50 protein-coding genes (1 of these 50 running past the window's edge) are annotated in these 57,671 nt (G+C 58.9%); 19 read left to right on the forward strand and 31 right to left on the reverse strand.

All coding sequences use genetic code 11. The features are described 5' to 3' along the window. Window positions 1-178 precede the first annotated feature (178 nt). Window positions 179-481, reverse strand: coding sequence for a hypothetical protein (locus ACYVI2_RS21985; RefSeq protein ID WP_460490355.1), 303 nt, complete (start codon window positions 479-481; stop codon window positions 179-181). Between the two features lie 158 nt (window positions 482-639). On the opposite strand from ACYVI2_RS21985, the gene phnD reads away from it, so the two are divergent. From phnD to phnE (ACYVI2_RS22005), 4 genes are read left to right on the forward strand one after another with little or no spacing between them, the layout of a single operon-like run. After that, window positions 640-1,650, forward strand: a complete 1,011-nt coding sequence (gene phnD, locus ACYVI2_RS21990) for a phosphate/phosphite/phosphonate ABC transporter substrate-binding protein (protein ID WP_415820105.1) — start codon at window positions 640-642, stop codon at window positions 1,648-1,650. A 2-nt stretch (window positions 1,651-1,652) separates the two neighbouring features. After that, complete coding sequence (gene phnC / locus ACYVI2_RS21995; protein WP_415820104.1) at window positions 1,653-2,423, forward strand: phosphonate ABC transporter ATP-binding protein; 771 nt, start codon at window positions 1,653-1,655, stop codon at window positions 2,421-2,423. 17 nt (window positions 2,424-2,440) lie between these two features. After that, window positions 2,441-3,280 (forward strand): phosphonate ABC transporter, permease protein PhnE, encoded by an 840-nt coding sequence (gene phnE, locus ACYVI2_RS22000; protein ID WP_415820111.1) that lies wholly within the window; start codon window positions 2,441-2,443, stop codon window positions 3,278-3,280. Continuing rightward, window positions 3,277-4,101 (forward strand): phosphonate ABC transporter, permease protein PhnE, encoded by an 825-nt coding sequence (phnE, locus tag ACYVI2_RS22005; RefSeq protein ID WP_415820103.1) that lies wholly within the window; start codon window positions 3,277-3,279, stop codon window positions 4,099-4,101. The genes phnE (ACYVI2_RS22000) and phnE (ACYVI2_RS22005) overlap by 4 nt, the downstream gene beginning before the upstream one ends. 235 nt (window positions 4,102-4,336) lie before the next feature. Here the strand turns inward: phnE (ACYVI2_RS22005) and ACYVI2_RS22010 are convergent, their stop codons facing one another. The 7 genes from ACYVI2_RS22010 to ACYVI2_RS22040 all read right to left on the reverse strand — a co-directional run bounded on the left by ACYVI2_RS22010 (window position 4,337) and on the right by ACYVI2_RS22040 (window position 11,466). Continuing rightward, window positions 4,337-4,993 carry an HD domain-containing protein gene (locus ACYVI2_RS22010; protein WP_415820102.1) on the reverse strand — a complete coding sequence of 219 codons (657 nt, stop codon included), beginning with the start codon at window positions 4,991-4,993 and terminating at the stop codon, window positions 4,337-4,339. A gap of 36 nt (window positions 4,994-5,029) precedes the next feature. Further along, entirely contained in the window at window positions 5,030-6,220 is a 1,191-nt protein-coding gene (locus tag ACYVI2_RS22015; RefSeq protein ID WP_415820101.1) for an MFS transporter, read from the reverse strand. 596 nt (window positions 6,221-6,816) lie between these two features. Further along, a complete protein-coding gene (locus tag ACYVI2_RS22020) occupies window positions 6,817-7,959 on the reverse strand; it encodes an NAD(P)-dependent oxidoreductase (RefSeq protein WP_415820100.1) in 1,143 nt (380 codons plus the stop codon). A gap of 21 nt (window positions 7,960-7,980) precedes the next feature. Continuing rightward, window positions 7,981-9,141 carry an amino acid--tRNA ligase-related protein gene (locus ACYVI2_RS22025; protein WP_415820099.1) on the reverse strand — a complete coding sequence of 387 codons (1,161 nt, stop codon included), beginning with the start codon at window positions 9,139-9,141 and terminating at the stop codon, window positions 7,981-7,983. Continuing rightward, on the reverse strand, window positions 9,138-9,656 hold the full coding sequence (gene dcd / locus ACYVI2_RS22030; protein WP_415820098.1) for a dCTP deaminase: 519 nt from the start codon (window positions 9,654-9,656) through the stop codon (window positions 9,138-9,140). The genes ACYVI2_RS22025 and dcd overlap by 4 nt, the downstream gene beginning before the upstream one ends. Next, the gene (locus tag ACYVI2_RS22035; protein WP_415820097.1) at window positions 9,656-10,150 is read right to left on the reverse strand and encodes a dCTP deaminase; all 495 of its coding nucleotides are present in this window, start codon (window positions 10,148-10,150) and stop codon (window positions 9,656-9,658) included. Before ACYVI2_RS22035 ends, dcd begins: the two co-directional genes overlap by 1 nt. Next, on the reverse strand, window positions 10,147-11,466 hold the full coding sequence (locus tag ACYVI2_RS22040) for an ATP-grasp domain-containing protein (protein ID WP_415820096.1): 1,320 nt from the start codon (window positions 11,464-11,466) through the stop codon (window positions 10,147-10,149). Before ACYVI2_RS22040 ends, ACYVI2_RS22035 begins: the two co-directional genes overlap by 4 nt. 483 nt (window positions 11,467-11,949) lie before the next feature. Here ACYVI2_RS22040 and ACYVI2_RS22045 point away from each other — a divergent pair, with 483 nt between their 5' ends. Beyond that, window positions 11,950-12,816, forward strand: a complete 867-nt coding sequence (locus ACYVI2_RS22045) for a TauD/TfdA dioxygenase family protein (protein ID WP_415820095.1) — start codon at window positions 11,950-11,952, stop codon at window positions 12,814-12,816. A gap of 28 nt (window positions 12,817-12,844) precedes the next feature. Here ACYVI2_RS22045 and ACYVI2_RS22050 read toward each other — a convergent pair whose 3' ends face one another. Further along, a complete protein-coding gene (locus ACYVI2_RS22050) occupies window positions 12,845-13,570 on the reverse strand; it encodes an IclR family transcriptional regulator (RefSeq protein ID WP_415820094.1) in 726 nt (241 codons plus the stop codon). Window positions 13,571-13,775: 205 nt separating this feature from the next. Between ACYVI2_RS22050 and ACYVI2_RS22055 the strand changes: the two genes are divergently transcribed. Then, window positions 13,776-15,428, forward strand: coding sequence for a CYTH and CHAD domain-containing protein (locus ACYVI2_RS22055; RefSeq protein ID WP_415820093.1), 1,653 nt, complete (start codon window positions 13,776-13,778; stop codon window positions 15,426-15,428). A gap of 194 nt (window positions 15,429-15,622) precedes the next feature. Here the strand turns inward: ACYVI2_RS22055 and ftsY are convergent, their stop codons facing one another. Continuing rightward, complete coding sequence (gene ftsY, locus ACYVI2_RS22060; RefSeq protein ID WP_415820092.1) at window positions 15,623-16,750, reverse strand: signal recognition particle-docking protein FtsY; 1,128 nt, start codon at window positions 16,748-16,750, stop codon at window positions 15,623-15,625. Between ftsY and ACYVI2_RS22065 the strand changes: the two genes are divergently transcribed. The 5 genes from ACYVI2_RS22065 to ACYVI2_RS22085 all read left to right on the forward strand — a co-directional run bounded on the left by ACYVI2_RS22065 (window position 16,725) and on the right by ACYVI2_RS22085 (window position 20,306). Next, on the forward strand, window positions 16,725-17,231 hold the full coding sequence (locus ACYVI2_RS22065) for a hypothetical protein (RefSeq protein ID WP_415820091.1): 507 nt from the start codon (window positions 16,725-16,727) through the stop codon (window positions 17,229-17,231). The genes ftsY and ACYVI2_RS22065 overlap by 26 nt on opposite strands. A gap of 260 nt (window positions 17,232-17,491) precedes the next feature. Then, window positions 17,492-18,073: a 16S rRNA (guanine(966)-N(2))-methyltransferase RsmD gene (gene rsmD / locus ACYVI2_RS22070; protein WP_415820090.1), complete on the forward strand. Its 582-nt coding sequence runs from the start codon at window positions 17,492-17,494 to the stop codon at window positions 18,071-18,073. 58 nt (window positions 18,074-18,131) lie between these two features. Continuing rightward, complete coding sequence (gene coaD / locus ACYVI2_RS22075) at window positions 18,132-18,656, forward strand: pantetheine-phosphate adenylyltransferase (RefSeq protein ID WP_415820089.1); 525 nt, start codon at window positions 18,132-18,134, stop codon at window positions 18,654-18,656. A 193-nt stretch (window positions 18,657-18,849) separates the two neighbouring features. Further along, entirely contained in the window at window positions 18,850-19,104 is a 255-nt protein-coding gene (locus tag ACYVI2_RS22080) for a YfhL family 4Fe-4S dicluster ferredoxin (RefSeq protein ID WP_094823017.1), read from the forward strand. Next, window positions 19,101-20,306: a benzoate/H(+) symporter BenE family transporter gene (locus tag ACYVI2_RS22085; protein ID WP_415820088.1), complete on the forward strand. Its 1,206-nt coding sequence runs from the start codon at window positions 19,101-19,103 to the stop codon at window positions 20,304-20,306. Before ACYVI2_RS22080 ends, ACYVI2_RS22085 begins: the two co-directional genes overlap by 4 nt. Before the next feature lie 11 nt (window positions 20,307-20,317). On the opposite strand, the gene ACYVI2_RS22090 is transcribed toward ACYVI2_RS22085, so the two are convergent. Further along, complete coding sequence (locus ACYVI2_RS22090) at window positions 20,318-20,704, reverse strand: MOSC N-terminal beta barrel domain-containing protein (protein ID WP_415820087.1); 387 nt, start codon at window positions 20,702-20,704, stop codon at window positions 20,318-20,320. Beyond that, window positions 20,701-23,208: an AsmA family protein gene (locus tag ACYVI2_RS22095; RefSeq protein ID WP_415820086.1), complete on the reverse strand. Its 2,508-nt coding sequence runs from the start codon at window positions 23,206-23,208 to the stop codon at window positions 20,701-20,703. Before ACYVI2_RS22095 ends, ACYVI2_RS22090 begins: the two co-directional genes overlap by 4 nt. Window positions 23,209-23,370: 162 nt before the next feature. Here ACYVI2_RS22095 and ACYVI2_RS22100 point away from each other — a divergent pair, with 162 nt between their 5' ends. Both ACYVI2_RS22100 and ACYVI2_RS22105 read left to right on the forward strand, forming a co-directional pair. Continuing rightward, complete coding sequence (locus tag ACYVI2_RS22100) at window positions 23,371-24,444, forward strand: adenosine deaminase (protein WP_415820085.1); 1,074 nt, start codon at window positions 23,371-23,373, stop codon at window positions 24,442-24,444. 63 nt (window positions 24,445-24,507) lie between these two features. Continuing rightward, window positions 24,508-24,960, forward strand: coding sequence for a MarR family winged helix-turn-helix transcriptional regulator (locus ACYVI2_RS22105; protein ID WP_415820084.1), 453 nt, complete (start codon window positions 24,508-24,510; stop codon window positions 24,958-24,960). Between the two features lie 71 nt (window positions 24,961-25,031). On the opposite strand, the gene ACYVI2_RS22110 is transcribed toward ACYVI2_RS22105, so the two are convergent. Next, window positions 25,032-31,805: an autotransporter outer membrane beta-barrel domain-containing protein gene (locus ACYVI2_RS22110; protein WP_415820083.1), complete on the reverse strand. Its 6,774-nt coding sequence runs from the start codon at window positions 31,803-31,805 to the stop codon at window positions 25,032-25,034. Here ACYVI2_RS22110 and ACYVI2_RS22115 point away from each other — a divergent pair. Genes ACYVI2_RS22115 through ACYVI2_RS22125 form a run of 3 tightly spaced genes read left to right on the forward strand, consistent with a single transcriptional unit; the run spans window position 31,797 to window position 33,656 of the window. Beyond that, the gene (locus ACYVI2_RS22115; RefSeq protein WP_415820082.1) at window positions 31,797-32,078 is read left to right on the forward strand and encodes a hypothetical protein; all 282 of its coding nucleotides are present in this window, start codon (window positions 31,797-31,799) and stop codon (window positions 32,076-32,078) included. The genes ACYVI2_RS22110 and ACYVI2_RS22115 overlap by 9 nt on opposite strands. Next, complete coding sequence (locus ACYVI2_RS22120) at window positions 32,075-32,812, forward strand: PadR family transcriptional regulator (RefSeq protein ID WP_415820081.1); 738 nt, start codon at window positions 32,075-32,077, stop codon at window positions 32,810-32,812. The genes ACYVI2_RS22115 and ACYVI2_RS22120 overlap by 4 nt, the downstream gene beginning before the upstream one ends. Before the next feature lie 22 nt (window positions 32,813-32,834). Next, window positions 32,835-33,656, forward strand: coding sequence for a siderophore-interacting protein (locus ACYVI2_RS22125; protein WP_415820080.1), 822 nt, complete (start codon window positions 32,835-32,837; stop codon window positions 33,654-33,656). Window positions 33,657-33,701: 45 nt separating this feature from the next. Here the strand turns inward: ACYVI2_RS22125 and ACYVI2_RS22130 are convergent, their stop codons facing one another. From ACYVI2_RS22130 to ACYVI2_RS22140, 3 genes are read right to left on the reverse strand one after another with little or no spacing between them, the layout of a single operon-like run. Then, on the reverse strand, window positions 33,702-35,126 hold the full coding sequence (locus ACYVI2_RS22130; RefSeq protein ID WP_415820079.1) for an aldehyde dehydrogenase family protein: 1,425 nt from the start codon (window positions 35,124-35,126) through the stop codon (window positions 33,702-33,704). Then, window positions 35,123-36,208, reverse strand: a complete 1,086-nt coding sequence (locus ACYVI2_RS22135) for an alcohol dehydrogenase (protein WP_415820078.1) — start codon at window positions 36,206-36,208, stop codon at window positions 35,123-35,125. The genes ACYVI2_RS22130 and ACYVI2_RS22135 overlap by 4 nt, the downstream gene beginning before the upstream one ends. Before the next feature lie 13 nt (window positions 36,209-36,221). After that, window positions 36,222-37,412: an ABC transporter substrate-binding protein gene (locus ACYVI2_RS22140; protein ID WP_415820110.1), complete on the reverse strand. Its 1,191-nt coding sequence runs from the start codon at window positions 37,410-37,412 to the stop codon at window positions 36,222-36,224. Between the two features lie 197 nt (window positions 37,413-37,609). Here ACYVI2_RS22140 and ACYVI2_RS22145 point away from each other — a divergent pair, with 197 nt between their 5' ends. Next, a complete protein-coding gene (locus tag ACYVI2_RS22145; protein WP_415820077.1) occupies window positions 37,610-40,369 on the forward strand; it encodes a LuxR C-terminal-related transcriptional regulator in 2,760 nt (919 codons plus the stop codon). 72 nt (window positions 40,370-40,441) lie between these two features. Here the strand turns inward: ACYVI2_RS22145 and ACYVI2_RS22150 are convergent, their stop codons facing one another. Genes ACYVI2_RS22150 through ACYVI2_RS22170 form a run of 5 tightly spaced genes read right to left on the reverse strand, consistent with a single transcriptional unit; the run spans window position 40,442 to window position 46,528 of the window. After that, window positions 40,442-41,743, reverse strand: a complete 1,302-nt coding sequence (locus tag ACYVI2_RS22150) for a four-carbon acid sugar kinase family protein (RefSeq protein ID WP_415820076.1) — start codon at window positions 41,741-41,743, stop codon at window positions 40,442-40,444. Then, window positions 41,740-43,014, reverse strand: coding sequence for a ribulose-bisphosphate carboxylase large subunit family protein (locus ACYVI2_RS22155; RefSeq protein ID WP_415820075.1), 1,275 nt, complete (start codon window positions 43,012-43,014; stop codon window positions 41,740-41,742). Before ACYVI2_RS22155 ends, ACYVI2_RS22150 begins: the two co-directional genes overlap by 4 nt. Next, complete coding sequence (locus tag ACYVI2_RS22160) at window positions 43,011-43,550, reverse strand: VOC family protein (RefSeq protein ID WP_415820074.1); 540 nt, start codon at window positions 43,548-43,550, stop codon at window positions 43,011-43,013. Before ACYVI2_RS22160 ends, ACYVI2_RS22155 begins: the two co-directional genes overlap by 4 nt. Window positions 43,551-43,595: 45 nt before the next feature. Further along, on the reverse strand, window positions 43,596-45,497 hold the full coding sequence (locus tag ACYVI2_RS22165; RefSeq protein ID WP_415820073.1) for a TRAP transporter large permease: 1,902 nt from the start codon (window positions 45,495-45,497) through the stop codon (window positions 43,596-43,598). After that, on the reverse strand, window positions 45,497-46,528 hold the full coding sequence (locus tag ACYVI2_RS22170; protein WP_415820072.1) for a TRAP transporter substrate-binding protein: 1,032 nt from the start codon (window positions 46,526-46,528) through the stop codon (window positions 45,497-45,499). The genes ACYVI2_RS22165 and ACYVI2_RS22170 overlap by 1 nt, the downstream gene beginning before the upstream one ends. Window positions 46,529-46,788: 260 nt before the next feature. Here ACYVI2_RS22170 and ACYVI2_RS22175 point away from each other — a divergent pair, with 260 nt between their 5' ends. After that, window positions 46,789-47,847, forward strand: coding sequence for a LacI family DNA-binding transcriptional regulator (locus ACYVI2_RS22175; protein WP_415820071.1), 1,059 nt, complete (start codon window positions 46,789-46,791; stop codon window positions 47,845-47,847). A 124-nt stretch (window positions 47,848-47,971) separates the two neighbouring features. On the opposite strand, the gene ACYVI2_RS22180 is transcribed toward ACYVI2_RS22175, so the two are convergent. The 8 genes from ACYVI2_RS22180 to ACYVI2_RS22215 all read right to left on the reverse strand — a co-directional run bounded on the left by ACYVI2_RS22180 (window position 47,972) and on the right by ACYVI2_RS22215 (window position 54,912). Continuing rightward, on the reverse strand, window positions 47,972-48,901 hold the full coding sequence (locus ACYVI2_RS22180; RefSeq protein ID WP_415820109.1) for a LysR family transcriptional regulator: 930 nt from the start codon (window positions 48,899-48,901) through the stop codon (window positions 47,972-47,974). A 59-nt stretch (window positions 48,902-48,960) separates the two neighbouring features. Further along, on the reverse strand, window positions 48,961-49,695 hold the full coding sequence (locus tag ACYVI2_RS22185) for an amino acid ABC transporter ATP-binding protein (RefSeq protein WP_415820070.1): 735 nt from the start codon (window positions 49,693-49,695) through the stop codon (window positions 48,961-48,963). 20 nt (window positions 49,696-49,715) lie between these two features. Continuing rightward, entirely contained in the window at window positions 49,716-50,405 is a 690-nt protein-coding gene (locus ACYVI2_RS22190; RefSeq protein WP_415805552.1) for an amino acid ABC transporter permease, read from the reverse strand. Beyond that, window positions 50,398-51,087 (reverse strand): amino acid ABC transporter permease, encoded by a 690-nt coding sequence (locus tag ACYVI2_RS22195; RefSeq protein WP_415820069.1) that lies wholly within the window; start codon window positions 51,085-51,087, stop codon window positions 50,398-50,400. Before ACYVI2_RS22195 ends, ACYVI2_RS22190 begins: the two co-directional genes overlap by 8 nt. 114 nt (window positions 51,088-51,201) lie before the next feature. Further along, window positions 51,202-52,020, reverse strand: a complete 819-nt coding sequence (locus tag ACYVI2_RS22200; RefSeq protein WP_415820068.1) for an ABC transporter substrate-binding protein — start codon at window positions 52,018-52,020, stop codon at window positions 51,202-51,204. 119 nt (window positions 52,021-52,139) lie between these two features. After that, the gene (locus ACYVI2_RS22205; RefSeq protein WP_415820067.1) at window positions 52,140-53,342 is read right to left on the reverse strand and encodes an aminotransferase class I/II-fold pyridoxal phosphate-dependent enzyme; all 1,203 of its coding nucleotides are present in this window, start codon (window positions 53,340-53,342) and stop codon (window positions 52,140-52,142) included. After that, entirely contained in the window at window positions 53,342-54,019 is a 678-nt protein-coding gene (locus ACYVI2_RS22210; protein ID WP_415820066.1) for an RraA family protein, read from the reverse strand. The genes ACYVI2_RS22205 and ACYVI2_RS22210 overlap by 1 nt, the downstream gene beginning before the upstream one ends. 215 nt (window positions 54,020-54,234) lie before the next feature. Further along, window positions 54,235-54,912 (reverse strand): ankyrin repeat domain-containing protein, encoded by a 678-nt coding sequence (locus ACYVI2_RS22215; protein WP_415820065.1) that lies wholly within the window; start codon window positions 54,910-54,912, stop codon window positions 54,235-54,237. Window positions 54,913-55,037: 125 nt separating this feature from the next. Here ACYVI2_RS22215 and ACYVI2_RS22220 point away from each other — a divergent pair, with 125 nt between their 5' ends. Further along, on the forward strand, window positions 55,038-55,925 hold the full coding sequence (locus tag ACYVI2_RS22220) for a LysR family transcriptional regulator (protein ID WP_415820064.1): 888 nt from the start codon (window positions 55,038-55,040) through the stop codon (window positions 55,923-55,925). Here the strand turns inward: ACYVI2_RS22220 and ACYVI2_RS22225 are convergent. Then, the gene (locus tag ACYVI2_RS22225; protein ID WP_415820063.1) at window positions 55,892-57,079 is read right to left on the reverse strand and encodes an amidohydrolase family protein; all 1,188 of its coding nucleotides are present in this window, start codon (window positions 57,077-57,079) and stop codon (window positions 55,892-55,894) included. The two genes, ACYVI2_RS22220 and ACYVI2_RS22225, sit on opposite strands and share 34 nt — an antisense overlap. A gap of 325 nt (window positions 57,080-57,404) precedes the next feature. Then, window positions 57,405-57,671, reverse strand: partial view of a M48 family metalloprotease gene (gene loiP / locus ACYVI2_RS22230; protein ID WP_460490356.1) — the 3' portion only. It continues 495 nt past the right edge of the window; only the last 267 of its 762 coding nucleotides appear in the window; the start codon falls outside the window, past its right edge; its stop codon occupies window positions 57,405-57,407.

Consider the following 57,671-nt stretch of genomic DNA (forward strand, 5'->3'; position numbering starts at 1 on the left):
ATATAAATGGAGACTTATGCTCATCGATACGCCCTAACGTATCAAGATGGGTTGCCCGGACGCTAACCAAGCATCGCTACGAACAACAAGATGCATAACCAAACAAGGCCATTCGACGACTTATATCGCATGACAAGGGGAAGCCGGAGCGGATGAACGAACTGTGATCAAGCTAGGCTTACCCCTTGCCTTCCTTACGGACCCCTTTGAACGGCTTACCATCAGCCTTCTGATCCATAAAGCGGCCAGTAGCTGCATCACGTTTAGTCCAGGAATCCGTCTTCGGATTGTGGACTTGTGAACGATCGCGCACGGCACCGCGACGAGAGTTGTCTCCAACTGGGGCGTTCTTGGCCATAGCTCCTCCCAAAGCGCGCTGCGTCAACTGTAATTTTTTTCCAATAATGAATCTAAATATTTCAAATTCGAATAGGGAGTTACCCTGAACCTCAATTTGAGTTGGTGGCCCGAGTAATTCCAACCAACCTCCCAAAACAACAAAAACCGAACAAAACGAAAACACCCGAACAATTTTCGCAAATAAACGTAGGTGATTTCCCGGCTGATCAGGTTCGTTTTTTTGTGTTTGAATGTCTCACTACAGCAATATTTCAAGACACATACACAGGAGACATCACCATGCACGCTCTGCGCCTGTTGCGTACGGCTGCCGCGGCGGCCTTGATCTTTGGCACTCACGCCGCCTACGCGGCTGACGCCGACAACTGCTCGAACCGCGGCGACCTGGACCAGATGTATTGCGACGCGAATAAAGATCTCGTCGCGGACACGCCCACGGATGCTTCCAAACAAAAGACCCCGTCCACGCTGGTGTTCACCTACACCCCGGTCGAGGACCCCGCGGTCTACGCGAATATCTTCAAGCCGTTCACCGACTACCTGGCCGAGTGCACGGGCAAACGCGTGGTGTTCTATCAAGTGCAAAGCAACGCCGCCGAGATCGAAGCCATGCGCTCGGGACGTCTGCACGTAGGCGGTTTTTCGACTGGCCCGACTGCATTCGCCGTGAACATCGCTGGCGCAGTGCCGTTTGCCGTCAAGGGCTACGCCGATGGTTTCCAGGGCTACAACCTGATCGTCATCGTCAAGAAAGACAGCCCCTATCAAAAGCTGTCGGATCTAAAGGGCAAGAAACTCGCCCACACCTCGCCGTCGTCGAACTCGGGCCACATGGCGCCTGTCGCTTTGTTCCCCAAGGAAGGCCTGACGCCGGACAAGGACTACAAGGTCATCTTCTCGGGCAAACATGATCAATCGGTGATGGGCGTGAACTCGGGCGACTATGATGCCGCCGCCGTCGCGTCGGATGTGTTCCATCGCATGGCGCAACGTGGCCAGGTCAAGGAAGAAGACTTCCGCATCATCTACACCAGCGAGAAATTCCCGACCTCGTCATTTTCGTACGCGCATGACTTGGAACCGAAGTTCCGCGACAAGATGCTGAAGTGCTTCTACGACTATCGGTTCCCCGATGAAATGAAAAAGGCATTCGACGACGCGGATCGTTTCTATCCGGTCACGTATCAGAAAGACTGGGCCATCGTGCGCCAGGTCGCGGAGGCCGGTGGCGAGAGCTTTAACCGCGCTGCCTACGATAAAGAAGCCGCCAAGAGCAAAGGCAAACAGTAAGTATGTCGACGTCTTTACGCATTACCGGCCTGGTGAAAGAGTACCGGGCCGGCCAACCCGTCCTGAAAGGGATAGACCTGCATGTGCAGGGTCAGGGCCTGACGGCCATCATCGGGCCGTCGGGGACGGGCAAGAGCACGCTGTTGCGTTGTATCAATCGGCTGATCGATCCGACGCGCGGCGAGATCGTGTTGCAGACCGAAGCGGGCACGGTCAATCTCGCCAGCATTCGTGGCACGGCGCTGCGTCAGGCGCGGCGCCGGATTGGCATGGTGTTCCAGGAATACAACCTGGTTGAACGCCTGACGGTGATGGAAAACCTGCTGACGGGGCGTCTGGGCTATAGCAGTGCGCTAAAGGCCTGGATGCGCCGTTTCGAGGCGGATGATATTGAGCGCGCGTATCAGCTGCTGGATATCGTGGGGCTGGGTGGTTTTGGTGATCAGCGTGCGGATGCCTTGTCGGGTGGACAGCGGCAGCGTGTGGGGATTGCGCGGGCGTTGATGCAGCGGCCGCAGTTGCTGTTGGCCGATGAGCCGACGTCGTCGTTGGATCCAAAGACCTCGGTCGAGATCATGGAGCTGTTGGCCGAACAAGGGAATGCCAGCGGCATCCCTGTGCTGGTGAATATTCACGATGTCGAGTTGGCGCGGCGTTATGCGAACCGTATCGTGGGGATGTCGGGCGGCCATGTGGTGTATGACGGTGATGGCCAGGGTCTGGATACCGCGACGCTGAAGACGATCTACGGAGGCGAGTCGTGGCTGGAGTAAAGCGCCGTCCGTTTGCGATGTCTTGGCAGGCGAAGCTCAGCGCACTGCTGATTTTTTTGTATGCGCTGTATGCGGCGGGCCAGCTGGATTTCAGTCTGGAACGTTTTCACAATGGCTTGGGCCATGCGGCGACGTTGTTGGGGCGGATGTTTCCTCCGCATATTCAACAGCCTGACACGCTGTGGCAGGGGCTCGCGGAAAGCCTGGAAATCGCGGTGTTGGCGTCGGTGTTGGGGATCATCATCGCGCTGCCGATCGGGTTGTTGGGTGCGCGTAATTTGATGCCGTCATGGGCGTCGTGGCCTGCTCGGGCCATCGTGGCGTTGTGCCGTTCGCTGCATCCGGTGATTGTGGCGATCTTGTTCGTCAAGGCTGTCGGCTTTGGGGCGCTGGCGGGGATTTTGGCGTTGGCGGTGGCGTCGGTGGGGTTTATTGGAAAGCTCTTTACCGAGTCTATCGAGGAGATCTCACTCAAGCAGGTCGAGGCGGTGCGCGCGACAGGCGCGTCGTTTGCCAATGTGATTTTGTTTGGCGTGTTGCCGCAGGTGTTTGCGCGGTTTATTGGTTTTGCGACGTATCAGTTCGATTCGAATTTGCGTAATTCGACGATGGTCGGGATCGTGGGCGCAGGCGGGATCGGTGGGACATTGTTCTCGGCGTTCCAACGGTTTGATTATGACTTTGTCGCGGCGATTTTGATTACGTTGATTGTGATCATTATGTTGGGCGAGGTGCTGGCGCGGTTTGTGCGTGCGGTGTTCTTGGATAATTTGGGATTCGATACGATTTTGCAGCGCCGATTCAGTGCGGCGCGTGGGCTCGGTAGAAAGCCGTTGAATCAGCAGGAGGACGCATGAATACCTCCGCGACGAGTTTGACGGCAACGGGATACCCGCGCACGTGGCAACGATACACGATGGGGCAGCGGCTGCTGCGCTTTGCGTTGTATCTGGTGGTGGTGGCGGCGATTGTGCAGGCGCTGCGCAGTGTCGAGGTCATCCCCGAGTTTCTGTATGACGCACCGGAGCAGATGGGGGATTTGCTGAGCCGGATGTGGCCTATTGATTGGGCGTATTACCCAGACGGTGTCCATGCCGCGTTGATGGAGACGCTGCACATTGCCACGCTGGGCACGATTCTGTCGGTGATATTGGCGGTGCCGGTGGGTTTGCTGGCGGCGAATAATCTGACGCCGAATCGGCTGATCAATCAGTTGGCGCGGTTGATTCTGGTGTCGAGCCGTTCGGTGAACTCGCTGGTGTGGGCGCTGCTTTTTATCGCGATCTTTGGGCCTGGAGCATTGGCGGGTACGTTGGCGATTGCGTTTCGGTCTATCGGGTTTGTAGGCAAGCTGGTGGGCGAGGCAATCGAGGAAGCCCAACGGGGTCCGGTGGAGGCGTTGACGGCGACTGGCGCGAGCTCGAGCGCTGTGCTGTGGTACGGCTATTGGCCGCAGATCCGGCCGGCATTTTGGTCGATTGTGTTGCTGCGTTGGGATATCAATGTGCGCGAATCGGCTGTGCTCGGTTTGGTCGGCGCAGGCGGGATCGGGATGGCGCTCGATACGGCGTTGAATCTGTTCCAGTGGGACCGTGTGGCGTTGGTACTGGCGGCGATTTTCGCGGTGGTGATTGTCGCGGAGGTCATTATTACGCAGGCACGGAAACGGATTTTGTAGCGCGATCGCATGCGCCTACGTGTCCATGAAAACCCTTCGCTCGCGAAGTTCTACTTTGCGAGCGAAGGGTGCCGCTTTCGATGCGCAAGAGGATGTACCAAGCAGGTATTCCAAATTTGCTATTTACGTATGATTAGCTGCGCAGCTAACGTGAAAATTTCGTCATATCAATCCAGTTAGCGCCACCAATTCTGACCGTAGCCGCCCATGATTTGAACAACATCCTAGAATGGATCTACATGCCCATCCATTCCGCAACAAACTGATCACGAAATCGAATGAGCACCTCTGCCCTGCCCTGCGCCAGCCGTCGGGCTTGAGGAGTTTTCATCGTGCCCGGTAGTCGTAGCAGCTTATTTTCAATGTGATCGAGCGTGTAGCGCATATCATCAAGAGATCGGTCTTTTCCAAGAGGATCTGCACCATGTGCGAGGCACCTGCCCAACTGCCCTCCCACATGAAACATTCGAGCTAATCCGACGGCACCTAAGGCATCTAGCCTATCGGCATCTTGAACAATTTCTGCCTCATAAGTTTCAGGTGATATGCCTGCGGAAAAGCTATGGGCTTCAATTGCATGAGCGACCGCATCAAGGTGTTCCGCCGGGAAACCGGCCATGGCCAGCTCTACTTTGGCTCTCGCAGCCGAAAGACATGATGCATTTTTTCGATTGGGATGAGATTTTGGCAAATTTACAATGTCGTGTAGATAGCACGCAGCCATCACAACGAGATGATTTGCGCCAGGAGCCGATGACAGGATCTGTAAAGCATTTCCCCAAACTCGCTCCAAATGATTGAGATCATGCGCACGATCACCTTCATCGTTATTGGAAACCAGCGTAATCAACTTGGGGCGCCAAGAGGACAGCAGGCCTAGGGATTTTTTCATGGGCATGATTGAAGAAATGCCCCAACGCTGGAAGTCCTATGCATCAGTGAGACTCCTGCCATATGTGTTCCTTTCTTGATCATCACCGCCTTCGGCACTCTGTTGGCCCCTGCCAACGCGCACGAAGCGCAGCCATAAATGTCCCAATGCGGCGATTCCAAACAAAAGCGCCCATACCATGCCTATACTTTCCTGGTCAAAAGCCCCCAGCAGCGCCAAGAAAGCGGCGCCTGCACTCCGGCCCATTGCGTCGACCCAACTTATAAGCTGAGCCGCTTGTCCTGTACTGTTGAAATGCGCACAAACTTTTCCAAAGATTAAACCAAGATAAAGACCTGCAGCGGTAGCAAAGAAAATATAGGACGCCACCGCGGCCTCCTTTCCTACTAATAGAACAGGCACCACTGCAACACAGCCACATGCGAGTAGAAGCAACCCGATTGCGAACTTAGTTAAGGCCTCTTTTCCAACATAATTTTGTTGCCTCACATATCGAGTAACCAAGGCTTGCGCACACATACACCCTCCAAATGCCCAGCCGATCTCCTGTTGGCTCAAAGTGTGACCGCTTGCTTGCATCAGGTAAATTGGCCAATATTGATATATGAGCTGCGTCAAGCCTGCGGCAAAAACGTATAGGTACACGTCAAATCGCCGCAGTGACGCTGAGACATGTAGTCGCGTCGATGCAACTATGTGGACGGACCTCTCGCGTGGCTCCGGCGTAAGTGCAAACATGAAGCAGGCTAACAACGATACCGAAATGCTAATAACAAGAGCTTGCGAGGCAAAGAAAGCGCCTAGCACTCCCGCGACCATCATCGCCACAAACATGGTTTCGTTGCTGCGAAACAGGATAAAAACTACGGGCTCTTTTGTAGCTTTGAGCTTGAATGACCAGGCTTCGTAAGCTCCCTTATAAAGGGCAATTGCGAGCCCGTTCAATGCCTCGCCTATGATGACCTTGACCTCCGTGGGATCGATCATCAAAAAAAAATATAGGATTGATGAGGAACATGACAGGAGAGCACACGATCTACTCCCAAATCGATCGGAGATTTTCCCGCCAACAACGTTAAACGCTATGCTCACAAGCAATTGGGTTGCTTTGGCCCATGATATTGTTGATAGCGAAATTCCCTGGTCTACGAGGTAGACGACGAGAACGGCGCTAATAAAGGATCTCGCCAAATACAGTAGACAGTGGGAACTCAATAGACGACGCATCTATGCCATGCATGTCGTCTGAACGGGGACATTGCATACCTCAGGCTCCGACGTCTCTCCTTGCCAAATACTCCCCGTATCTAACGCAATTCTTATGCGTTCGGCACGTGGAGAAAGAGGCACTCTGTCAAAGTAAAAATACTCTGATCGTGGATCACCAAGATGCACTAGATCCATAACTCTATTTGTTGAGAGACACACAGGGTAAGCAAGTTGAACTCGAAATCGTAATTTTTCATCTACCCACCCAACCTCCACATTGACGTCAATAGCTCGAACGCCCACATTCAGGATCGACGCGTAAGAAATGTTGGAAGTGGCTCCCAACGTCATAAGAGCAGCATGGACGGGATGCATCGATCCACGGTGATCTGCCAGTTCGCTATATCCTGAGATCATTGCAATGCTGTTTGACGCATCGACGATCATGGGACTGACGCAAAAAACAGTGTCCCTCTCACCCAGCAAAGTATCAATCGTCAAAGAAGCGAAGCGCTTGCACCAATCATTAATTCGAGCCCGCTCAATAGGCTCGCGCGACAGATAAGAATGCACAGAACGACGTGCCGATTCGAGCGATATATCATCAAAAACTCTCACAACACATACGCTCCAGACGAAGGATTACGAAAACAACGGCTCCACAATGTGGCGACCACTTCGCGCGTACCGTCGGCGACTCCGTTGATCAAATTCGAGCCCAGCATTTTTCCTTCATTTATGATCAGTTCCAGTGCAAACATCATTTCAGCTTGGACCAAGGCAAGAACCGGTCCAATTACTGCGTCATCTAGATAATTGACTGGCGCACCGTCGGCGACTAGGTTCAATGTGCGGCCAGCCACCTCATAGCTATGCACATTGCCTGTCTCAATGTGACTATCAGCAGTCTTAGCCAAATCAGCTACAGGAAATTCAATGACTTTAGAGCTGCAACTCGCCAGAAAAACACCGTCCTGTAGAAAACCAACGTCTGCGATATCGATCGAGCGGAATCCTGAACAACCGAAAACTATGTCTGCCGTTGCGAGCGCGGCCCTTCTATCTGGAACAACAAACCCCTCCGCCATCGCCAAAACTGAGGCCACACTGCTGACGTCATAAACGAGAACATGGCATCCTTTCGCATGTAACGCTTTAGCAGTCCCTTTCCCCACTTTCCCATATCCGAGGACTAAGACTCGCCGGCCCTGCAACAAAGTGCCGCGACTCCGAAGAATGCGCTCGATACTGAAGACACAAGAGGGGCCTACCAGCGCGTCTTCGGCAAGCTTTAGCGGACTTCTAGCAACAGAGACCACCGGGTAAGGTAGAGAGATCATCGCTTCATAGCGTCGATGACCATTCTCTGTGTCCTCTACGATTCCCACGATCGAACTGCCAAACTCCTCATGAAGAGCACGGAGTTCTCGGGCGAAATAACCACCAATCTCTAATATATATGTCGCGAGACGGTTAACGAATGGCCTTATCAGCTCAGTCAAAAAGTTTGCGGTAGTCAATTGCTCCATTGTTGGAGCGACTACACGATACTTTCTGGAAATAGAACCGTACGTGGTGGGATTGATCGAGTACGGCACCACGATAACAAGTGATATGTTGCAGATTTCGTTCAATGCGTCTAAAAGCTCAGGCCGATCTGGCAGACAATGAGTAAGCACGATCAAACTTCCTGGATGCCTACCTATGCGCTTTGCCACCTCAGAAAAAAATCCACGGCGATTTTCGTATATAGACATACTTCTGTCCAACTCTATTAACTACAGTGAAATGTTCTTTCCGTAACGGGGGAACCAGCAGAAATCCGCGGCGTCCATGCCGTCAAACCATGTGGCCAGCATGCGCTCTATGCCAACTGCCATTTGGCTGATAGGTGGGACGCCATTTTTGACGTGCACTAAATAATCTTCAAAATTTTCGACCCTGTGATTTCTTGCAATCATTTTTGGAACATAGGATTCCACGTCGTCCTCCACGACGGTGCCAGCTGCTATATAAACCTTCCCGCGGTACCATAACTGGCTGTCGTCGCAAAAACCGTTTCGGGATCGCGCATAGAATGGACGACTGTATTCAGGGAAATTCGTTACCCATAAATAGCTTTCAAAGTTCTTGGCGATATATTCGCGGACCGGCGGCGGCAATTGTGCTCCAGGCATACTCTCTAGCCCGCACCGACTCAATAGTTCTCGATACGTTATTCGATCAAACTGGAATCTGGATGGTGGGCATAAATTCTTAAAATCCTGCTTTTCCAAATACAAACATAACGAGTGAATTAGGGCTTCGAACGTTTTCTCTACGGTTTCTAGTACAGGAGTATCACGAGATATATCGAAGGTCGTGTACTCGGCCAATCTATTTGGATGACTTGGCGTTTCATTTCTGAATGATTTTCCCACTTCATATATTTTTCCAAAGCCATGCATGACCATGATTTGGTGATAAATCATATTGCTTATGCTCAGCCGTGCATCCGTACCGTAGTAGTCGATAGGAAACGGTACTGTGTTACCGTCGGGCCAGCGACTTACGATCGCCGGGGAGGATACTGGGAGATATCCTTGCGTTCCCAGTGTATTTTGAAAATGTTGAATGGTTAGGCCGCGAATTCTTAAGGCTTCTAACTTATTTATGTTTCGATAGTTATTCGTTGAGTTTTTTGCTTTTCTATTTTTTGAGTCAAAATCTCGAAAGATTGTTTTCAGTGATTTGCAACTCGCAGCACCATTGCTTGATGAGTGCCCAAAATCAGTGGCAATTACATAATCCCCGCTTTGAACCTTCCGTCTCTCACTGCCTTCATACGCTATAACCTGTACACCGCCATTGACCATTAGTTCTATAATTAACCCTGTGTCAGGTGCTTTTCGACATGCAATTACAGTCCCCGTCAAATACACTTTTTTCTCCGATTTCACTTGAAATCAAGGTATGTCTTCGAAGGCTGAGGGCCTTGCGAATTTTGATACTTGCCCTCGTACAGTACTATTTCCCCTTCTGGAATCCAAAAACTAACTTGAGCGATTAGCATGCCGGGATAGACGATTACGGGAAGCGTGGCGTATAACTGGAATGTCGTCTTACCCTTCGAACCAATGTCTATAAGGTCGGACGTAACGTGAACAAATAACCCACACCTTGCTGTTCCAGATTTCGCATGGATTAGGGGGACGTAATGATCACTGCCAATGATTTCAGCAGATTCGCCCAACACGAAGTCTCCTGGTGACAGCTTAAGACCTTCCGGTGGAATAGTTAGTAAGTCGTAGTCTGCTTCGCGTTTCGGATCAATTAGATTGTCCTTATAAACCAGGTACTTTGCGCCTAATTTCAGGTCATATGAATTTGTAGTGAGACGTTCTGCATAAAACGGAGATATCGTGATTCGGCCGCTCCTCACCTCAGCATCGATTTTCTTCCCAGTCAGGATCATCAGAGGCGCTCCACTGGGTCATTGAATTTCGCATACGTTTTTCCGTAACAATGAATCGGGCCATCATTGCGCCAAAACGAAACCTGCCCTATATCCATACCAGGATATAAAGTTATAGGCTGACAAGCGTAGAGCTCGAGCGTCCATCGATGACAAGAGGTTGTATGACCCAGATTTGCCGACACCTGAAGAAACAAGCCATAACGTCCCATAGAGCTACGGCCGATCAGTGACATGGCATAAATGTCAGACCCAATAATTTCCTGCGTCACTCCTAAATACATGCGGCCCGGCAAAAGCCTTACCCCCGACTCGGGAATGGTTTCGGCTAGAAATCTATACTCTCCATCCTCTCCAAAGCTATCAAAAACCTTTATTTCACTTCCGAGGCGATAGTTGTAACTATTCGGATTAACTCTTGCCTCGTCAAAATCGGATAATACGATTGATCCTTTCTCTACTTCTTCACAGATTTTTCTGCCAGTGAGAATCATCCAAACTCCTTCATTTGAAGACCAATATGGGCAGGATTAATCGAGTCATCTTTAAATCTGCACCAAAATCGAGCTTGAAGTTCTTGCATCCTCGCGTGTAGAAGATCCTTTGTCGGAGCACTCACAATTGCGAGAACACACCAACTGTCTCGCCCAAAAGCCTCAATGTGATGATTCATCCGCACCCGGTAAACTAGCCTAATAACCCCAGGGACAACGGCCAGTTCGTCTTCTGAGATAACCGCGACCACTACCCCAGATTTATGAGGTCGCAGATCTATGAAGCCAATATAGTCCCCAAGAATTGCCTTTTGTGCCGGAGCTCCCTCTAGGTAGTCTAGCCTTGTGCGCAAACCTAGCTCGATTAAGCCCTCTCCGAGCACAGCCTGGATGCAATAACTCATCCCGCCACCAGCATGGCGAGTTGCAATTTCGCCTAACACGGTTTCATCTGAATTAATAAAGAATTCCGCGTGCGTAACGCCGTCCCTAATATCCAGCTTTCGACCTATTGCTCTCATTTCCTCATAGAAACGATCATAGATAGGGCTATGCTTATCGCGAGGCAGATAGGTAGTGATTTTTGAAATCCTGTTTTCATATCCGTATAGCCGCGGAACGATATACTCGCCCACAAAAAAATAGAGCGGATCTCCGTTTTTCCAAACCACATCGACGTTGTACTCAGGGCCAGATATGAATTCTTCGCAGATGAACTCAGCTAGATCATTTTTGAACTCTTTAAGTCGCTTATTAAGCGCTTCAATGTCTTCGACCAAATAGGTTTCGGAGCTTCCATATCGATTTACTGGCTTGATCACTATTGGGAAGTCGAACCCCTTTGGCAGAGAATCTATTCGGCCATGCGATGCGTGGGTCGCGACGGAAAAGTGGTCTGCCATGCGAACCGTATCCCGCAACAGATTTTTCATCCAGCGCTTATCTTTTGTGTACAAAGCGCGCTTGGCAGCCCCATAATCGCAAAAGACTTCCTGGCTGATGATCGCAGCTGCATATTGAGTTTTCTCATCACAGCTGAAAACGGCTCTATAGGAGCCTCTGTTTTCCAGCAAAAGCGACACCAACGCATAGATCGTGCCAACATTATCTAGATTTTCTACAACGATGTGACTGACGCCGAGCCGTTGGCACTCACGGACCGCGGACTCAAATTCCGCATATAACGCGTGTCGATCCAGAACATATGTTGCGTGCTTCTTAGCCTTAACAAATGCGCTATATATCTCATAACGCCAGTTCAGAACTAGATACTCTGGAGCGTCTTCGGACGAGTTTTGTCCTATTTCCAAGTTCATTGTGACCTTACCAAATTAGTGCGAGGTTGCATTGGCCGTAGCTGTTGCCGTCGATGAATCGCAACGCATCTGCTTCTTCCTTTTTAGTGCTAAGTGAGCGACGGTGAATCTATCTCAATAAAAATCACCGATTCTCTGAATTCCACATGACTGGAAAAATTCGGACAGACTCCGAGTTCGCAGTTAACGACTAACCTAGAGAACCTGGAATGCGCAGAAGGGTTGCCAACAGCGGAGGTCTTCTTACGCAGGCATGCAAGCGGATTCTGTAGCGCGAGAAAAATTATTATTCAGCGCAAATTTCGTCTCACGAAACGGCGTTGTAGGTGCTCTGTCTGACTCGTAGCATCGCATCTGTCATTGCATGAATCGACATATCAAGCCGGCTGCTGCGGCAGTTGGCTTGATGCAAACGATGGTGTGCGCGGTAGAGATACTGCACACCGTGCAATGCCACGATCACGTTTGCATGAGGAGCCGATCTTGAGCATTACTTTTCATATGGCCACGCCGAATTTTGCATTCGAAGCGCGGGACGTCGATATTAGCCAGCCACTATCCGCAGCGGATGTCGCGCAGTTGCGTAAAGGATGGCTGGATGCGGGCGGTGTTTTGTTTTTGCGCAAGCAGGACATCACGCCTGATCAGCATATCGATTTCAGCCGGCATTTTGGCAATGTCTACGATCAGGGGCCGGTGAATAATCCAGCGCTCGCCGGCTACTATCTGGAAGGCTATCCGCAGATTTTTCAGGTTACGAATAAAAAGCTCGCCGATGGCAGGCCCGTGGGGCGAGAGGATGCGGGTACGTATTGGCATTCCGATGCGTCTTGGCAACCGGAGCCGCCTACGGGCTCGTTGCTCTATGCGCGAGAGCTACCGAGCACGGGCGGCGATACGATTTTCGCCAATATGTACCAGGCCTATGAGACGCTGTCCGAGCCGATGAAGAAAATGCTGGAGGGGCTGGAGGCACAGCACACGCTATTGAGCGCGGTACTGCAAACGAGCTATGCCAAGGAATATGTGGGCAAGCTCGACCAGGCGCAATCAAAAAACGCGGTGCATCCTGTCATCAAAACGCATCCGGAGACAGGCAGGAAACTGCTGTTCGTCAATCCGGGTTTTACGTCGCACATCATTGGTCTGCCTCGCGACGAGAGCAAAGCGATTTTGGACTATCTGTTTGCGCACTCGACCAAACCGGATAATGTCTATCGGCATGTATGGCAGTTGGGGGACCTGTTGATGTGGGATAACCGCAGTGTCATGCATTACGCGGTGCCTAATTACAAGGCGTTCGGGATTCGCTATATGCATCGCACGACGATAAAGGGCATTCCTCAATAGATGTTGAGCCTCGCGCACGAGCGAGGCCTCATGCGGTCAATTTTCGCACCACTTGTTTGCCGCCGAGTGCTACGGACAGCTGATTGCCCAGGTGGATCATGTGGCCTGCATGGGCTTTGATCTGCTCGCGGGTGGTGCGGCTGACGTGCGCAATGATGCTGATGGATCCCGTCACGCTCCATCCCGATCCATAGATGGGGACCGACAGGCTGATGGCGTCGGCGTCGCGATCGCCCTGCGTGATGCTGTAATGATTTCGCCGGATCTGGTCGTATTCGGGCCCCTCTGCGCCCAGGCCTGCGAGGATGACTTTGCCGGCGCTGCCTTGTGCGAGGGGCAAGCGCTGCCCGACGCGTATGTGGTCGCGGGCGACGTGCGGCCCGTCTATGCGATATAGACAGATGCGGCTGTCGCCCTCGTGGGCGTAGAACACGGCGCTCTCGCCGGTTTTGCGAGCCAGCTCATTGAGCACTGGTTCGATATGGAATGCTTGGTCAAAGGATGCTTGATAACGGTTGCCCAGCCATCCGGCAGCAGGCCCTAGCCGCCATGCGCCGTCTTTGCGGCCGACCAGGTATTGCGCACTGCCCAGGGTGCGCGCCAGACGCAGGACGGTGGTTTTGTGCATTGCACATCGCGCACTGATTTCGGCCAAGGACAAATAGCAGTCTTCGGAGGAAAACGCGTCCAGAATGCGCAGCGCGCGTAGGACGGGGCCGACTCCCGCAGCCTGATGTTCAGCGTTCGACGTCACTTTCGGTTAGCCCCTCGAGCGTGATTGCCTGCCGCCTCGTACGGGCGGGATGGGCAACTGTACGGATGACTGGCGCAGCAAACAACTGCATTGCGCGTGATGAAACGCACCGGCTGCGTTGATTGATGAATTATTTATGACATGTCATCAAATTTTAGGTCGTATTGGGTAACATGCCCGGTTCCCCCAGTACTGATCGCGGACCATGTCAGAACAAGAATTGAAGTTGCACGTCCCCGCCGCTGCGCGCCGGGCAGTTTTACAAGAGGTCCGCCAAGGCGATGCCACGCGCATTCGGCTGCATGCCCTGTATTTTGATACCCCGACTCGGGAGCTGGCCCGCGCGCGTATTGCGCTGCGGCTGCGCCAAGAGGGCCGTGATTGGGTACAGACGCTCAAAATGCCTGGTGCGGATGCCATCACGCGGGTCGAGGTCAATCACCCTCGGCCGGGTCCGGTGCTGGATTTGTCAGTCTACGCGGGCACTGAGTTTGAAGGCCCGCTGTCCTCGTTGAAGGGTGAATTGGGTCTGCGCTACGAGACCGATGTGCAGCGCCAGCTGCGCAAGGTCCGCAGCCGTCACGGCACGATCGAGTTGGCCTACGACACCGGCGTGCTGCGCGCGGGATCGCTGGAGCTGCCGATTTCGGAGCTGGAGTTTGAGCTGGTGTCTGGCCGCCCTGCCGCGATTTTTTCGGTAGCGCGGCGTTGGCAGCAGCGTCATGGTCTGGTGCTGGATGCGCGCAGCAAGTCGGAACGCGGTGATGCGCTCGCCGGCCTGGCGCGTGAGTTGGCGGAACAGGATGCCACGGGCGATGCCGAGACATTACAAGAGCGCCGCAGCAAGGCGATTGCGCGCTTTTGGGCGCCGTGCGGCGCTGCCCCGGCGGCGTTGGATGACAACCTGACACCGCCTCAGGCGATGGGGCGCATCGCCGGGGAATGTCTGGATCAGGTTGCTCGCAATGCCGCTGTGTTGGCAGAGGTGGATACGTTGGGTATCTATCCTGCCGGCAACTCGGAACACGTGCATCAGTTGCGGGTAGGCATGCGCCGTTTGCGCTCGGCCTGGCGTTTGTTCGACGGCTGGATTGCGCCGCCGCCCGCCCCCGTGTTGGAAGGCGTGCGTACGCTGTTTGCCGCGTTCGGGCAAAACCGCGATCAGGATGTGTTGAACGAAACGGTCACGCCGCTGTTGCAACGCGCCGGGATGCCGGCCATCAGTTTTGATGTGCCGCCGCCAGATGTGGATTCGCAAAGCATTGCGTCGGGCAAGGCTTTTCAAGGCTGGTTGTTGGATACGCTGGAATGGAGTCTGGATGTGCAGCCGCCGGAGCCGGCTGCCCTGCCTGTCATGGCCGAGCCCTCTGACACGGCGCCCGAGCCGAGTTTCAGCCTGGACGGCACGGCCCCCGCTGCGGGCGCGACGCCTACCCTCATCATTCCGATGACGTCGAACAACGAACCGCCTACGTTGCGCAAGCTGCTGACCAAGCGCTTGCATCGTTGGCACACCAAGGTGGCCGAGCAAGGCAAGAACTTTGCGGCGCTGGATATTCCGGCACGCCATGATCTGCGCAAACGCGGCAAGCGCCTGCGCTATGGTCTGGCGTTCGCGGAATCGCTGCTGCCGCAAGTGCGGCTGCGCAGTTATCGCAAGCAGTTGGCGCAGGTGCAGGATCTGTTGGGCGAGATCAATGACCTGGCGATGGCGAAAGATTATTACCAGGCCTGCGTTGGCACGCATCCGCAGGCGTGGTTTGCGTTGGGGTGGATCAGTGCGCGATTGGAAAAGCTGACTGTCGAGGCGCAAGCGGCGTTCGATCAGTTGGCGGCGAGTAAGCCGTTTTGGAAGTGAGGTGAAAGGCGCCGGATGATCAGCCGGCGACTGATCGCTGACAAACCCTCCCGTAAAACGGAGGGTTTGTTCATTTGAAGATCTAGCAAGCGATTTTGGCTGGATGGCCGCATCGCCTCAAAATTTCAGGGCCGCTCGGTCGATGCAGACCGGCGGCCCTGTGTCATTGGATGATGCGGACGCAATGCTGGCGTTTAATCGGCCAACAACGCGCCTGCGAACTCGTCAGCGACGAAAGGCTGCAGGTCTTCCATGCCCTCGCCTACGCCGATCCAGTAAACGGGGATGGGACGCACGCCGTTGCTGCCTGCGGCGACAGCGGCAAGCGTGCCGCCCTTGGCGGTGCCGTCGAGTTTGGTGACGACCAGACCCGTCAGGTTGATGGCGGCGTCAAAGGCGCGGATCTGCGCCAGGACGTTTTGGCCGGTGTTGCCGTCGACCACGAGCAGGACTTCGTGAGGGGCGGCGCTGTCGGCTTTGCCAATGACGCGGCGGATTTTTTTCAGCTCTTCCATCAGGTGCAGCTGGGTGGGCAAGCGGCCAGCGGTATCGACCATGACCACGCCAGTGTTGCGTGCACGGCCGGCGTTGACGGCGTCGAATGCGACGGCGGCGGGGTCGCCACCCTCTTGGGCAATGACGCTGACGTTATTGCGGCTGCCCCATTCGATCAATTGTTCGCGCGCAGCGGCGCGGAAGGTATCGCCTGCGGCCAGCAGGACGCTCGCGCCTTGGCGCTGGAAGGTATGGGCCAGTTTGCCGATGGAGGTGGTTTTACCTGCGCCGTTGACGCCGGCGATCATGACGACGAGCGGTTTGGCCTTTTGCAGGTCGAAGGTGCGCTCCAGCGGCCGCAGATGGTCGGCCAGCAAGGCGCGCAATGCGGTTTTGACTTGCGCCGGGTCTTCGATGCGTTCTTTACGTACGCGGGCACGCAGTGCGGTCAGGAGTTTTTCGGTGGCCTCCAGGCCCGCATCGGCCATGATCAGCGCGGACTCGAGTTCCTCGAACAGGTTTTCGTCGACTTTGACGCCGACGAACAAGCCGCCCAGGCTTTGCCCGGTGCGCGCCAGGCCCTGTTTGAGGCGGCCTAGCCAGGAAGTTTTCTTGGCAGGGGGCTCGGCGGGCGGCGCAGCAGGCGGAGTGGATGGGGCAGGTACGGGAGCGCTGGGCGCGGCGGCGGCAGGCGCTTGCGGCGGCGTTGTCGCTACGGGCGACGCCGCGGGCGCAGAAGCCGCAGAGGTAGCCGATGTAGACGCTGGCGTTTGTGCCGGTGTTGCCGGTGCAGACGCGGGCGTGTTGAACGAAGCAGGCGCTTGCACCGGTGCTGCCGATACGGAGGGCGCTGAGGGCGCGGGGGCGCTAGACGGTGCCGCCTCTGGCGATTCCGGCGATGTGGTCGCTACGGGCGCCGCTGGCCGCGCGGAGGCTGATGCATTAACCGGCGCAGCCGCGGGCGATTGCGGCGGCACTGTCGCTACGGGCGATGCTGGCGGTACAGATGTAGGAGTGCCAGCCGGTGCGGCCTCTGGCGACTGCGGCGATGTCGTCGCGACCGGCGCTGCTGGCGGCGCGGATGCGGGCGCGCCAGCCGGGGCAGCGGAGGACGTAGCAGGTGAGCTGGTTTCAGGCGCAGCAACAGGCCTGTGCGTCACCGAGCTGCCCGCGAGCGCACCAGCCATCGAGGATCTGCCCGCTGGGGCCGTCGGCGCAGGCGCAGGCTCGCTGTGCGGGCGCTCGGCCGGTGCAGGCGCCGCAGACGGCGTATCGCCTGCGGCATGGCCGCTGGGTTCAGGCGTTTGATCTCTGGTGGCCTCGTTGGCGCGTGCAACGGGCAAGGAAGGGACAGCAGGAGGCTCGGCCGGGGCCTGCTGGGGCGCGGGCTCGTCGGCCAGGCGCGGCTCGTCTGCGGGGGGCGCAGCATCAGGCTGCACCGGCGCGGCAGGCGGCGGAGATTTTTTCTTGAAGAAACGGAACATGGGTGAAAGTATATTCGGTTCCCCGCAGTGCAGCAGCCTGACTCCCCTACCCGGCTGCTATATTCGCGCTGGAGGTTCGCTTTCTTGAAAAAATCCAATACGGGCAATAAGCCCATCCGTATCGTTGCCGGACAATACCGGCGCACGCCTATCGCCGTGCCCGATGTGCCTGGCCTGCGCCCGACGCCTGATCGCGTGCGGGAAACGCTGTTCAATTGGCTGACCCATTTGTGGGATGGAAACTACACTGGCAAACGGGTGCTGGATTTGTTCGCGGGCAGCGGCGCCCTGGGATTCGAGGCGGCATCGCGCGGCGCCACGCAGGTGCAAATGGTCGAAAATGACCGTACCGCTATTGCTGCACTGCGGGCATTGCGCGACAAGCTCAAGGCGGACGCAGTGCGCATTCACGCGGGCGAGGCACTGCAAGTTGTCCAGCGCATGGACGCGTCACGGTTCGATCTGATTTTGTTGGATCCGCCGTTCAATCAGGACTGGTTGCCCCGTTTATGGCCATTATTACCCGGCATTTTGGCCGAAGATGGCTTGATTTACATAGAGTCCGAGGCTGCGCTTGCCCCCCCTGACGAGTTCGAGGTGTTACGTCAGGATCGGGCGGGGGCGGTCCACTACGGACTCATGCAATTTGCTGCAATGCGGAAATAGGTCAATAATCCGCAGTTCGGAGGAAGGTTTACGCAAGTTACGAGGATACGGAGCCCCCATGATTACCGCTGTCTACCCCGGCACGTTTGACCCGCTAACCCGCGGCCACGAGGATTTGGTGCGCCGCGCCGCTGCCCTGTTCGACAAAGTCGTCGTGGGCATCGCTCACAGCCGCAACAAGAAACCGTTCTTCAGCGTCGAGGAACGTGTAGAAATCGCCCAGGAAGTTCTGGGACATTATCCCAATGTCGAGGTCCGCAGCTTCGCCGGGCTGCTCAAGGACTTTGTGCGCGAGCAAAATGGCCGTGTGATCGTGCGCGGCCTGCGGGCGGTGTCTGATTTCGAGTACGAGTTCCAGATGGCCGGGATGAACCGCCACCTGCTGCCCGAAGTCGAAACGATGTTCATGACGCCGTCGGACCAGTATCAGTTCATTTCGGGCACGATTGTGCGTGAAATCGCTCAACTGGGCGGTGATGTCAGCAAGTTCGTGTTCCCGTCGGTCGAGCGCTGGCTGCAAGCCAAGGCCAAGGAACACCGCGAGCAGTCCTGGCCGGCAGCCGGTGGCGCGCCGACCGCCTGATGCGGGCTGGTTTACGCACTGCGGCCTGATCTGGCAATCGATCTGTCTACGCACACGATGATTCGCAGCCAACGGATGTCCTGTCCGCCGCGCTTGCACTGCTGAGGCAGAGCAAGCGCGTCATTCGCGGCCCTGCGCACGGCGGGCGTACAATGGTTGTGTTCTGCACATCCGCGCCGATTCGCCCTCTGTCATGGCTTTAACGATCACCGAAGAATGCATTAATTGCGACGTCTGCGAGCCGCAATGCCCCAACGAGGCCATCTCGATGGGCGAGGATTATTACGTCATCGACCCGGATCGTTGCACGGAATGCGTGGGGCATCACGACGAACCGCAGTGCAAGGTCGTGTGCCCGGTCGAATGCATTGAATTGCATCCTCAATGGCACGAGGGGCAGGAAGCCCTGATGGCCAAATACTATCGCCTGACAAAATCCGCCGCGTGAACGCCTCCGACGCCACTGTCTCTGTGACGCCGCGCAATCCCCCTGCGCGAGACTTTTCCCTCTCGGCCATTGTGGCTGGCTTTGTGGCTGTCCTGGTAGGTTTTGGCGGCACGGCGGTGTTGATTGTGCAGGCCGGACATAGTGCGGGGCTGGATGCTGTGCATATCGGTTCCTGGCTGGCCTCAATTTGCCTGGCTGTTGGGATCGGCGGGCTGGTGATGAGCCTGCGCAGCCGCATGCCTATTGTGTTGGCCTGGTCCACGCCGGGTGCGGCGTTGTTGGTCACCGCGCTGGTTGGTGTGCCGTTTGATCAGGCTGTCGGGGCCTTTGTGCTGGCATCGGCGTTGACGCTGGCGTGCGGTTTGTTTGGCTGGATCGATCCCATCATGCGGCGCGTGCCGGCCGAAATCGCCAGTGCGATGCTGGCGGGCGTACTGCTGAATTTTGGCCTGGGGATTTTTACGCATCTGAGCAAGCAACCGGCGCTGATTCTGGCGATGTGTGCAGCCTATTTGCTGAGTAAACGCTGGATGCCTCGCTACGCGATCATGGCTGTCATGGTGGTGGGGTTGGCGGTTGCGGCGGCGGCAGGTCAGTTGCAGCTCGGTAATGTGGACTGGCAGTTGACGCAGTTCGTCTGGACGACGCCGGCCTTTAGCTGGCAGATCGCTATCAGCCTGGGGATTCCGCTGTTTGTGGTGGCATTGGCTTCGCAGAATCTGCCGGGCCTGGCGATTTTGCAGGCGTCCGGTTATCGGCCCGGGGCCTCCCGGCTGGTGGGCGCCACGGGTTTTCTGAGCCTGTTGGCTGCGCCGTTCGGGTCACACGGAGTGACCTTGGCGGCGATCACCGCGGCGATTTGTACGGGCCCTGAAACCCATCCCGACTCCTCGCGCCGTTATATTGCCGGCGTTGCGTATGGGGTGTTTTATATCTTGCTGAGCGTGGTTGCCGGCGCGGTGGCGGTGTTCTTTCAGGCGCTGCCCGCAGCCTTGATCGCTGCACTAGCGGGCCTGGCCTTGCTGGGTGCGATTCTGGGCGGCATGGCCAACGCCATGGCGAATCCGTCGCGTCGCGAGGCAGCGCTGATCACGCTGTTGGCCACGGCGTCGGGATTCAGTGCCTGGGGAATCGGCTCAGCCTTTTGGGGGCTGGTGGCCGGCCTGATCACGCACTGGGTGTTTGAGTACAAGCGGCGCTGAGCACCGTCCCATCAAGCAGGCCAGTGCACGGCCTCCATCTCGGGATGGACTTTTAGCAGCCGGCACGGGATCTGCAGAAAATTGGATACCCAGGCTGCGGCCAGCTCGCCCTCGTCGACCACGTCCACGGTCTGATCGCCGAGACGGATCTGATAGCGCACGCTGTCATCGTCCTCGATGACGTCCAGCGGAATGTCCAGGCGCAACATCCCGGGGGCCTTCATGACCAGATAGCCCAAGCGCAATTCGACGCTGATCTCGGCCAGCCGCGGGCTGAGGGTGCGGTTCAACCACGTGCCGGCATCGTTGGTGATCAGCCAGCGCTTGTGATAATCCTGGGCCTGGGATTGAGCGGTGACGCCACATTCGGCGATGGGCTGAAAAGCGGACGTGCTCATTTGCCGAGAATTCCCTTGAGTGCTTTATCGATTTTAGGGGCGACTTTTTCGTCGTCCAAGGCCTCTTTCAGGCGTTTTTCCAGGCCTTTTTTGAGGGCCTCGGTCGCTACGCCGCGCCATTGCACAGTGTAGACGGGCTTGTCGAACGGACCGCTGATCAGCACCGGAATGGTGATGCCCTTCAGTTCCTCGAGGTCTTTGCCGTCCTGGCCAGTGCTGGTGTTGACCACACGCACTTTGGCGACGAAATTCAATATGTTCTGGACGAAATCGATTGCTGCGGGATCGCCCTGAGACACCCGCAACAGAGGCGAGGCCATATCCAGGCGTTTCGCCGTGGCGATACCCTTTACAAAGACCAGGTCCGCCTCGAGCGAGGTGAAATCCGTGCTGCGTGTCTGATCAGCAGCCAACGCGGCGTCCTGTTCGGCGCCGGTAAAGGAGGCCTTGATGTCGCGCAGGGTCTGCGCCACGTTGATGCCCGTCACGGCACCGTCACGCAGACGCAGTTGCATGCCGCCGTTCAAGCCGGTGGTCAATGCATAGGAGTTCGAGCCGGCGGTCTTCAGGTCCAGGGCGAGGCTGCCGGTACCAGTCAGTACCGATTTTTTCATCAGATCGGTCAGCAAAGGCCCGATCGAGATGCCGGCCAAGGTCATTTTGGTGGCGATCTGGTTGCCGTTGGCGGCATCGACGGACAGGGCGCCTCCGACCTTGCCGTCGTACAAGGAGGCAGCCAGCGTCGAAACATCGAGCTTGCCTTTGTCGAGTTTGAGCTTGGCTGTCAGATCGCTAGCTTTCAGGCCGCGAACGACCAGTTGGCCGATTTTGACCGTACCGTTTGCCGTGGGACCGACCAGCGCAGACAAATCAATCGAGCCATCGGCAGCAGCCGGCGCCTCGGCAGGCGCTGCGGTATCGGGTTTTTTCTCGGGGTCATCCTGTTTGCCGTCACCCTCGGGGGCTTTGGGCGCAGGCGCGGCGACCGGCGGCGCCAGTTTGTCCAGATCGAGGGTATCGACCGCCAGGGCGAATGTGATGTCGGGCACGGCGGACAGTTGCTTGACGTCGGCCGTCAGGTCGAATTTGCCGCCCTCCAGCACCGCGTTGATCCTGGCGCCCGCCTGGTCTTTTTGCAGATTGGCGTTCATGCTGCCGATGACGGGGATCTGCAGGCTGCCTTTGGGCAGGCCGGGATCGGTGATGTTGACCTCGCCTCGCAAAGTCAGCAGGCTGATGGCGCGTTGCCAGAGGTTGAACGTCGCGGGCGAGCTGAATGCGGCCTTGATGACGCGTTCGCCCTTGGTGAGCGTGCTGTCGAATTTGACTTCCTTGATGTCCAGCTCGCTGGCATTGCCGCTGATGCCGTTCAGGCCAAAGCTGGCGTCCAGGCCCTGCAGGCGAATCCGCCCCGTCAGGGCCTGGCCGGTCGCCTCGGAGGGCGAGATATTCAGCCCCGGCGCGTCGGCGGCCAATTCAAATGGCCCGCCAGGCAAGGCGCCCTTGGCGCGCACAGCGAGTTTGTCCAGTTGCAGTTCGAGCTTGTGCGGATCCATCGCGAGTTTCGGAATGGTCACGCTGGCTTCGACGTTTTTCATTGGGGAGGGCTGATCCGGCACATTCCCCTGGAACAGGATCTCAAGCCCGCTGACGTCTACAGACGAGGTTTGGCCGTTGAAAGCAAGGTTGCCGCGGGCGCTCAGACTCTTGGCCTCGGCGCCCAGCACATTGCCGTCCATGCGCATATCGAGCTTTTGCGCCGCGAAACGCCTGGCCAGCGGGTCCAGCATCAACAGGCCCTGCCCCGTCAGATTGGCGTCCATACGGGGATTTCCACCCTCGACGCGAGCCGACAAGGTGACGTCGAACGGCTGTTTGTAGGTCACGCGGCCGGTGTTGGCCGTCAGATTGGTCACGGCTACGGCCATGCCGGAGATCTCGTCCTGTAGCTGCAATTCACCCGATTGCAGGTCCAGGCCGGCGATATCGATCTGCATGGTGGCGGGCGCCGATGCGCCCCCCGTAGTGAGCGCCTGCGCCGCCCCGGCCATCGCGCCGACAGCCGCCTCGGCAGGGCCGCGGGGCTTGTCGGTGGACATGATGCCGCCGCCGACCAGATCCTCGAAATTCAGATGGCCATTTTTGTCGCGCACGGCGCGGACTTTGAAACCATTGATGGTGACATGGTCCACCACGAGATTGCTCGACAGCAAGGGCCAGACAGCGACTGCCAGGCGCATACTCTCGATCGAGGCAAAGGTCTCGGAACTGTTGACTTCCGACAGGGAGACGCCCTGAACCGCCAATCCAATACGCGGAAACAGCGACAGCTCGATGTCGCCATCAATTGCCAACGTACGGTGGTAACGCTCCTGGACGATCTCTTCCAACTTGTACTTGTACGCGTTGGGATCGAACGTGAGCAAAAAGATGGCCAGGCCGACGACGGCCACAAGAACCAACACTACCAGGCCAATCACTATGCGCTTAAACCACGTTTTCATCGCCGCCCCGCGGGTACCTCGACTAGGAATAATAGGGGTAATCGCCCGCAATCCGGTATGGTATTGGGGGATTCCAGCCGCTTCGAGCCAGCGGCGTGCCGCTATGGTAACAAACCAGGGGCAGGAATCCGCGCTAACTTACTGATAAATACGGCTCTTAATATGCACATACTTACTGATTTTCCCCGCCAGCAGCTGTTCGAATTGCTGCGTACCATGCCCAAAGCGGAGCTCCACGTGCACATCGAAGGCACGCTGGAGCCCGAATTGATCTTTGCCCTGGCGCAGCGAAACGGCGTGACCCTGCCCTATGACGGCATCGAGGCGCTGCGCGCCGCGTATGCCTTTACCGACCTGCAGAGCTTTCTGGATATCTATTACGCTGGGGCGGGCGTCCTGCTGCACGAACAAGATTTCTTTGACATGGCGATGGCGTATTTTCATCGCGCGGCAGCGGATCGGATCGTACACGCCGAGTTGTTCTTTGATCCGCAAACCCATACCGCGCGCGGCGTTCCGATAGGAACGGTGATCCGCGGCCTGACTCGCGCCTGCGATACCGCGCGCGAGCAGCTGGGCATCAGCAGCGCGCTGATCCTGTGTTTCCTGCGCCATCTGAGCGAGGCCGACGCGTTCGACACGCTGGAGCAGGCGCTGCCCTACCGTGAGCACTTTATCGGCATAGGGCTCGATAGCAGCGAACGCGGCAATCCGCCGGAAAAGTTCGCTCGTGTCTTTGCCCGGTGCCGCGAGCTGGGTTTGCGTATCGTGGCGCATGCAGGCGAGGAAGGCCCGGCCGACTACATCCACGACGCTCTCGACCTGCTGGGCGCGGAACGGGTGGATCATGGCGTGCGCTGTGTCGAAGACCCTCTGCTGGTCGAACGCCTGGCACGCGAACGTATTCCGTTGACGGTCTGCCCGCTGTCCAATATCAAGCTGTGCGTCTTCGATACGATGGCCGCTCACAATATGGCGGTGCTGCTGGAGGCAGGCCTGTGCGTGACGGTGAACTCGGATGATCCGGCTTATTTCGGCGGCTATCTCAATCAGAATTTTGTAGAAACGTTCGAGGCGCTGCCCCAATTGGGAGCAAGCCACGCCGTACAGTTAGCGAAAAACAGCTTTGACGCCAGCTTCGTCTCTGACGAGCAAAAGGCCCGTTGGCATGATGAGTTGGCGCGCACGGTGGCCCGGTTCGGACCGGAACAAACCGCCCCGTTAACGGCGGCCTGACGTTTCCTGGCACAATCTGTCTCAACTCATTGCTTTCCGGCCTCTGCGCGAGGAGACCTCACTTTGCCGAAACAACACCAAGGGCTGCAAGTCATTCAGCATCTGGGCCAAGCCTATCGCTCCATGCAAGCCGCTTTCAGCGGCCGTGTGGGGCATGCTTTGCCGCGCTGGCGCATTTTGTTCACGCTGCACGAACATGGTCAGTGTTCGCAAAAAATGCTGGCTGAACAATGCCGGCTGGATCCGGCTTCGCTGACCCGCTTGCTGCAGGCCATGCAACAACAAGGCTGGGTCACTCGCAGCGCGGATCGGAACGACAACCGGGTCACCAATGCCTCGCTGACGCCAGCTGGCCAAGCCGTGGTCGACGACGCCCTGCCTCGCCGCGAAGCCTTTTTTGAAGACGCATTGCAAGGGTTATCCGACGAAGACGTCCAGGCGTTGACACACGCGTTGGATGTGCTGGAACGCAATTTTTCGCAAGCAGGCGCATCGCGCGTCGATCAGGAAAACTAAGACTGCCTCATCCTGGGAAACGAGAGCTGACTGACGTTTCCCAGGTTTCGTGCAGCATCCAAGCCAAGCGCTCAGAACGGCACCATCAATTTCAACGAGCCTCGGTGGCTTTGTACGTGTGATGAAAACTCACCGTCATACTGCAACCGAAAGTCCACACCGCCCGCATTAGAGACTTGAATGCCCGCGCCGATGCGGCCTATCACGTCGTCCATCGGTATCGACGATTCAAAACTGCCAGTGCCTGCCTGCGCGCCCTGCAATTTTGCTTTGACCTTGTACTCGTCGTCAGACAAGAACGACGCGCCCGCATACATGTAGGGCCGCATGGTGGTCCCTTTGGTCAACGGCACCCGGCCGCCGATCTCCAGCGTGGGAGACAGGCCGACGATGAATTTGTCGCTGCTTTCGATATCCAGATGCTCGGCTTTGCGCGATTCGCTGTAGCCAGGCATACGCGTGTAGAACGCGTCCAGATCGACATAAGGTTTCAGATAAAACTGCTCTGCGGCGAAGGTGCGCGCGATGCGCAAACGCATCCCCGCGCCATAGACGTCCACGTCGGAACTGGCGGTGCTTTGCATACCGGGGAAGTTGATGCCGCGATCAATATCGTATTGACCGTAGCCGCCGCCCAATGCTGCGGAGAAGGTCCATGGTCCTGCTTCGCGCTTGAGCACCAGTCCGGCATAACCACTATCGCCTTTACCGGTGACACGTCCGTCGTCGCCGCGCATATGCGTGTTTTCATACGCGACGGACCCGCCTAAGAACCAGCCCGGGCTGACCTGGCGTTGACCGCCGAACTGATAGGTCACGCCGTCAAACGAGAAGCCCGATATGCCGTTATCGCCATCCTGATTGGTGTTCACGCCGGATACTTGGCCCCACAGGCAATCCTGTTCACCCGACAGCGCATCCGCGCCTTGGAACATCGGGCAGGACATCATTGCGCCCGTGAAGCGCGCCATGCTGGCTTGCATCTGTGCAGCCGGCGCGACAGCGACGCCAGGAGACAGGTCGGCCAAGCGGTCGGAATAATTTTTCGCCCCGCCGCGTGAGGCCATATCGAGTGCGGCATACAACGGCGCCAAGTCGTTCGAGCCGCCGTCTTGATTCCACGTACTCTGCACATGCGCGGCAACCGTGCCTTGGTTATCCGCCAGACTCATCGATGGGGGCGCAAAATCGGCGCTCACCACGCGCATGTGGACTTGATTCCCCTGCAGCGTGGCATCGTAGTCAACGACCGGACTATCGTAGGCCACGGGCGTGCCCTGAATTCCGCCTTCAAGGGTCGCCACCGCAACCTCGCGGCCAGGCAATAGTGCCAGCGGCACGACGCTCACTTGCCCATCCAATTTGGTATCGCCTTTGACCACCAGATGTGATGCACGCAATGCCGAAAAATCCGCATTGGCCTGCAGCGTGCCGGTGGACCGCTGCGTAAAGTCGCCAGATACTGTCAACGTGTCCGTCTCAGCCGTGCGGCCTATCGCCACCAGACCCGCGTTATCAATGTTCGCCTGATAACTCGTCGCTCCGCTTAGCGTACCGGTTTCCTTGTTCTGTACATCGCAAGCAATACTGCCACTGCCGTTCTGGCAGTTGATGTCGCCGTTGATCACGCCCGCATTGCCGATACTCAATGTCGGCCTCGCGACATCGGCCACGGCCAAGGAAGAGGTTTTGTATTGTGGGCCGGCGACGCCGCTGTAACGCACTGCAGTGCCGCCAGAGGCCACCGTAATCACACCATCGGTACCAACGTTGAGCACATTCGAGTTGTTGCCGGCGATCCAGACACCGTTGGCCTCAGAACCCGATCCGCCTGCGACAGTACCGTTCACGTTGACCGTCACGACGCCCGTGCCGTCCGGCCCATCGCTTTGCGCAAAAATACCGGTGCCGCCGCTGCCGCCAGCACTGACCAGGCCGGACTGCGTCACGGTGACGTCGCCGCCGGAGCCGGCGCTGGCACCCGATACACCGGTACTGCCGGCAAAACCACCATCGGCGCTGCCACCGAGACCGCCGCCGCCGCCGATCGATTGCGCGATGATGCCGAACGCGTTCACGCCACTGGTCTGCACATCGCCGTCAACATTGACCGTGACCGCCTTGCCGCTGCCACTGCTGCCCTGTGTAGAGTCGTTATCTTTCCAACCGCTCGTACCCAATTCCGTCCCGACGGATGTATCACCCGCGATGCCGCCCCCGCCGCCGATCGATTGCGCAATCAGCCCATGCGCCCCGGCACCGGATGTCTTGATATAGCTGTCGCTCGTAAAACTGAGCGTCACCGTTTCACCATCGCCTGATATACCCTCGGTGCCGCCGAGCCCCACGCCGCTGTAGTGTTGCACTTCACCGGCGCCGCCCAGGCCGCCACCGCCGCCGATGGACTGTGCCAACACACCGTAAGCCCGATCCCCCGTTGTGATGGAGTTCAGCCCCGTGCTGACATTCACCACGCCACCGTTGCCCGCCAGTCCGCCGCTGCCGCCTACCGACACCTGCATGGCATGACTGTTTTGCGCGAGCAGTTTCGACGCGCTATTACCCGCGCCACCGATACCGCCACCGCCACCGATCGACTGCATGGCCAGACCAGGCGCATCATCCCCCCCAGTACTCACCGTCAGCCATCCTGGGCCATTCGCCCCGTCGGCCACCTGTATGGTGCCGCCATCGCCGGCCTGACCGCCAGTTCCCCCGTAGGACGCGCCAACTGTGATCGTGCCGTAGGCCTGGTCCGAACCGTCGCCACCTTGGCCACCACCGCCGCCAATGGACTGCAACAGCACACCGTAGGCGTAGTACCCTGCGGTGGAAATACTATTGTTGTGCTCGTCATCGAAATAGACATTCAATGCACCGCCGTTGCCACCGGATCCTCCTGTGCCTCCGACACTGATCAGGGCATTCGCCCGAACCTTGCTGCCCGAGGAGGTTGATGAGCCCCCTGTACCGCCGCCGCCGCCGATAGATTGCAAGACCAAGCCGTCGGCCCAATCACCGCTGGTACCAATTTTCCCCGCAAAGGTCGTATTCACCGTGCCGCCGTTCCCGCCCGTGCCGCCATTGCCTCCCACGTCGACACCGAAGGCATACGTCGAGCCGGTATCGTCCAGGCGCTCTTTATTGTCGCTATGGGTGCCGATCCGATCCAGAATGGGATAGGACGATGCGTCCGCGCCTAACGATCCCCCTAATCCACCGCCACCGCCAATCGATTGCAGCAACACGCCGTCGGCATCACCGCCCTCGGTACGGATCGCCCCCTGCAGCGTCGCATTGATCGTGCCGCCCGTCGCGCCAGAGGCGCCTGTTGCCCCCAGGCCAACTTGAAGGCGCGCAGAAGGCGTCTCGCTAAACGACGAGGCGATACTCATCGTTCCCCCTTGAGAGGCACCGCCCCCGCCGCCAATCGACTGCGCAACGATGCCGCGTGATCCTGAACCGAGCGTACGAATCACGAAATTGGGATTCAACGTGATATTGACATCGCCGCCCGTGCCGCCTGCACCGCCCGTACCGCCCAACGCCAGGGTCGCCTTGATGGAGGTGGGGCCGCCATGAGTGTATGCATTACTGCTGCCTATACCGCCATTGCCGCCGCCTCCGCCTATTGATTGCGCCAAGACGCCGTTGGCGTAATCGCCATAGGTGATGATCGAAGACGCCGGCGGCGTGTCTTTCGTCGGAGGCGTCGACAATAGTGGCGGCAACGCCGCATACCCCGAGCCGCTATCGCCCAGGCTGATCTGCACGCCGCCACCATCGCCCCCCGCGGTTCCTGTCCCGCCGAAGGTCATGGCAGCCGTCGCGGCCACCGTGGTTTCATCGCCGATCGTGGTCGCCAAAACGGAAGAGTCGCCGCCATTACCGCCGCCCCCGCCTATGGACTGCGCTACGACAGCGTGCGATCCATCGCCCAGCGTCGTAACGGTCGAGCCGTTGTTCAACACGACCTCTGTCGTACATGAACTGCCGCCGTCTGGACAAGCATGACCGCCCGAGCCGCCCGAGCCACCAATCGATGATTCGAAATTGAACGCCGCCGAAACGCCGTCGCCTGTCGGCACCGCCACTACCGCATCACTGGCGGCGGAACTGCCGCCGTTACCGCCACCGCCGCCAATGGTTTGTGCAAGAATGCCGAGCGAATCGTTGGGTGCATACGTCTCGGGGTCGATTGCCGAGCTGTCGTAATCCATCCCCGTCGCGATATGCGAGTTGGACAGATTCACTGTGACCGCATTCCCTGTCCCGCCAGACCCGCCGCTGCCGCCTAACACCATAGCGGCATTGAATCCGACCGTCGCATCGGAATAACTGGCGCCGCCGCCATTGCCGCCGCCACCGCCAATGGATTGCGCGAGTATGCCCGTCGAATGAGCGCCTCCGGTATTGATATGCAGGTTGGAATAGCCCACCGTGACATCAGAGGAATGTCCTCCGTCGCCCCCGCTACCGCCCAATTGCAATGCGACAAAAGACCCGAGGCTGACATTTTTGACGCTGCCTCCTGTACCGCCGCCGCCGCCGATACTTTGCGCGATGATCCCGGACGAGTAATTGCCGTGGGTCACGATATTCCCCGTCGAATACGAGGTTGTTCCGCTCCCGCATCCTCCATGGTTACTCAAGCAGGCTTCGCCACCATTGCCACCACCGCTGGCGCTGCCGCCAATCGCCACGGAAACCCCAACGGACGCCGTAAACGTATCCCCACCATTGCCACCGCCACCGCCAATACTTTGCGCCACGACACCGGGGCTGAACTGGCCTGACGTCGTGACCTGGCCGAGATCGCCAAACGTAACGCTGCCACCCGAGCCGCCACCGCCCCCTGCGCCGCCGACTCCCACCACGCCCAAGCTATCGCCGCCGCTGCCACCACCGCCGCCGATGGACTGCGCCACCATGCCGATAGCGGCATCACCTGTGGTTGTAATCGTGCCGCCGGTATTGTTGACCACCACACTATTGCCGTCCGATCCCGAGGTGCCATCCGACGAATTACCCCCGACACTGAGCAGGCCTGTCGCACTGCCCGATGCCCCGCCGCCGCCGCCGATCGATTGCGCGACGATGCCGTGCGAGTCGTAGCCCGACGTGGTAATCGATCCCGAATTGGTGATCTGAACCGAGCTGGCCGAACCACCGCCCGCGCCGCCGCCGCCCAGCGATACGAACGAAGACGTGTCTGCTCCGCCCGCGCCGCCACTGCCTGCGATGGATTGCCCCACGACACCATAGGCATGTTGACCGCTTGTTTGAATCGATCCGTCGGTCGTGACGTAGACTTGCCCGGCATTGCCGCCATTGCCGCCGTTGCCGCCTTGGCCGCCCAGCACTGATACAAAATCGCTGCCGGTGCCGCCTCCGCCGCCAATCGACTGCGCGACCACACCTATCGCGAAATTTCCATTCGTTGTAATCGTCGTATTGTCGTCGGCCTGTATGGTCACAGTACCCGCATCGCCGCCAAATCCCCCGCCACCGGCTTGGCCAGCCAGGGCGGTACTGTCCGCGCCGTCGCCGCCCTGCCCGCCCAGGCTCTGTGCCGCGATGCCCACGAGATTTTCGCCCCGCGTCGTCACGGTGGCGCCGGAATGTAGATTCACCGTCGCCGTTCCGCCATCGCCGCCATTGCCGCCCGAATGATCCTTGTCTGGCCCGCCGCCACCTTTGCCGCCCAAGGCTCTGGCAGCTATCCCGGCCCCCTCGATAGTCGAGCCTGACCATTCGACATCCACCAATACGGAACCATAGGCATCGACAACCACTTTCTGGGTCCAGGCGGGTGAATCGCCATTACCGTTCGGAGAATTACCCCCGCCATCTCCGCCATTGTCACTATCGTCCGTAGAGGCAGTACCGTCACCTCCCGAAGTCTCTGCCCTGATTCCGAAAATCTTTGCGCCCTGATTGACCTGCCAATAGCTGGTGGCCGAACCGTACTGCGTCACCTGCACCGTTCCACCCGTGCCGGCGTTGCCGTTTTTTTGCCCCCCCATTCCGCCTACTGACGTTGCAGAAATCGCCGCCCCGATCGTATTCGTGCGCAAGCGCGCACCACTGCTACCGAGGTTGATCGCACCGCTAGTGGTGACGGTCACCGTACTGCCATTGCCCCCCGTCCCGCCGATCTGATCGCCGTACTCGAGTGTGGGATCGTTCTGTTGGCCGCCGGCGCCTCCTGTGGAGGTAGCGTTAATGCCAAAGAGACCCGTCGTGGGGGTATCTACCGGGCCCTCTATCGTCAAGTTACCCGTGTTCTGGACGGTCACGAGTTGCCCGAATCCGCCCTGCCCGCCATTGGAGTCATTGTTGTCGTTGTCCTGATCGGCTTGACCGCCGTAGGAACCCGCGAGAATCAAGCTGTTCACGTTGGAGATCGTCGTGCCTGTCAACGTCACGTCATAGGCATTCGTCACGGTGACTTGTCCACCGTTTCCCGCCGTCCCTTCGTCGACGCCTGCTCCACCCGTTGTTGCGCCAGTCACGACACCCATGGTGTTTTGGGAGCCCAAAACGTTAATGTAGGTCGCGGCATCAATGGAGTGGGATCTCGTCGTGGTCACACCATTTTCATCTCCGCCAGTTTCACCGTCTTTTTCATTGTTTTTATCGACGCCGTCATCGCCCTTGCACATGCCGTACATGTACGCATAGCTTCCGTCATCACCAGTGCCCCAGCAGGTCCCTGCACGGACATCTCCCGTCAAGCTGCATCCCCACACACCGAGTGCCGACAGGATCGCCAATCGCAGCGCGTTCTGGCGCATCGATGGAAAGGACACGCGGCGCGCAGAGAACGATGTGGATTGATTCATGATGATGTGAAGTTCCCGGACGAAAGAAGGCCTCCTTTCCGCGCACCGCTCCCCATGCAGAAAGGTCTGGATACGAGATTCTGCGTTTTCATTGCAGCAGCGCAATATTTTTTCGACGAAACCGGGGTTTTTATCGATGAAATGCAGCTTGCTGCTCAACGAAACAACATTGCGAATTCTTTTTTCCCTGGCGGGATTGTTCGTACCAATGCCAAAACCCAAATCATTAGCCTTGACATCACAATATCGTTAGATATATCGTACGATACATGAAAGATACGCAAACACGCCCGACACACCCTACGCACCCTGACGATCTGCATCGATCTGGTTCGCGTCATACCTCGCCCGCCCAGGACGCCGCCGGCCACCATGGCCGGCATGGCGGTCACGGCAAAATGCGTGGTGGCCATGGCATGGGGGGCGAGAGCATGATGCGTGGCGGGCATGGCATGGGCGGCGACGGCATGATGCGCGGCCGTAAATTCAGCGCCGAAGACCTGCAATTGATGCTCTTGGCCCTGATCGAAGAACAAGCCCGCCACGGCTATGAACTGATCAAGGAAATAGAAGCCCGCACCAACGGCTACTACACGCCCAGTCCCGGCGTGGTCTACCCTGCGCTGACTTATCTCGAGGAACTCGACTACACCACCGTCGAGACGCATGGCACCCGCAAACGCTATCACTTGGCCGACGCTGGCCGTGCCCATCTGGACAGCCAACGCGACCGGGTAGAACTACTGCTCGCAGGCCTGCAACACGTAGCGCGCAAGATGGCCTGGATGAAACAAGCCTGGCAAGGCGACCCTGGCGCGCAAGAAGCCGTCCAAGCCAGCGGCTGGCTGCGGGAATACGTCGAGGCCCGCCGCGCCCTGCGCGAAGCGCTCGTGCGCCGCTCCGAAGCCGACGAGGCCGAGCAACGCCGCATCATCGTCATCCTGGAACGCGCCACGGCGGACATTCTGGGTCAGGCAGCCGGGTCCTGTGATCCCGTCACTGACTGACGCCACTGATACAAGGATATTTATGGATACCGCATCCACCGACCGCTATGCCGTACAAAAAGTCCGGCATCCCCTGAAGTCCCGCCTGCTGCAAGTCAGCCGCGTACAGCCGCTGAGTGCGCACATGGTGCGCATCACGCTGACCGGCGATGATCTCGAGGGCTTTGTCTCCGCTTCGTTTGACGACCACGTCAAAGTTTTTCTGCCCGAGGGTGACGCTCTGCCTGTCATTCCCACCATCGGCCCCAACGGCCCGGAATTTCCCGCCGGCGTGGCACGCCCTCAGGCGCGCGATTACACGCCGCGCAGCTATCGCCCGGACACCAAAGAACTCGATGTCGATTTCGTGCTGCACGACCACGGTCCCGCCGGTACTTGGGCCATTCAAGCAGCGCCAGGCCAACACTTAGGCGTTGCCGGGCCGCGCGGTTCGTTTGTCATCCCGCATGATTTTGATTGGCATCTGTTGATCGGCGATGAAACGGCATTGCCCGCTATCGCGCGGCGTCTGGAAGAACTCCCCGCAGGCAAACGCGTGCTCGCTGTCATCGAAACCCGCGGCCCCGATGCCCGCATCGACCTGCCTACGCAAGCCGACGCTACGGTGCAATGGGTAAACGGCGGCACCGACGCCGAGGGCTCCGAATCCGTGTTGGAACGCGTGGTTCGCCGTCTGCAATTGCCCGAGGGCGAAGGCTACATCTGGGCTGCAGGCGAGTCCGCCGCTATTCGCAGCGTGCGCCAGTATCTCGTCCAGGAGCGCGGCATCGACAAATCCCGCATTCGTGCGTCTGCCTATTGGCGGCGCGGCAATCAAGGGGCGCACGAAGTACTGGAGGATTAAGCGGCGGGGGGCGAAGCGCCGAGGACACGGCGCCTGCCATGCCATTTAATTTATGAGCGTCACTCTCGTCTGCACATTGGTGTATTCCAGCAATCCCTCCATTGCGTTTTCCACACCGATCCCTGACTGTTTCTGTCCGCCGAATGGCGCGTTCGGCGACATCACATGTATGTGATTGACCCAGACCATACCTGTTTGCAGACGCCCCGCGATCTCATACGCCAAGTGTTGATCCCGGCTCCAGACGGAGCCTCCCAAACCATAATCGCTATCGTTGGCGCGATGCACGACCTCATCAATGTCGCGATATTTCAATAGCGGCAACACCGGGCCGAATGCCTCCTCTGTGACGGATCGTGCATCATCCGGCGGGTTATCCAGAATGCAGACCGGGATGAAGTATCCCTTGCCCTCAGGCACATTGCCTCCCAGCAAGAACTTCACACCCGTACGGTGCGCATCTGATATCAGATCCTTTACCCGTTCATACTGCATGCGATTCTGAATCGGTCCCAATCCAATGCCCGGATCAGCACCGTTGCCCATTTCGACGGTACGTGCGTAGGCCACGAGCTCGCGGCTGAAGTCCTCGTAGATGCTTTCATGCACATACATGCGTTTCGTCGCAAGGCAATATTGCGAGCTATTGCGAAATGCACCCCAAAACAAAGCACGTGCGGTCTGTGCCACATCGACATCCGGCAAAACGATGGCCGCATCATTGCCGCCGAGCTCCAGGGTGATCCTTTTGAGCCGGCTGGACGCACTTTGCATGACACGGCGCCCAGTAGCGGTTGAACCCGTAAAGCCTATTTTGTCGATGCCAGGGTGCTCGGTCAGCCATGGCCCCAAACGATCGGAGCCACTGACCACGTTCAACACACCGGGCGGCAACACATCGCGAAACAGTTCACCCATTTTGAGTGATGTCAGCGGTGTGAATGGCGAGGGTTTCAACACAACGGTATTGCCGGCCAATAATGCCGGCGCCACTTTCCAGATGGCCAGCGTCATGGGGAAATTCCACGGTGCGATGGCGGCCACCACACCGATGGGAGCATGGTGCGTCTCGAAAATATGGCCCACACCGTCATCATGCCGCGACACAGGTAACACCCGCTTCGCGTATTCGCGCAGCCAATGGACGCAACGCCCGACCTCGGCCTTGGCATCAGCGTGGGGCTTGCCCTGTTCTCGTGTCAACAGACGCATGAAGCCGTCTGTGTGCGATGCCAGCAAATCGGCCATCGCATTCAGCGCCTGCTGCCGCTGGGCAAGCGGCTGCACTGACCATGAGGCTTGTGCCCGCCGTGCAGCGGCGACTGCGTCATTCAGTTGATCCAGCGAGGCATCCGGCACACGCGCGATGCACTCTTCTGTCGCAGGATTCAGCACATCCATGCTTTCTGACGACAGCGTCGCGCGGCCGTCAATGGTCATGGCGTAATTCGAATCGAAACTCAGCGTCATGATGCGGCCGTCGCTGAATCATTCGCACTGGGGCAGAGAATCAAGCGTCCCACCACGCGACCTTGCGACAAGTCCTGCAATGCGCTGGCAGCGTCGTCCAGGCAACGGCAGGACGTCGGAATCAAAGTGGGCTGTTTTTCCCGCACCAACTGCATCAGCGACTGCAGTTCGCCCAGATTGCCGATATAGGAACCTTGGACCGTCGCCGCGCGCATGGGCAGCAAGGCCGACGACAATGTCAGTTCACCGCCGAACAATCCCACGACAATCAACTGGCCGCCTTTGGCCAACAGATCCAGTCCCTGTTGCACCGTCGTGCCGTGGCCAACGCAATCAATCACTGCCCATACGGGACCGCCCGCAGCGACGCGTATTTGATCCAACGCATCCGGCGCCCCCGCATCCACCGCACATGTAGCGCCCGCAGCCAGCGCCGCGCCACGGCGCTTACCGTCTGGCTCCAGCACAATCACACTGCCGCATCCCATCGCACGCAACAAGGTGACGCACATCAACCCCAGGCCACCAGCGCCGATCACCAGCACTGCCTCTTGCGCCAGCACGTCACGATCGATTTTGTTGATCGCACTGTAGGTCGTCAAACCCGAACATGCATACGGTGCGGCTTGCTCGGGGGTCAATGTGCCGATATCCACGAGATAACGCGAATGGGGCACCAACAAATGATCGCTATAGCCGCCGGCTCGAAATATGCCTAGAAAACGCGGTTGCGTGCATAGGTTTTCCCGCCCCCGCAAACATACCCGGCATTGGCCGCAACCAATCCATGGATAGACCAGACGGCGATCGCCCGGCCGGACATCGGTCACGTCGGGCCCAACGGCAACCACCTCGCCCACCGTCTCGTGGCCCAGCGTCAACGGCAAACCAACGCCACGATCCGCCATGTTCAAACGCTTGCCGCCACCAAGATCGTACGAACCCTCCCACGTGTGAATATCGGTATGGCATACGCCGGCTGCCAACACGCGCAACAGCACCTCATTGCCCCGCGGTTGTGGCGTCGCGCGCTCAATGCGCTGCAACGGTTGTCCAAAGGCCACTACGTCCTGGCTGATCATGTCTGTCCTCCTGTTATTTCACCAACGGGCAACCGCCCTGATTCAACGGGCGAAACGCCACGTCACCGGGAATCACGCCGACCTGCTTGTACAAGTCCCATTCGCTTTTCGACTCGGCTGGCGTCTTTACCTGGAACAAGTACATATCGCGCACCACTCGCCCGTCAATACGCAGCTTGCCGTCACGCGTCATGAAATCGTTGATGGGTGTCTCGCGCATCTTGGCCATCACGGCGTCCGAGTCCTTCGTCCCTGCGGCCTGAACGGCCTTGAGATAATGCGTCACTGCGCCATAAGTGCCGGCCTGTGTCATCGTCGGTTTACGTCCGACCTTGTCCTGAAAGCGCTGCGACCAATGACGGGTAGCATCGCTTTGATCCCAGTAGAAGGCCTCCGTCAAGAGCAGGCCCTGCCCCAATTCCAGCCCGATCGATTTCACGTCCGAGAAAAAGGCCAGCAGCGCCACCAGCCGTTGCTTGCTGTCGCCGCGCCCAACGCCGAACTCAGCGGCCTGCTTGATGGCATTGATCAAATCCCCGCCACCCAGTGCCAGCCCCACGATGCCCGCATTCGAAGCCTGTGCCTGCAACAGATAAGAGCTGAAATCCGGTGAGTTCAGCGGCGAACGCACAGCGCCTACCACCTTGCCGCCACCGCGCTCAATCACGGCGCTGGCGTCGGCCTGTAACGCATTCCCGAACGCATAATCGGCCGTGATGAAATACCATTGCTTGCCGCCTTGGCGAGTGACCTCTGCACCGGTGCCGCTGGCCAAGGCGTAGGTGTCGTACGTCCAGTGCACGGTATAGGGCGAACACGCTTTGCCCGTCAGATCCGAGGTCGACGCACTGGTGACCATGATGATCTTCTTTTTCTCGCGACCCACCTCGCTGACAGCCAAGGCGGTCGCCGACGTAGGCAGGTCGGTGATCATATCCACGCCATCCTGATCGAACCAGCGGCGCGCTGCGGCGCTGGAGACGTCGACCTTGTTTTGGCCATCGATGTAGACCAGCTCGATAGGCTTGCCCAACACTTGTCCGCCAAAATCCGCGACCGCCATGCGCGCGGCCTCTACCAGGCCGCTGCCGCCGATATTCGAGTACACCGAACTCATGTCCGTCAACACGCCGATCTTGACAGGGCCCTGCGCGGGAGCAGACCAAGCCGCAGCGCAGTAGAACATCAGGCCAGACAACGCCATCACCGCCTTGGATTTCTTCACAAGTTGTCTCCGATCATTATTTTTCCGGTGCAATGCGGGTACACGCCATTGCCCTGTACAGGTTCTTTTTGTATCTTAGGGACCCGTTTTGCGTCTTCGTCCAAACGGGTGATTTTTGATATGGCCCGGGTTTACCCGCCCCCTCCCTCACGTATTCGTTTCCAATACAGGTCGTTATGCAGTTACCCCCCACGCTGCAGGCCACCCTGGTCAGCGGCAAACTGAATGCCCCCATGGTGTCTGCTCATCACGTGACGCGGCATGCGCTGCGCGAGCAGATATGCCTGCAAGCGCCGGGAAAAGTGGTACTGCTGCGTGGCCCGGCGGGGTATGGCAAGACTTCATTGTTGGCGCAATGCCGCGATGAGATGCTGCGCTCATCGATCTCCGTCACCTGGCTGACGCTGGACAGATCGGACAACGATGCCGTGCGCTTTTTGCATTGCCTGTGCACAGCACTGCGAAATCTGACGGCGCCGCAAAACCAGCCATCGATCAACACGCCTGCGCCAGCACGCGACCCTGCAACGGCTGCGGTAGATTCTTCGCGCCTTCCACATACCGACGTTCTCGAACTAGCCCTGACTGTCAAAACGCATATTGCTTCGCTGGCTCATCCATTCGCCGTGTTTCTGGATGACTTTGAATCCATTACCGAACGCAGCGTACTGGACCTTGTTCAGGATCTGATCTCGGATTTTCCGCATCATGGCAGCTTGCTCATCGGCACCCGGCATGTACCCTCGCTGCATCTCGGCAGGCTGCGCAGCCGCGGCAAACTGCTGGAGATCGATGCAGCACAATTGTGTTTTTCACACGAAGAGACGGCCGGTCTGTTCGCCGACATGGCGCCGCCCTTGCGCCCCGCGGATATCGATCAGCTGCATCGCAAAACAGAGGGCTGGATTGCCGCACTATGGCTGGTCTCGTTGTCGCTGTCCCGGCATGCCGACGCCAGCGCCTTTGTCGCCCGTTTTTCTGGTACCGAACAATCCATCGCAGAATACCTGGCACAGGACGTTCTGGCAGGCTTGCCTGACGAGGTACGCTATTTTCTGCTGCGTACCAGCATCCTGAAACGGCTGAACGCGCCGTTGTGCCAAGCGCTGTTGCCCGACTTCCCCTGCGCGGCCTTGCTGACGCAATTGGAAAGCACGCACTTGCTGTTGGGCAGCGACGGCCTCGATGACCACAGTTATCGCTATCACAGCCTGTTCGCCGCCTATTTACAGGCACAACTACGTGCCGAGGCGCCCTCGGAAATCGCCACGTTGCACCGGCGCGCATCGGCCTGGTTTCTACAACAGAACAGGCCCGTTCCGGCGATCGACCACGCCATCGACGGCGGTGATTTCGGACTCGCGATCGAACTCCTGCAAACGCATGCGGCTCGCCTTGCTGCAGAGGGCCGCATGGGACTGCTGGCCCGTTGGTTCGCCCAGATCCCGCCCGCGACGCTCGCCACACAGCCTGTTCTGCAAGCCCTGCAAATCTGGGCCACGTGCATGACACGCGGGCCGAGCGAGGCCAGCCTGCTGATGAACGAACTGAAGCTCGCCGCCCACACCGATCCCGCGGTACAACGGCACGTGCGCACCCTGCGCCCGCTGCTGCTGTCCATGATGGACTGCCATGAACAGGCGTACGAGATCGGCATGCCTGGTATCGCGGCCCTGCAAGGCGAACTCTCCTTTACAGAAACCGCGCTGCTCAACGCGATGGCCAACGTTGCCGCCGTTCTCGGACGCTACCAGGACGCCCGCCGTTGGCTGGACACGGCCCGCCGCGCCCAAGGCGTTGCCGCGAGCCGCTTCAATCATATGTATTCGGAAGCCGTCGAGGGCATCATCGATCTGCAAGAGGGGCGCATGCGTCAGGCCGGCGCTCGCTTTCTGACAGCCGTGCATGCCACGCATCGCGACATGCCTGGCCCTGTCGGCGGCAACGCCTGGGCAGGCGTACTGTATGCCGCCTGGGTCTACGAAACAGGGGACCTGGCGCAAGCCTCACGATTGCTCGCCGTCTATGTCCCGCTGGGACGGGATGTTGCCCTGCCCGATCACATGATCCTGGGCTACCTCATGCTGTCGCGCATCGCATTCCTCAATGGCGACACTGACCGTACGTTTTATCTGCTGGGCGAACTGGAATATCTGGGTCACCAGCGGAGGCTGCCACGCATAGCAGCCAGCGCTCGGGTCGAACGAGCTCGATTCTTGCTGCTGCAAGGCCACAGCAGCGCCGCGCGCGATGAACTGCTACGCGCCGAGGATGATGACCTGTGGCAACGCGTAGAGCGTCTGCGCCTGCCCGCCAATGATCTGCTCTATCCGCGGCTGGGAAAACTGCGTTGGGCGTGTTATGCCGGCAACCATAGCGACCTGCAGTGGGCGATCGCCGAGCTTGAGCGTGACACTGACGCGGCGATCCAGGCCGGCAGATATCGCCGGGCCTTCAAAATGCGCCTGCTGACAGCAGTCGCCTGCGAAAAACTGGGGCAAGACAGCAAAGCACACACATTGCTGGCGCAAGCCCTGCAAACCGCCGTCAACGAAGACCTGTGCCGCGTCATCGCCGACGAAGGTACCGCTGTCGCTGATCTGCTGACACGATTTCACGCTGCACCGGCGGGTCAGCGTTGGCTGAGTGAGGAACCAAGAGCCCTGCCCTGGCTGCAAAAATACCAACTGCAGACGGGCCTGAACCTGGTTCCTCAGGCGGCTGACACGTCCGCCATTCTGACCGATCCGCTGACCACCAAAGAGACACGCGTCCTCGAACTCTTGGCCGAAGGCCATTCCAATATTTCCATCGCACGAAAGCTATTCGTCTCGGAAAATACGGTGCGCACGCATCTGCGTAATCTGAACATCAAACTGCAGGCAGCCAATCGCACCCAGGCCGTCGCCCAGGCGCGCAAGGCGGGATTGCTGTAGGAGAAACGGCACAAGTGCCGCAGCGAAGCGTGCACGCGACAAGCGTCATGGACACGCGACCGGCGAAACACGTTACGCGCCAAGTAGAAACCGCTCGAACAAATCTTCCGTGCCCATTTGCCCGCCTTTTAGCATGACTTCCATGCCGTCGAATTCAGGCACGTCGCTATGCAAGCGACACAGTGCTACGCCGGGTTGGACACGCGCGATGTGGGACAAGCCCCATGCGTCCAACGTCTGCATGGCAAGGCTGGAACTGTCTCCCCCTGCAACGCCCAGGCGCCTGACTGGAGTGCGGCGCAACACTGCATCTAATAGACGGCCACCTGCGCTAGCCAAGGCCTGGCTTTGTACGCCTGCGGTACGCTGGCCTTGAGCGTTGTCCATCCATGCGAGCACATGCTGGCCCTCGCGCAGCAGGTTGGCGAGTTCCGCCACCATGGCGGCCTGATAAACAGCATCCTCACTGGCCAGGCGTACCGGATCCAGACGGATTTTTCGATAGGAAGCAGCGGCCTGGACTTGTCTGGCCGTCATCGGCGATAGGCTGCCTGCCAATAACAACACCGGTCCTTGTGCCGCAGCAAAGGAATCGTGCGCCGCGTGTTTCTCGGCGCCACCCCATTGCGTTCCGAGTGCCTCGATCACACTGCTGGCGCCGACGGCCAGCAGGGACTCCGTCTCAGAGGCCTGCGCCAACACGGCGCCGATCGCATCCAGATGCCGAGACTCCGCAACATCGAACAGCACCGCATCCGCACCGTTATCCCATGCAGAGAACAAACGGGTGGCGATGGCATCAACGCCCAGCGCACACGTGCGCATGTCCACCCCCTCGACACGCCCCGCGCCCAGCGTCGCAAAATGACGCCGCAGATCGGCCTCATGCATGGGCGTAACCGGATGCTGGCTCATCGTGGGATGACGATCAATGCGATGAACCTCACCATCGGCGGCCGCGTACAGCTGCGCAAACACGCAGTACCTGCCCAGGCTGGGCTGGCCGCCGATAATAAACGGCTTGACCTGATCGACGGCCCTGCCCAATGTTTCCATGGCGACGGCGATATTGCCGACTTGCGGGGCACTGTCGAAAGTGGAGCACACCTTGTAGTGCACGACACGCGGCTTGAGCGTTTGAAAAAACTCGGCAACGGGCTGCAATTCGGCACGCATGGCATCGGGTGCCATTGCACGCGTAGCGCCCGCGATGCCTAGACAATCCAGCGGACCGACGCGTTGCAGTTGCGCCGCAGTCGGCACACCAAAGAACAACAGACTGCGCAAACCCATCCGCGTCGCCGTGGCCAGCGCGTCGGTAGCCCCTGTGAAATCATCGCCGTAATACGCCAGGCGAGGCGAGATGCCGCTCATTTTGATCCGAAAAACGCCAAGGCTCGGGCGAGCTCAGGTGCCTCGCGCGCATAGTCCGCCACATCCTCGCCTGCGCGTACAGCCTGCCAGGCCTGACGAATGCTCGTCACGCCCGCAGCCGGGCCGTCGGGATGCGCCAGAATGCCTCCGCCCGCCATGAACAACAGATCATCGCGGCCAATCGCAGCCCAGGTCGCCGGAACGGTACCCGCCCACTGCCCCGAAGAAAACGCCGGCATCACGACATCGTCTTGCGCCAATCCCTCTGCCAACGGGGTATAGCTATCGCGTGCGCCCGAGATGACTTCTTCGTCCGCCTGCGAGAATTTTCCCTGCAAACCATGCACATGCATGTGGTCCACGCCGGCCAAACGCCACAGCGTCTGGTAGGCCTGATAGCCAATGCCCAACAACGGATGCCGCGACAAGGCGCCAAATCCGTTGCGATGGCCATGCAAAGCCAACGGCGTATGACGGCGCAGGCTTTGAATAGCGGAATATCCGCAGGCATTCAAACTCGCCATCACGCACGTGCCGCCCTCGCGCTCGACCAGATCGGCGTGACGGCGCATTGCGTCGGTTTCGTCGGTGATGTTGAACGCCACCATGACTTTCTTGCCAGTGCGTTCGGCATGCTCTCGCACGACCCGCATCACGGCCGGCACACGTTGTGCCAACGGCGCATGCTCGGGGTCGGCGCATACTTCATCGTCCTTGATGAAATCGACGCCAGCCGCGCACAACTGCGCAACCAGTTCTGCAATCTGCGGCGCAGTCAATCCCACGTTCGGCTTGATGATCGTACCAACCAGCGCCCCTTGCGACACCCCGGTTGCACGGCGCGTACCGGCAATGCCGACACGCGGAAAATCGAATCGCTCGCGATACGACGCCGGGACATGCAACGTTTCCAGCCGCAGGCCCGTGACCTCGCCCAGATCGTATAGATTGCCCGCCACCGTGCTGGCCAGCGTGGGCAGATTTGCACCGATATTCGCCGGAGGAAAAGCAATATCGATGCGCGCGCGGCGCCATGGCCCGGGCTGACCGCGACGCTCCAGCCACGCATTGGGCAGACTGGGTGCATCGACCTCGTCCAACAATTGCACTGAAGTGACTGTCGCACGAGCACGCGCGCGCAAATCATCCGTCTCGCCCGCGACACGCGTAAACGTGCCGCTGGACTGTTCGCCCGCCATCACCTCGGCAACCGCCGCGGGATCCAGCGGTGTCTCGATGACATAGCTGGCCAGGATGCGGTCACCGCTCATTGGGCCCCCAGATTGGGAAACGGACGCACGGGATCGCTGCCGTCCCAGCCGTCCGCAGCCTCGCGGATTTGTTGGAACATGCGGCCTTTGGGGCCGGCGACTTCAGACAACTCGATCACCGTGCCGGGATGATATTCAGTGTCGAAATAAATGAAGCGGCCACGCTCGCCGACTTCGCCACTCATTTTGGGCTTGAACCCCTGGCGCAGCAGGCGTTCCAGATCGGCGTCGTAGTCTTCCGTCCAGTATGCGACGTGCTGCAGACCGGTACGGCCGGCTTGCAGAAAATCGCGGTACATCGACGGCACGTCGTTGCGCGTCTGGATCAACTCCACCTGCACAAAACCCGAGTTCGCCAAGGCCACCGAATTATGCGGCTCGTACGGTTTGCCGTCGTAGTGGTAATTCACGATAGGTACGCGCGGGTTGTAATACCAGGGGCCAACGCCCAGCGTCTTGCTCCAGTAATCCATAGCGGCCTCGATGTCAGGCACCACATAGCCCAACTGGCGGATCTGGCCGAGGAATCGGCTCATGACAATGCTCCCGTGCGAAATTGCGAAAGAAAGAAATGATCGGATTTACAGAAAACCGATAGAGATCCAGGGAATCGCGGCCACGAGCACCAAGCCCACCAGCAGCGCTGCCATATAGCCCCAGATCGGGCCGATCCCTTCGTTGGGATCGACTTTGCCCACCGCGCAGGCCCCGTAATAGCCCACACCGAACGGCGGAGCGAACAGACCCACGCCCATGGCCAGGATGACCACCATGGCGTACTGGACCTCGTGGATGCCGACTTCGCGCGCGATGGGGAACATCAATGGCCCGAACAGCACAATGGCCGGAATACCCTCGAGGACGCTGCCCAGCACGATGAATGCCACCAGCGACACCGCCATGAATGTGAATTTTCCGCCAGGCAGATTACCCATTGCCTGCGCCAGATCGTGGGCGAAACCCGATTGCGTCAGCGCCCAGGCCATCGCCGTCGCGCAGCCTATGATGAACAGAATCGCGCCCGACAAAGTCGCCGTCTCGATCAGAATGCCCGGCAGGCGTTTGAAATCAAACTGCCGATACAGCAGCAACCCCGCTACCACGGCATAGGCAATCCCGATGGTCGACACCTCGGTCGCCGTCGCCACACCCTCGACCACAGCCGCACGGATCACAAACGGCAGCGCCAATGCAGGCAAGGCCACGACAAAGGTCTTGCCGATCAATTTGCGCGACACACGCGGCACGCCGCTCAGGTCCTCATGACGATAGCGCCACCACACGATCACGCACAGCGCCAGGCCCAATACCAGCCCCGGCAGCATCCCACCGGTAAACAGGGCCGAAATCGATACGCCCGTCACCGAGCCGATCGTGATCAACACAATCGAGGGCGGAATCGTTTCTGTCTGCGCGCCCGTCGTCGACAGCAATGCAATCAAATCACCCGGCTTGGCGCCACGCTTTTTCATTTCAGGCAGAAGCACAGGCGCAATCGCCGCCATATCCGCCGTCTTGGAACCGGAGATCCCCGACACCAGATACATGCCGCCAATCAATACGTAGTTCAATCCGCCCCGCACATGGCCCAGCAGGCTCGACAGGAATTGCACCATCGCGCGAGCCATGCCGGTCATTTCAATCAACATCCCCAGCAGCACGAAAAGCGGCACGGCCAAGAGAATCAGATGCGACATGCCCTCGTCCAGACGTCCCACCATGACGAGCATGGGGGTACGCGTAGTCAAGGCGAGAAAACCAAAGGTCGCCAACGCGAACGAAAACGCAATCGGCACACCAGCGAACACGCAGGCCCCGACCACACCGGCAAAGAAGATCAACAGATTCAACTTGCCCAGCGTCATCAACCACGGCCCCGCCAACCAGAACACCGTCGCGATCGCGACAGCTGTCACCACCGCGGGCACGACCTGACGCGTATGCTCCGTGCGCAACAGACGCACGATGCAGACCAGCAACATCAGCAAGGTACCCGTGGGCAACGCACTGGCGCGCCACGCATTACTGATTTCCATCGCCGGGGTGACGATGATGGCCTCTTCGACCGCGTATTCCCAGGCATGCGGCATGAGCAGCACCAGAAACACCAGGGCCGCGGCCAACGCGAATATTTCCAGAAAAGCCCGTGTCTCGGGACGGCATTTGCTGACCAACGCGGTCATGCGCATATGCGCACCACGACGCAGCGCGATCACCGCGCCCAGCATCGACAGCCACAGGAACATGATCGCGGCAAGCTCATCGGTCCAGATGATGGGCTCGTGCAAGACATAACGGGCCACGACGCCCGACAGCAACACAGCGACCTCCAGCACTACCAACACGGCCGCCGGCCATTCGGACACCACACCCAGGGCGCGATCCAACCAGGCCAAGAGGCCATTGTTGGCGCGCGCGGACGCAGGTGCCGCCGCATGAGGATTCGATCCCCACACGGTCTTGCTATCGTGGCCCGCCTGCATCAGGACACCTTGCCGACGGAGGCTTCCAGCAAGGCCCACGCTTCGTCGCCGAACTTCTTCTTCCATTCGGCGTAGAAGCCGGCCTTGCGCAGTTGCTCGCGGAAACTGTCGGCCTCGGTGGTGTTGAACACCATGCCTTTTGCCGCGAGATCGGCCTGCAAGGTCTGGTTCAATTGCGCCAGATCGGCGCGCTGCTGCAGACCCGCCTCGTTGAATGCGTTGGTGTAGATCGCCTTCAGATCATCGGGCAGGCCACGCCAGGCACGGCCGTTGACCACCAAGTGGTAACCATCCCAGCTGTGGTTGGTCAGCGAGCAATATTTCTGCACTTCGTACAATTTTGCCGTCTGCAAGATCACCAGCGGGTTTTCCTGTGCATCCACGACCTTGGTCTGCAAGGCGGAATAGACCTCGCTGAACTGCAGGCTGGTGGGTGCGGCCTCCAGGGCCTTGAACATCGAGATCGCCATCGGGCTCACCGGTACGCGGATCTTGATACCGTCCAGATCGGCTGCCGTCTTGATGGGGCCGGCGCTGCTGGTCATCTGGCGGAACCCGTTATCCCACATCTTGTCCAGCGTATGCAGACCGACTTTGGCAAAGGCGGCACGCACGTGGTTGCCGAGTTGGCCGTCAACGGTTTTCCAGACTTCCTGATCGTTCGCAAATGCAAACCCCATGGCCGTGATCGCGCTGATCGGCGTCAGGGTAGCAATGACCATCGTGCCCGCGTTGAACATCTCGATACCGCCGCTGCGCACTTGCGCCAGCATATCGGTGTCGCCGCCCAACTGATTGTTGGGGAACACCCGTACTTCGAGGCGGCCGTTGCTTTCCTTGGCGATGCGGGCGGCGGCCTCTTGCGAACGGATGTTCAGCGGGTGACTGACCGGCAAGTTGTTGCCGTATTTGAATACGTACTCTGCCTGGGCGCTGCTGGCCAGACGCGGCATGCTGACCATGGCCGCCAGCGGCAAGCCCGCCAGGGTGCGCAACGCGCTGCGGCGCGTGAAAGACCTGTTATTCGTCATGACACTGTCTCCTGTGTACAAGCTTGCCGGCGTTACCGACGATGTTGGAAATCTCCAGACCGGTTATCCCGCGGCGGGGCCGGCGCCATTTATGTTCGTTATCTACGAGTGCGCGCTCTGCGGCGCCGCTATCGATAGGGTCGTAAGAATAGAAGCCCGCCTGCAAAATCCCAAGCACATTTTTTGATGGGTTTTGAGGTACTCATCAAGAATGCGTGTAAGGTATATCCCCTGTGTCCAGGCAGAAACGGAGAAACCCGGTGCCGCAGGCTTTACCTACCGTGATTGATATTGCGCGACTGGCGGGCGTATCCCCCGCGACGGTCGACCGTGCCCTGCATCATCGACCTGGCGTACGCCAGGCGACTCTGCAACGCGTCTTGAAAGCCGCGGCAGAGCTCAAATACCTGCCTCAGGCCGAGCTCTATGCCGCCATGGCGCCGCCACCGATGCGCCTGCTCTTTGTGCTGCCCAGCCGCAGCAGCCGGTTTCTGTGGATGCTGGGGGAATGGGTCAAGCACTCGCACGAGCATTGGGCGCCTTTCAACGTCAATTGCCGCGTGGCGCCTGTCGAGAGCTTCGACCCCGACGCCCTCACCCGTTTGTTGTTGCGTCGCGGTAAGCAAAGCGACGGCGTCGCATTTATGGCGCTCGAGCACCCAAAGGTCCGCGAGGCAGTCGCGGAGTTGAACGATCGGGGCATTCCCTGTGTCACGCTGGTTTCTGATCTCTCGCATTCCAAACGCAGCGCCTATGTGGGCCTGGACAATCGCGCTGCAGGCCGCACGGCGGCTCATTTGATCGGCCGCTTTCTGAGTCCGGCGCACGGCGCGTCCAATAGTCCGCAGCGTCGCGCCAAAGTGGCGCTGATCGCCGGTTCGCTGAACTATCGCGCGCACGAGGAACGCGAGGCCGGATTCCTGCATTTGTTCGCCGAGCAATATCCGGAGATGCGCGTCGTGGGACTACGCGAGGGCTATGACGATGCGCAGCTGAACTACCGGCAAACGCAGGCGCTCTTGAAAGAACATCCCGACCTGGCGGCGATCTACAACATCGGCAGCGGCGCCGAAGGCATCGGCCAGGCCATGAAAGAAGCCGGCCGCCAACACGAGATCGTATTCATCGGTCACGGCCTGACACCGGAAACGCGCGCGCTATTGATTGACGGCAGCATGGATGCGGTAATCAACCAGAGCCCATTGACCACCATCCTGAACAGCATCCGGATTTTTACGAACCTGCGCGATCACCGCAGTGTATTGTCGGGTGTGGAAGCCACGCGTACGGATGTGATTTTCAGGGAGAATTTGCCCTAGAAACACGATGGCCGGAGCAAGCCCCGATACTGGTGTGTCGGCATGTTCTGCGACCAGAAAGCAGCTCTCCCTCAGCGCAGAATGTACGCCAATCAGGGACGCGCACAACGGCAGCGAGGCCAGCTCAATCCTCGCGCTGCGGCACATGCGGCAAGAAAGCCCCCGCCACCTCGAACGCGCACTCCTGCCGGGCGATGTCAATCACCGTCGCCACGACAGGATTGACCAGGCTTTTCTTGTACACCGCGTAGTAATTGATGGTCGGCAAATCGGGCTGCACATCGAGTTGCCGCAACATGCCGCGCTCGACCAACGGCGCAAAATACGCGCCCGGCAGATAACTGATCCCCAGACCCAGCATCGTCAACTGCACCATCATGCCCAGGCTGTTGCACGTCAACACCCGCTTCACCGACAGGCCCTGCTCCGCAAACCACGCATCGTACAAATGCGACAGGGCAGAATTCGTCGGTTGGGAAATCACCGGATAAGGCGCCAGATCATGCGGCGTCAGCGGTGCCGATGCCGCAATGTCCAACTGTGGACTGGCCATCCAGACATTCGTCACAGCCCCCAGGTGAACGCAATCGTATTGATAGCTCCAGAATGGGCCGGGCATGATGGCCAGGTCCAACTGGTCCCGCTCCAGGCGTTCATACAGGGTGATCCCCCCATCGATCTCGGGCATGAGCTGCACGCGCGGATAGTGCTGCGTGATCTGACTGATCAGCCGGGCCAGCCAGGTCATGCCGACCAACTCGGTAACGCCCAGCCGCACGACGCCTTCGACACTGGCAGTATCGGCCATGCTTTGCACAATACGGCTGTTCAGTTCCAGCATCTCGCTCGCCAGATCGAACAGGCGACGGCCGTGCTGCGTGAGCGATAGCCGTTTCGCGCGCCGCTCGAACAAAGGTGCGCCCGTGAACGACTCAAGCTCTCCCACCCGTTTGGCCACGGCTGACTGAGTGGTGTGCAGCTTTTTGGACGATGCACTGAAGCTGCCAAGCTGCGCACTCCAATAGAACGCCTCGAGTTGCTTCAGGGTATACATTGCGGTGGGAGCCAGGTATCGGGAAACCGACACCTTACCACCCACCTCGGGCGGCGTGCTCATCCGCGCGGATGCAGAATATCGCTGAGAAAACGCTGCGCGCGCGGATGTTTCGGTGCGCTGAAGAACTGCTCCGGCGTCCCGCTCTCGAGGATCTCTCCGGCATCCATAAAAATCACGCGATCGCAGACATCACGGGCAAAGCCCATTTCGTGCGTGACGCACACCATGGTCATGCCGTCTTTAGCCAGTGATTTCATCACCTGCAGGACTTCGCCGACCATTTCCGGATCCAGTGCGCTGGTCGGCTCATCAAACAGCATGACCGGCGGTTGCAGCGCCAGCGCCCGGGCAATCGCCACACGCTGCTGCTGCCCGCCAGAAAGCGCGCCCGGGTACGCATCGATCTTGTGCGCCAGGCCGACGCGTTCCAACAACGCGTGTGCCAACTCAGCCGCTTGTTTGCGCGGGCGCTTTTGGATATTCAAGGGTGCGAACACCACGTTATCCAACACGCTCATATGCGGGAACAGATTGAACTGTTGGAACACGAAACCGATCTTTTGACGCAACCGATTGAGGTTGAGTCCCTTGGCATAGACATCCTGGCCGTCGACGCGGATAGTGCCCTTTTCGATGGGTTCCAATCGGTTGATCGTGCGGATCAGGGTCGACTTGCCGGACCCAGACGGACCGCAGACCACCACCACCTCGCCGCGCGCGACCTCCAGATCGACGTCTTTCAGCACATGGTGTGCGCCGTACCACTTGTTAATTTTTTCGAGCTTAATCATGAGAAAACGCCTTCAATACATTAGGCCATCGCGCGAGCGCGACGCACTCGCCGATCGAACCAATTCACACCACGGCTCAGGCTGAAACACACCAGGAAATACATGATCGCCAAAATGCCGAACACTTGCAGCGGCTTGGTCAGGACCAGGTTGTTCACCTGATTGGCCGCAAAGGTCAACTCGTTCACACTGATCACATAGCCCAGCGAGGTCTCCTTGATGGTCGAGACAAATTGACTCGTCATGCTGGGCAAGACGTTCACCAGCGCCTGGGGCAAGACGACCTTGCGCATCGTGGTCCAGTAGCCCACGCCCAGGGAACGGGACGCCTCTGTCTGTCCACGCGGAATCGCCTCGATCCCCGAACGCACGACCTCGGAGAGATACGCGCTCTCGTATAGCACCAGCGCGCACAGCAACGTCCAGAAACCGCTGACGACTTCGCCAGTCAATTTCGGAATGACGAAATAGGCCCAGAAAATCAGCATCAGCAGCGGCATGCCGCGCACCACGTTGACCAGCACGGCGCTGATGCGGCGCAGCCAGGCAAACGGACTGACACGTGCCAACGCGATCAGCAGCGCCAACGGCAACGACGCCGCCAAGCCACACACCGCCAGGATCAACGTCAGGGCCAGTCCGCCCAGCGGCCCGTTCGGATATTGCCCGACGAGAAACGTCGGCCAGTATTGTGCAATCACCTCAAGCATGCCGGCTCCTGCGGCCCGGCACGTAGCGGGCGTAAATATGTGAACCAATGAACATGATGCAGAACGAGCCCAGCAGATACATCGCCGTCGCGATCCCGAAGGTCGCAAACGTGCGATAGGTTTCGTTCTCGATTTCGCGGGCCTGATAGGTCAGCTCGACCACGCCGATCGCCATCGCCACACTGGTGTTCTTGAACAGCAGCAGCGCACGCCCGATCAGCGGCGGGATCGCAGCGCGCAGGGCCTGCGGCACGATTACGAATCGCATGCATTGCAGATAGCTGCAGCCCAACGCCCGTGCCGACTCGAACTGCGTCCCCGGAATAGAACGCAAACCGCTGCGGATGTCTTCGGCGATGTAGGCTGCCGATCCCAGCGCCAAGGCAATGGCCGCCAGCGACAACTCGGCATTATGCTCATACAGCCAATCGCGAACGCCCTCGGGCAATAATTCCGGCATACCGAAATACCAGAACAGCACCTGCACCAGCAGCGGCACGTTGCGGTGATATTCGACATAGGCATCGACGAACCAGCGGCATGGTGCCCAATCGGTCGTCCGGATCACCACCAACAGGACGGCAATCGTAAATGCCATGACCCAGGCAATCAGGAACAATTGCACGGTAGTCAGCATGCCATCGAGCAATTGATGTAGATAAATGGGTTCGAGAAAATCCATAAAACACTCTCTCAGAGAAACGCCGAGCGATCCATGGATGGATCACAACACGCTCACACAGACGCAGGCGCGGGCCGCACATGATGTGCGGCCCGCTCATTGCAAAACAGCAGATCAACCCGCGATCGGGCCGACCTTGAAATCGCGTTTGAGCTTGTACGGCGTTTCTGGTCCGAACCATTTGTCGAACAGCTTGGCGGCGTCGCCCGAGGTCTCGGCGTCGTTGAGCGCTTGATTTACTGCTTCCAGCAAACGGGTCTCGGATTTTTTGATACCCAGGCCCCACGACTCACTGAACACGGGTTTTTCGATCACGCGCACGGGCGAAGTCGGCGGGCTTTGCAGGACCAGGCGGGCCAACACCAATTCCGAGGCAAACTGCGCATCGACTTTCTTTTGCTGCAAGGCCAGGTACGCGGCCGAGCTGTCGCTAAAACCCAGGACCTTGGATTTCTCCATGATGCGCTTGATCTCGCGTTCCGAGCTGGAACCCTTGGTGGCGGCGATGCGGCGGCCGTTGACAGATTCGATCGTGTCGTAGTCCGAGTCGGCGCGGACCAGCAATTTTTGCGGGCTGACGTAATAGGCGTTGCTGAACGCGATCTGCTCGGCGCGCTCGGGCGAATAACCCAGATTGGCCGCCAGAATATCGACTCGGCCTTCGCTCAGCTCAGGCACGCGCGCAGCAACCGACAACAGCTTGTATTGCACCTTCACGCCCAGCTTGTCGGCAACGAGCTTGCAGACGTCCACGTCGTAGCCGACCAGTTGACGCGTCGAGACGTCCTGGAAACTGAACGGCTGCGACGTGCCCAACGTACCGCACAAGAGCTCGCCCTTGGCTTTGATATCGTCGAGCTGATCAGCCTGTGCCGAAACACCGGCCAAGGTAGCGCACGCCAGGCATGCGGCCATAATGGTTTTGCGTATCATCGATTGCCCCTTTTGGTCATTTAGTCGTGGTGAAAAAATTCCGATATGGATGAATGTCCAAGCGCTGCGTGGCCTCATACGTTGACGTCCACGCAGCGCTCGAGCGCCATCCTCTCGGATCAAGCAAGCTTTTCGCAGGCGGTGCGAATCGCCGAGCAGCCCTCGCGGATATCATCCAGCGACGCCGCAAAAGATAGACGGAACGTGCCCGGTGCGCCGTAGGCATTGCCATCGATCACAGCGACGCCCGCCTCGCGCAGCAAATAATGCGTCAAATCCGTATCCGTGTTGATCACGTCGCCGGCCGGCGTGCGCTTGCCCAGCAGCCCTTGGCAATCCGGAAAGACGTAGAACGCCCCTTGCGGCTCAACAATCTGCAGGCCTCGTGTTCCAGCCAGCGCCGCCATGGCCGTATCGCGACGTTCGCGAAACACCTTTGCGAACTCAGCGACACAGTCCTGCGGACCAGCCAACGCCTCCAGTGCAGCCGCCTGGCTGACTGACGATGCGCCCGACGTGCTTTGCGACTGCAGAATCGCCATCGCCTTGATCAACTCATCAGGCCCCGCACCATAACCGATACGCCAGCCGGTCATCGCATAGGCCTTGGACACGCCATTGACGACCAGGGTGCGATCGGTGAGCTCCGGCGCGACTTGCAGCGGATGCACGGTGGCCTCGCCGGAGAAATTCAGGCGGGCATAGATGTCGTCCGTCATCAGCCACACGTGCGGATGACGCACCAACACGTCAGCCAGTGCACGCAACTCATCAGCGCGATACACGGCGCCGGTCGGATTGCTCGGCGCATTCATCATCAGCCATTTGGTGCGTGGCGTGATGGCGCGCTCCAGGGCCTCGGGCGTCAGTTTGTAATCGGTTTCCGGCCTCGTCGGCACGGCGACCGGCACACCGCCGTTGACCAGCACCATATCCGGATATGACACCCAGAACGGTGCGGGGATGATGACCTCGTCACCGTCGTTCAAGGTGGCCGCCAGGCCGTTGAAAATCACCTGCTTGGCGCCCGTGCTGACGATGATGCGCGAGGCCGGGTATTCGACGCCCGTTTCTTCCTGCAGACGTACGCTGGCGGCTTTGCGCAGCGCGACCGTGCCTTGGGCTGGCGGGTATTTGGTTTCACCGCGATTCATCGCGGCTGTCGCCGCCTGGCGAATATGCTCGGGCGTCATGAAGTCCGGCTCGCCCACGGTCAGGTCAATGACGCGGCGGCCTTGTTCGCGCAGCTCGGCAATGATGGCGCGGGCCGCCACGCTGGGCGAGAGTTTGATGCGCTTGATCTTGTCGGCGATGATGCTCATTACGCCTCCCCCGATTTCTGCGCGATGATGCGGTCGACCCAGGGCTTGGTGTAGGTGCCGGCGTTCAGTTTTTCTTTGATGGCGGCCTCGTCGGCTTCTTTTTTCAGTGCCAGGGCCAGGACGGCCTCGGCGTGCTCGGCCGGAATCACGACCACGCCATCGGCATCGCCCACCACCACATCGCCGGGGAATACGACCTGGCCGCCGACCGACACGGGCACGTTGATCTCGCCGGGGCCTTCTTTGTAGGGGCCACGGTGCGTCACGCCGCGCGCAAAGCAACCGAAATCCTCTTGAGCGAACACGTCGGCATCCCGCACCGCGCCGTCAATCACGAACCCCACCACGCCACGCGTGCGGGCGTCCATCATCATCAATTCGCCCACCAGCGCGTTGTTGGTATCGCCGCCGCCGTCGACCACAATCACTTCGCCAGTCTCGGCGAGCGAAATCGCCTTGTGGATCATCAGGTTGTCGCCAGGGCGAGCCTTGACCGTCAACGCACGGCCCACGATACGGCGCGCTTGCGCGTGCAAGGGACGCAGCCCGGCCACGCCGTACAAGCGATTCATGCAATCGCTGATCTGCGCCGAACCAACCGTCGCAAAACCGGCCAAGACGTTAGGGGAAACGGCCGATTCAGGCCGGGGAAGAACGCGATATCCGATAAGACTCATGGGCTTTGGCAATGAATGCGTAAAAAACTGGAAGAAAACCAGCCCGCATTACAAACCCTAGGCTTCCAATCCTCAAAACGATATAAATTCGGCCAAATTCACGAAAAAATTTCGTGGATCGGATTATAGCTGGGCAGCCCCGGGCCGCGTCCGGACGTGCCCCCTCAACACAGCGACGATTGCGCTGACCGGCCCGCGGGCCGCAATGAGACACGCTAGGGCTTCGCGCCCGCGACTGTCAGTATCCGCGCGATCTCCTCGTACCCGTGCTGTCGCGCATGAGCCAGCGGTGTCACGCCACGGCCGTCCGGCAGATTGACATCCGCCCCCGCCTGCACCAGCGCCTGCACGATCTGCACATGCCTGGACCCACCATCGCCCAGGATGATGGCCTCGAGCAATGCGGTCCAACCCAGGCGATTGACATGGTCCACGTCCACCCCGGCTTTGATCAATCGGCGCACGGTCTCGACATGTCCGCGTTCAGCGGCGGGAATCAGCGCCGTGCCGCCATACCGGTTGGTGCTTTTCAGGTCTGCGCCATGTGTCAGGGTCATCTCCAGGATCTCATTCAGGCCGCGGGCGCCTGCATATAGATACGCACTATCCTGAATCGCATCCTTGGCATTGACGTCCGCGCCGGCATCGATCAATGCCCGGGCCGCCGCGATGTTGTTCTGGTGCGTGGCGACGAGTAAAGCGGTGCGTCCCCGTTCATCCCGTGCCTCCAGAACCGCGCCCTGTGCGAGCAAGGCCTGGATATCGGCGGCATCGCCAGACGCAGCCGTGTGCAGTAATTGACGATTCAAGGGGCTCTCCTCAGCGAAACTGCCCGCACCCATCCACGTTGCCATAAAGCAAGCGACGCAAATTGCAAAACGTTTGAACAGCATTGTTTATCTCCATCGACCCGGAAAGCCGGTGGCAACCAGGTTTTGAAGGTGCCGTACCCATAGTTGTCAGGCTTTCCACGACCATGATAAAAGCCAATCATCACATTAAAAAATTAAATATTAGAATGCCTATCAGTCCGAAATCGAATAACGTACTTTTCGAACTGGATTTGCTGAAAGCCATGGTCGCCGTCGTCGAGTGCGGCAGTTTCACGACGGCGGCGACACGGCTGCATTCCACGCAATCCACGGTCAGTCAAAAAATACGCCGCCTGGAGGACCTGGCCGGCCATACCCTGCTCGATCGCGGCAATCGCGACGTGCGCCCGACCGAGGCCGGGCATGTGTTGTTGCGATATGCTCGGCAGATGTTGGCTGCGAATGAGCAACTGGCCGAGGCGTTGTCCGGGGCAATGGTGGCCATCACGGTGCGGCTGGGCCTTCCTGAAGATTTCGCCACCGGCCCCATTACGAAGGCCTTTTCGAGCTTTAGCCAGCACTACCCACACGTCAAACTGGAAGTCACCAGCGGCCTGAGCCGCGATTTGTATCACGGCTACGAGCAAGGCGAACTGGACCTCGTGCTGGTCAAACAACGCCGGCATAGCCGCGCGGCCGTCACGTGCCGTCCGGAAAAACTGGTGTGGATCGACAGTGCACGGCATCCCTGCCTGAAACAGGATCCCATTCCGCTGGTCACTTTTCCGCAGCGAGGGCTGTATCGTGACGAGATGATCCAGGCACTGGAAACGATCGGGCGACGGTGGCGCATCAGCTTTACGAGTTCGAGCCTGGCGGGCATCCAGGAGGCCGTCGCCAACGGCATGGGCATCAGTCTGCTGCCGCGCCGCGCAGCGTCAAAGAATCACCAGATACTGACGCGGCGCAGCGGCTTGCCCGAGATTGATGCCTACGAAATGGGCATTTTTTATCGTTCCTCTGCGAATCAGGCGATCCGCGAACTCGCCGATGTGCTGGTTCAGTTGCTGGATCGTTCGGAGGCCAAATCCTGAACACGGCCTTTACGTATCACGCGACGCTCGGTGGGCACACTGGCCACGGCAGCAGCCGCATTGGGCGCCTTTACCGCCACGAATGTTGCCTCGTTTCCGATTGCCAATCCATAGCCGCCCAGGCCCAGCACGGCCGCCCCGGCCGACGAAACCAGGTGCAGTGCCGTGTGCAACGACTCGTCGGTATAGAACCCCGAGCGATACCCCACCAGCATGGCCCGCTGCAACATGTCGCCCGTGCCATACGGCCACCAGGCATCCTGAATGTTGTCATTCCCGGAGAACACGTTCACCCCGGCCTCGCGCAAACGCAGCACCGGCGGAAACGCTCGATTGCCCGGCGCGTTCGTCATGATGGCGACCCCCGCATCGGCCAATGCCGCCGCAATGCGATCCAATACCTCTGGCGTCACATCGCCCAGACTATAGGCGTGGCTGACCGCGACACGGCCCCCGAGCCCTGCCGCACGCGTACGGGCCGCAATGCGGTGCAGTTGCTCTACGCCCTGCAGTCCTGCCTCGTGCAGATGGATGTCGATTTTCACGCCATGTTTCTCGGCAATCCCGAACACCGCGTCCAACTGCCCGTCCGCATCGCCATCCAGCGTCGTGGGATCGATACCGCCGACGACATCGACGCCTGCGCGTGCGGCGGCCTCGAGGATCTGCACCGTACCCGGACAGGACATGACGCCAGCCTGAGGAAACGCCACCAGCTCTATATGCATGCGGTCGCGCCATTGCTCGCGTACCTGCATGATGGTGTGCAGATTTTCCAATCCTGTTGTCGCATCGACATCCACATGGCTGCGCATGGCGACCGTGCCAAAGGCAGCGGCTTGTGCGAGCAACGCCTGCGCACGCTCGCCCATCGGCTTTGCTTGCGCCAACGCCTGCTTTTCGAATGCCAAACGTTCACGCAGGCTGTTCGCGGTCTGATGTGGATGCCAAACGTCGCCGACAAAACTCTTGTCCAGGTGAATATGCCCATCGACAAAACCCGGCAGCACCACCCAGCCTTGTAGATCAACGACGTCTGCGCCCTCCACCACCGGTACATCCGGCCCCATGCCGGCGATATTGCCATCCGCGACAGCGATGCGCAGCGTGCTGCCATCGGCGGCAGCGGCATTAATGAATACACGTTCGATCATTGCAGAATCCTGATGGGTGAGCAGACGGGAGGCTTTTAATTATCGAATACCTCAGGCCAGCCAAGTTTTCACGATAGCGCCACCCACCAGGCATCGACAAGTTAAATGTCTGAATGCCATTCATTCGATTTATAAATAGCTCTGTAGGAGCGAACGGGATTCACCAGGATAACCCGCACACCATCCTCGTTGTTGAGTGACAGGATGGCAGAAAGCATTGAGCCGGTGTCCGCACTTGGCGAACCCCGGCTCAAAAAGTTTCGATGAATACCGGACTCATAAGTCCGGTATTCACCAAACCAGCACTATTGCGAGATAGCTTGGCTTACTTGCTGGCGTCGATACGAGCCTGCATGCGCGCCGCGCGATCCGGCGAGGACGGGTGCGAGCTGAACATGCTGCTCTCGCCGCCGTCGAGCTTGGCCAGCTTCTGGAACGCCGTCACCAGGCCTTCGCGCTTCATCTTTTTCTCGGTCAGCAGATCGAACGAGTAATCGTCGGCGTCCGACTCTTGCGATTGCGAGAACTGTGCATTGATGAACGACTCGGTCAGGTCGCCCAATTGCGAAGAGTTCAACGCGGTCGCGATGTT

The sequence above is a fragment of the Bordetella tumbae genome, assembly GCF_054780995.1.

What these genes read in the sequence shown, in the direction of transcription:
- ACYVI2_RS22125 (WP_415820080.1), top strand. Translation starts at nt 32,835, where the DNA reads ATGGATACCGCATCCACCGACCGCTATGCCGTACAAAAAGTCCGGCAT.
- ACYVI2_RS22190 (WP_415805552.1), bottom strand. Translation starts at nt 50,405, where the DNA reads ATGCTTGAGGTGATTGCACAATACTGGCCGACGTTTCTCGTCGGGCAA.
- ACYVI2_RS22205 (WP_415820067.1), bottom strand. Translation starts at nt 53,342, where the DNA reads ATGAGCATCATCGCCGACAAGATCAAGCGCATCAAACTCTCGCCCAGC.
- ACYVI2_RS22035 (WP_415820097.1), bottom strand. Translation starts at nt 10,150, where the DNA reads ATGATTCTCACTGGCAGAAAAATCTGTGAAGAAGTAGAGAAAGGATCA.
- ACYVI2_RS22095 (WP_415820086.1), bottom strand. Translation starts at nt 23,208, where the DNA reads ATGAAAACGTGGTTTAAGCGCATAGTGATTGGCCTGGTAGTGTTGGTT.
- ACYVI2_RS22195 (WP_415820069.1), bottom strand. Translation starts at nt 51,087, where the DNA reads ATGGATTTTCTCGAACCCATTTATCTACATCAATTGCTCGATGGCATG.
- ACYVI2_RS22120 (WP_415820081.1), top strand. Translation starts at nt 32,075, where the DNA reads ATGAAAGATACGCAAACACGCCCGACACACCCTACGCACCCTGACGAT.
- ACYVI2_RS22200 (WP_415820068.1), bottom strand. Translation starts at nt 52,020, where the DNA reads ATGATACGCAAAACCATTATGGCCGCATGCCTGGCGTGCGCTACCTTG.
- coaD (WP_415820089.1), top strand. Translation starts at nt 18,132, where the DNA reads ATGATTACCGCTGTCTACCCCGGCACGTTTGACCCGCTAACCCGCGGC.
- ACYVI2_RS22020 (WP_415820100.1), bottom strand. Translation starts at nt 7,959, where the DNA reads ATGTCTATATACGAAAATCGCCGTGGATTTTTTTCTGAGGTGGCAAAG.
- ACYVI2_RS22215 (WP_415820065.1), bottom strand. Translation starts at nt 54,912, where the DNA reads ATGCTGTTCAAACGTTTTGCAATTTGCGTCGCTTGCTTTATGGCAACG.
- ACYVI2_RS22160 (WP_415820074.1), bottom strand. Translation starts at nt 43,550, where the DNA reads ATGAGCCGATTCCTCGGCCAGATCCGCCAGTTGGGCTATGTGGTGCCT.
- phnE (WP_415820111.1), top strand. Translation starts at nt 2,441, where the DNA reads ATGTCTTGGCAGGCGAAGCTCAGCGCACTGCTGATTTTTTTGTATGCG.
- ACYVI2_RS22055 (WP_415820093.1), top strand. Translation starts at nt 13,776, where the DNA reads ATGTCAGAACAAGAATTGAAGTTGCACGTCCCCGCCGCTGCGCGCCGG.
- phnE (WP_415820103.1), top strand. Translation starts at nt 3,277, where the DNA reads ATGAATACCTCCGCGACGAGTTTGACGGCAACGGGATACCCGCGCACG.
- ACYVI2_RS22100 (WP_415820085.1), top strand. Translation starts at nt 23,371, where the DNA reads ATGCACATACTTACTGATTTTCCCCGCCAGCAGCTGTTCGAATTGCTG.
- ACYVI2_RS22080 (WP_094823017.1), top strand. Translation starts at nt 18,850, where the DNA reads ATGGCTTTAACGATCACCGAAGAATGCATTAATTGCGACGTCTGCGAG.
- ACYVI2_RS22170 (WP_415820072.1), bottom strand. Translation starts at nt 46,528, where the DNA reads ATGACGAATAACAGGTCTTTCACGCGCCGCAGCGCGTTGCGCACCCTG.
- ACYVI2_RS22150 (WP_415820076.1), bottom strand. Translation starts at nt 41,743, where the DNA reads ATGAGCGGCATCTCGCCTCGCCTGGCGTATTACGGCGATGATTTCACA.
- ACYVI2_RS22130 (WP_415820079.1), bottom strand. Translation starts at nt 35,126, where the DNA reads ATGACGCTGAGTTTCGATTCGAATTACGCCATGACCATTGACGGCCGC.
- ACYVI2_RS22220 (WP_415820064.1), top strand. Translation starts at nt 55,038, where the DNA reads ATGCCTATCAGTCCGAAATCGAATAACGTACTTTTCGAACTGGATTTG.
- ACYVI2_RS22040 (WP_415820096.1), bottom strand. Translation starts at nt 11,466, where the DNA reads ATGAACTTGGAAATAGGACAAAACTCGTCCGAAGACGCTCCAGAGTAT.
- ACYVI2_RS22110 (WP_415820083.1), bottom strand. Translation starts at nt 31,805, where the DNA reads ATGAATCAATCCACATCGTTCTCTGCGCGCCGCGTGTCCTTTCCATCG.
- ACYVI2_RS22210 (WP_415820066.1), bottom strand. Translation starts at nt 54,019, where the DNA reads ATGAGTCTTATCGGATATCGCGTTCTTCCCCGGCCTGAATCGGCCGTT.
- ACYVI2_RS22155 (WP_415820075.1), bottom strand. Translation starts at nt 43,014, where the DNA reads ATGAGCGGTGACCGCATCCTGGCCAGCTATGTCATCGAGACACCGCTG.
- ACYVI2_RS22185 (WP_415820070.1), bottom strand. Translation starts at nt 49,695, where the DNA reads ATGATTAAGCTCGAAAAAATTAACAAGTGGTACGGCGCACACCATGTG.
- dcd (WP_415820098.1), bottom strand. Translation starts at nt 9,656, where the DNA reads ATGATCCTGACTGGGAAGAAAATCGATGCTGAGGTGAGGAGCGGCCGA.
- phnC (WP_415820104.1), top strand. Translation starts at nt 1,653, where the DNA reads ATGTCGACGTCTTTACGCATTACCGGCCTGGTGAAAGAGTACCGGGCC.
- ACYVI2_RS22140 (WP_415820110.1), bottom strand. Translation starts at nt 37,412, where the DNA reads ATGGCGTTGTCTGGCCTGATGTTCTACTGCGCTGCGGCTTGGTCTGCT.
- ACYVI2_RS22165 (WP_415820073.1), bottom strand. Translation starts at nt 45,497, where the DNA reads ATGCAGGCGGGCCACGATAGCAAGACCGTGTGGGGATCGAATCCTCAT.
- ACYVI2_RS22015 (WP_415820101.1), bottom strand. Translation starts at nt 6,220, where the DNA reads ATGCGTCGTCTATTGAGTTCCCACTGTCTACTGTATTTGGCGAGATCC.
- ACYVI2_RS22225 (WP_415820063.1), bottom strand. Translation starts at nt 57,079, where the DNA reads ATGATCGAACGTGTATTCATTAATGCCGCTGCCGCCGATGGCAGCACG.
- ACYVI2_RS22135 (WP_415820078.1), bottom strand. Translation starts at nt 36,208, where the DNA reads ATGATCAGCCAGGACGTAGTGGCCTTTGGACAACCGTTGCAGCGCATT.
- ACYVI2_RS22090 (WP_415820087.1), bottom strand. Translation starts at nt 20,704, where the DNA reads ATGAGCACGTCCGCTTTTCAGCCCATCGCCGAATGTGGCGTCACCGCT.
- ACYVI2_RS22010 (WP_415820102.1), bottom strand. Translation starts at nt 4,993, where the DNA reads ATGAAAAAATCCCTAGGCCTGCTGTCCTCTTGGCGCCCCAAGTTGATT.
- ACYVI2_RS22180 (WP_415820109.1), bottom strand. Translation starts at nt 48,901, where the DNA reads ATGTATACCCTGAAGCAACTCGAGGCGTTCTATTGGAGTGCGCAGCTT.
- ACYVI2_RS22145 (WP_415820077.1), top strand. Translation starts at nt 37,610, where the DNA reads ATGCAGTTACCCCCCACGCTGCAGGCCACCCTGGTCAGCGGCAAACTG.
- phnD (WP_415820105.1), top strand. Translation starts at nt 640, where the DNA reads ATGCACGCTCTGCGCCTGTTGCGTACGGCTGCCGCGGCGGCCTTGATC.